Source organism: Streptomyces sp. NPDC006997, assembly GCF_040635175.1.
Lineage (GTDB): Bacteria > Actinomycetota > Actinomycetes > Streptomycetales > Streptomycetaceae > Streptomyces.
In genome coordinates this window covers 1-55,477 of sequence record NZ_JBEYHH010000028.1, presented here as the reverse complement: position 1 = coordinate 55,477, position 55,477 = coordinate 1, and the positions used below count along the sequence as shown (strand labels likewise).

Genomic DNA, 55,477 nt, shown 5'->3' with positions numbered 1-55,477 from the left:
AAGGAGTGAACCAAGAGATTTATGTGACTGATGGAATTACATGTCCGTTATGGGGCACTTGCGAGGTGAGAAACCGGACCGCACAAGGGAGATGAAGCGCATGACGCACATCGAGCACCTCACCGAAGAGGTCACCGGTATCGACACCGCCGAACTGGAGGCGGCCCTCGACCCGGCCGAGGCCGACGGGATCTTCCGCGACAGCCGCGAGTGCGCCGCGCTCGCCCTGCAGTCCGGAGCGACCCAACTGCTGCTCTCGCCGCCGACCCCGCGCCCGAAGAAGGGCTGACGGACCGACGGGAGCGATCAGATGGCAGAGTCGAGTACTTCGGCCCTCCTCCAGGGCACGGTGCTGGACCTCGCGAGCGACGTGGTCTCCGCTCTGAGGAGCGGAGACCACGCACGAGCGGGCGGCACCGCCCCGCCACCCCCCGGTGGCGCGAGCGAGGCCCTGGCCCGCGCCGCGGTCCGGGTGCTGGGGGCCGACACCCTGCTCCCCAGCGTGCTGCTGCGGCTGCCGCCCGACCCCGCACGGCTCGCCCTGTTCGAACAGGCCGTGACCGCCCACCCGCCGAGCGCCGACGCCGCCCCCGGCGTCGTGTGGGGCCACTGGGCGATGACCCGCACCCTGCGCCGCCTCGGCCGGTCCGCGGACGGTCACGACGGCGGTCCGGACCGGGAACCGGACGCGGGCTGGCTCGCCGACGCGACCTGGCAGTCCCTCACCCACCAACTCGCCGTACTCGCGCCCCTCGCGCTGCCCGGCGAGGACTGCGCCGTCGCCCGCGCGGCCCGGCGCCGACCGGTCGACGTCGCCCGCGGCTTCGTCCGCGCGGTACGCCGCCGCGACTGGCGGCAGGCGGCCGGCGCCGGACGCTGGCTCACCCTCCTGGACGGCGTGCCGGACACCCTCGGCCTCGCCGCCGGACTGGACTTCGTACGGCTGATGGGCGGTGACGACCCGCGCGTCGCCCTCCAACTGGAGGCGGCCCGGCTGCTGCACGTCCCCGCGGGGGTCCCGCGGTGACCGCCGCGCCGCCGGACCGGGCACGACAGCTGGCCGGGACCACGCTGGACTGGGTGCACGCCCACCGCGACCGCTTCACGCTCGACGACGGCGCGCTCGCCGCCGACGGCCAGGTCAACCGCAGCTGGAAGCCGCTCGGCGAACTGGCCCAGGTCTGCGCCACCGTCACCGCCCGCACCCCACCGGGCGACCCGCTGCACACCCGCGCGGCCGGACTGCTCGGCCACGCCTGGCACCAGACCGGCGAGGGCGAGCTGTTCCGCCGCGTACAGGCCCTGGAACCCTTCGCCAGCTACCCCCTGGAGGTGTACGCCGCCTTCGCCTCCGCGGGCTACCGGCACCCCGGCTACGAGAACGCCGCGGCCGTGGTGGCGCGCACCCGGGGCTGGCGGCTGACCGAGCAGTACCCGACCCGGCGCCTCGGCGTCCGCAACGCCGAGCGGCACAGCGGCATCCGCCCGCACGAGCGGACCGCGCGGGCCCTGGACCGCACCTGGCTGGGCGGACTGCCGGAGCCGTGGACCTTCGAACGCGCCTCCGGCTACGCCCTCACCCACGTCGTCTTCCACCTCACCGACTGGGGCCGCACACCCGACGGCGTGCCCGCCCGCCTCGCCGACTACCTGCTGCACTGGCTGCCGCCCTGGCTCGACACCTGCCTGGACGCCCGGATGTGGGACCTCGGCTGCGAACTGCTGGCCGTGGCGGCGAGCCTGCCCCGGCCGCCCGCCCCGCACCTGCTCACCGACGCCTGGGAACGGCTCGCGGCGGCCCGCCGCCCCTCGGGCGCCGTCCCGGAGGAGGGCGGCCCGGACGGCACCTGGCCCGGCGCCACCGGCGAGGAGTTCGCCGACTGCTACCACTCCACGCTGATGGCCCTGTTCGCGGCGGTGCTGACCCTCGCCCGCCCGGTCCACGGCGGCGTACCGCGGCACGCGGCGCCCTCCCTGACGGCCGTGCCCGGCGGGTACGACGGACAAGGAGCGCTGGGATGACCGACCCCCGTCTGATCCACCACGTCGGCGCCAGGGCCATCGAGTGGCTGTGGGCACACCGCGACGGCTTCCGGCTCCAGCCCGACGTCGACCCCGAAGTGGGCTTCCTGGAACGCTTCAAGCCCATCGGCGAACTGGCCCTGATCTGCACCGTCCTCTTCCGCGAGGGCGTCGCCGGGTCCCGGCAGGCGCACCTCGCCCGCCAACTCCTCGACCACACCTGGCGCGAGACCCTCGACGGCGGTCGGATGCTGGTGCGCGCACAGCGCACCGAGCCGTTCTCCACCGTCCCCTTCGAGGTGTACCTGCCGTTCCGGGAACTCGGCTACAGCCAGCCCGAGGTGGAGCGCGCCACCGTCCTCAACCACCGCCTGGACAGCTGGGCCAGGTTCCCGGTGACCCCCACCCGCCGCCTCGGCCTCTCCGCCTTCCAGCGCCGCTTCGGCCTCACCCCCCGGCCACCGGAGTCCGCGCTCACCGACGCCACCTGGCTCGCCGCGACCCCGGAGCCGTGGACCGTCGAGGGGCACACCGCCTACGACATCACCCACACCGTCTTCCACCTCACCGACTGGGGCGAGCGCCCCGACGGCCTGCCCCCGCGCGTCGCCGACTACCTCGCACTGTGGCTGCCGGTGTGGACCGACGACTGGCTGGACCTGCGGCGCTGGGACCTGCTCGGTGAACTCCTCGCCGTCGACGCCTGCCTGCCGCGCCCCGCGCTCGACGAACGCGCCTGGACCGGCTTCGCCGCCGCTCAGCAGCCGGACGGCGCCGTGCCCGCCGTCCGCGCCATGCCGGACGGCGACCCCGACGAGGTGTTCGACCTCGTGTACCACCCGACGCTGGTCGCCGCCTTCGCCTCGGTACTCGCCACCTCACGGGTCCTCAGCGCCCTGGTCCCCACGGCGTCATGACGGCCCGGCGACAGCCCTGGCCGAGTGCCGACGGCGCGCGGACCGGTGAGGCGGGTGCCGCTCCGCGGGCTCGCGAGCCCGACCTCGCCGGACTGCGCCGTCGGCTGGCGGCGGCCGTGGTCGCCTCCGACGCCCCCGACGCCGTCTTCGCCCTCTCCCGGCACGGCCACCGCCTCGTGCACACCGGCGGCACCGCCCCACCGCCCCCCAACGGCCGCGCCCTCCCGCGCTACGAGATCGGGTCGGCCACCAAGACGTTCACGGGACTGCTGCTGGCCCACCTCGTCCAGCGGGGCGACCTGACCGGCGGCGAGACGGCCGCCGCCTGCCTGGCCGGCGGCCGGCGGCCGGGACCGCACCCGGTGACGCTGGCCCACCTGGTCACCCACACCGCCGGACTGCCCGCCCTGCCCCGCGACTTCCTCCCGCGGGCGCTGCCCGCCTGGCGCACCAACCCCTACGGCCGCTATCCCGCCGCCCGCGTGGTCGACGCCTTCCTGCGCCACCGGCCACGGCACCGCCCCGGCACCCGCTGGCACTACTCCAACTTCGGGGTCGCCGTCCTCGGCCACGCCGTCGCCGCCGCCACCGGAACCCCCTGGGAGGACCTGGTCGCCGGGCACGTCCTCGGCCCGCTCGGCCTGACCGGCACCGCCCTGCGCGCGGGGCGGCCGGGAGCCGACGCCGTGGGCCACGGCAAGGACGGCCGCACCCCCGTGCCGCCGTTCGACGCGGGCGGCTTCCCGTCGGCCGGAGCCGTCCGGGCCACCCCCGACGACCTGCTGACGTTCCTCGAAGCCCACCTGGACCCCGGCGCCACCCCGCTCGCGGACGCGCTGACGGCGGTCCACGTCCCCGTCCTGCGGCGCGGCGCCGGGCACCGGCACGTCCACACGGTGGCCTGGTTCCGGCACCCCACGGACGGCGGCCCGATGTACTTCCACAGCGGCGCCACCCTCGGCCAGCAGGCGTTCCTCGGCTTCCGTCCCGACACCGGCACCGCCCTGGCCGCCCTGTGCACCCGGCGCTTCCGCGCCCGGGACCCGTTCATCGCTGCGGCGTACGCGCTGCTGTACGAGCAGTAGCGCGTACGCCGCTCGGGGCGCGGTTCCTACACCCGCTGCCACAGCGCCGGAGTACCCTCCGGCGACCAGCCGCCCTGTGCCTGGTGCGGCTGGAGGCACTGGTAGCGCACGCCCGCGTGGAGGACCGTGGCCCCCGCCGCGTACACCCGCCCCGCCGACCACACGCCCGCCGCGCTGTTGTCCTGCGCGGCGGGCACCCGGGCGGTGCCGGACACGGTCTTCAGGACCAGCCCGAAGTCGCTGAGGATCGGGTTGACCGGCTGGAAGAAGGTCGTCCCGCCGGTCGCGCAGTCACCGAGACCGCCCGAGGTGACGCCCTGGGCCTGGGCACCGGAGAGGTACGGGCCGCCGGAGTCGCCGCGCTCGGCGCACACCGTGGTCTGCGTCAGGCCGTTCACCGTGCCCTGCGCGTAGCTGACGCTGGCGTCGTGCTGCTCGACCGTGCCGCACCGCCACCCCGTGGTGGAGCCCGAGCGGCACACCGACGCCCCGACCAGCGCCTGCACCGACCCGCCGACCTGCACCTTCTTGCCGTCCTCGCCCTTGACGTCGGCGCTGGCGGTCCACTCGGCGTTCACCCCCACCCACGACATGTCCTTGCCCGGGAAGGTGGACGCCTGGAAGGTCCCCTGGGCGGCCTTGTCGTGGCCGGTGGTCCTGGCGCCCGCCTTGCCGCAGTGGCCCGCGCTGACGAAGCCCTGCCGCTCGCCCTTGGTGACGGAGAAGCCGATGGAGCAGCGGGCGGTGTCGTCGATGTAGTAGGCGTCACCGCCGACGATGTCCGCCATCAGCCGGGGCCGCTGCGCCGACACCCGTACGGCGACCCCGCTGCCCTGGACGCCCGCGGCCTTCACGAACGCGTTCGCCGCCGCCCGGTCGGCCGCCTGGACGACGACCCGGTTGCCGGGCACGTCGACGTACCAGACCGGGGTGCGGTCCGTCGCGGCGTCGTCGGCGACGGCGTCCAGCTTCTCCCGTACCGCGCGCAGCTCGCTGAGCGGCTTCTCCACGACCGTGGCCGTGGCGCCCTGCGCCTCGATGGCGGCGACGTCCGCGGCGTCCGTGGTCGCCACGTGCAGCTCGGCGGAGGTCGTGCCGCGCAGCCAGGCCCCGGCGAACCGCTCACCGAGGGCGTTGCGCAGCAGGCCCGCCCGGGTGCCCGCCTCCGCCTCGTTGACCAGCCGCTGGGCCGCCTGCGCCGGTGTCAGACCGAGGTCGCGCTGCAGGGCGCGCAGCAACTGCGCCGAGGGCCGGTCGGCGCCCAGCGTCCGGGCGGCGGAGGGCGGGGCGCCGGGCGAGGGCGGCGGTCCGGCCGCCGCCGCGGCCGGGCCGGACGCCGCGAGGGCGAGGGCGCCGAGGGTGCCGACTGCGGCCAGGGCGAGGCGATGCCCGCCCGGTGCGTGTCTGCCGACCATGCGTGGGACCTCCTTGTACGGGGTGGGGGTGCGGCCAAGCCCTGGGGGCGTGGTGCGCGAGTCCCGCCTGCCGCCCGACGCCTGGCACTCCCCCGAGCTCTTCGAGCAGGGGGGACCCCACTCGGCGCACCGGGCGGAGGCCCACGTACTGGTTACGCGTGGGCTTCCGCCCGGCACGCCGGGAGCACGCTCCCCCCGAGCTCTCGGCTCCGTTTGAGCAGGGGGGACCTCCAAGACGCCGCTCGGCCCGTCCTGCGGACGGACGACGGGACTGTCGCAACACGCCCCTAGCCGCGAACCCGGCCCGCGATGCCCGCGCCGACCGTCATTCGCGCGAAGGGGGGCGGCCGGGGTGTCATGTGGAGTAGGGGACGCCCTCGCCCGGTACGGCACCCCCACCGGCGCGGACCCCGCCGCCGTCATCCCTCCTCGCGCAGCCCCCAGGGCGACCCGTACGCGCCGAGCAGGTCCAGGAACGGACGCGGTGGGAGGGCCTCCGGGCCGAGGACGCCGCGGCCCGTCCACGCGCCGGTGGCCAGCAGCTCCAGGGCGATGACCGGGTTGACGGCCGTCTGCCACACCACCGCCTGTGAACCGTATTCACGCATCGACCACTGGTTGTCGACGACGTGGTACAGGTACACCTCGCGCGGCGCCCCGTCCTTCGTGCCCTTCACCCACGTACCGGCGCACGTCTTGCCCGTCATCCGGTCGCCGAGCGTGGCCGGGTCGGGCAGGCAGGCGGCGACCACGTCGCGCGGGGACACCCGCACCGGCCGCCCGTCCCCGCCGGGCACGGTCACCGGGGCGGTGGCGGCCAGGCCCAGTTCGTGCAGGGTCTTCAGCCGGGCGATGAAGTCGGCGCCCAGCCCGTACTTGAAGGTGACCCGGCGGGCGTCCACCCAGCGGGGGACCAGCAGCACCTCCTCGTGCTCGACGTTGACGCACTCCACCGGGCCGATGCCCTCGGGGAAGTCGAACACCTCGGGCTCACTGAACAGGGCCGTGGTGAACCAGCCGCGGTCCTCCTCGTAGACCACCGGCGGGTTGAGGCACTCCTCCAGCGTGGTCCAGATGCTGAAGGACGGGGCGAACTCGTAGCCCTCCACCGCCAGGTTCGCGCCGTCGCGGACGCCGACCTCCTCGATGTCGTCGAAGAGTTCGTCGGCCGCGTACCGCGCGAACACGTCCGACAGGCCCGGCTCCACGCCCATGCCGACCAGCGCCAGCCGACCCGCCTCCTCCCACCGTCCGGCCAGCGCGAACTGCTCGTCGCCGAGCTTCACCCCGCACTCCTCGTACGGCCGCGAGGCGTGCGGCACGGACAGCGACATCGCCATGTCCAGGTAGTGCGCACCGGCCGCCAGCGCCGCCCGGAACAGCGGCATCACGAACCTCGGGTCGGTGGCGTTGAGCAGCACGTCGCACCGCTCCTCGGTCAACGCCCGGCGCACCGCGTCCTCGTCCGAGGCGTCCAGCCGCCGCGCGCCGAACCGGTCACCCCGCTCCCCGAGTGCCGCGACCGCGGCCTCGGCGCGGCCGAGGTCGTAGTCGGCGACGACCATGTGGGTGAGGAAGTCACGACGGGCGGCGATCCGGGTGACGGCCGTGCCGACACCGCCCGCGCCCACGAGCAGGACTCGCATGTCACAGCACCTTTCCGCCGGAGGCGGGCGCCTCCGGACGAGGCCGATGCAACAAGACGCCGGAAGATAAGGTCAACCCTGTTGGCATAAGACGGACAAGGGAAGGCGAGGGGGCGACCGGTATGGCGAAGCAGGTGGTGGGGGAGGCCGCGCGCCGACGGCGGCGGCCGACCCGCGGCGGCACCGTGCTGTCCGAGGAGCTCATCGTGCGCACCGCCCTGCGCGTCCTGCGCGAACACGGTGGCGCCGGCCTGACGGCCCGCCGCCTCGGCGCGGCCCTCGGCGCCGATCCGAGCACCCTCTACCGCTACTTCGCCGGTATGGACGACCTGACCCGGGCCATCGGCGACGAGTTGATGGGCCGCGCCCTCGACGGCTGGACGGCCACCGGGGACTGGCGTACGGACCTGCGCGCCCTGGGGCTGGCGATCCACGCCGCCTACCTCGCCCACCCGCAGGCGGCCGTCCTCACCGCCAGCCGGGTCAGCGGGCGGCCCCGGGAGATCGCCGTGGACGAGACCATCCTCGGCATCCTGCGCGGCGCCGGACTGCCCGACCCGGTGGCGGTCGGCGTCTACCACACGTTCATCGACCAGAGCCTGGCCTTCGCCGCGCTCGACGCCGGGGCGCTCACCCTGGCGGGCGAGGCCCGCGCCCGGGACGAGGAGATGTGGCACTCCACGTACGCCCGGCTGCCCGCCGAAACCCACCCCAACATCGCGGCGACAGCACCCCTGTTGTCCCGTCGGATGCCGCTCAGCGCCTACCCGGCGGCGCTGGAGATGCTGCTTGGGCACACGGCGGCCGAGCTGTCCCGGGCCGGAAAGAGGCACGTGCGGGGATCTTGACCCGGTCCGGAACCCCGGCTTAGCGAAGCCGTCGCTTGACAGGAATTGAAACGATTCAATCTCCCGTGCCACGACACGTCACCTCCGGCAGGCCGTGGTCGGCTGACCTGACGGCACGTCACGGGGTGGGCGGTGCGGGTGCCGCCCGCCCCGGTGGCGGCGGCGCCTCGGTTTGCCGAACCGGCAAGATGATGCGCCACTTCCACGCTCCCCGGGGGACGCTGGGCGCAGACCACCCGCGAAAGCCGCGTCACGAGGAGCCGCCGTGTCCGACGCCCATCTCACCGAGCCCGCCGCCTTCTGGGAGGCCCGTTACCGCGACGCCGGGCGGGTCTGGAGCGGCCGGCCCAACGAACTGCTCGTCCGGGAGGCGGCCGGACTCCACCCCGGTACGGCCCTCGACCTGGGCTGCGGCGAGGGCGGCGACGCCGTCTGGCTGGCGTCGCGTGGCTGGCGCGTCACCGGCGTGGACATCTCCGCCACGGCACTGGAACGGGCCGCCGGGCACGCGGCGGAGGCGGGCGTCGCCGACCGCGTCCGCTGGGAGCGGCACACCCTGGGGGAGACCTTCCCCGAGGGCCGCTTCGACCTGGTCAGCGCCCACTACCTCCAGTCGCCGGTACCACTGGACCAGCGGACGATCCTCCACCGCGCGGCCTCCGCCGTCGCCGACGGCGGCACCCTGCTGATCGTGATGCACGCCGCCTGGCCCTCCTGGCAGACCGAGCCGCCGTTCCCGGCGGAGTTCCCCACCCTGGACGGCCTCCTCGCGGAACTGGCCCTGCCCGGGACCCACTGGACCGTCGTCACCCGGGAGACGGTCCGCAGGCCGAGCACCTCCCCGGACGGCGTCGGAGGCCACCGCGACGACCACGTGTGGCGCCTGCGCCGTACGGAGGCGTGAGCGCGTACACGCCTCGCGGCGCCCCGCACCTCGTGCGTGGGCGCCGCGCGGGGAGCGGACCGGCGGGTCTCAGACCGGGCCCGGCTTGATCCGGCCGCGCCAGGCGCCGGACTCGCCGCCGCGCTCCTCCATGAACTCCTTGAAGCGCCGCATGTCGCCCTTGACGCGCCGGTCGATGGTGCCCGTCATGGCCCCGACCTTGTCGACGGCGCCACCGGGCTCCACGTCCATCACCAGCTCGACGCGCGTGTGCGTGTCGTCCACACGCTCGAAGCGCACCGTGCCCTTCTGCCGGGTGTCACCGGAGGTGGTCCGCCAGGTGATCCGCTCGTCCGGCAGCTGGTCGACGATCTCGGTGTCGAACTCCCGCCGCACCCCACCGATCTTCGTGGTCCAGTGGTTGTGGCGCTCGTCGAGCTGCCGTACCTCCTCGACGCCCTCCATGAAGCGGGGGAACTCCTCGAACTGGGTCCACTGGTCGTAGGCGGTACGGACCGGGACTCCGACCTCGACCGTTTCCTTCACCGTGGTCATCACAGCCTCCTTGCTGATGGGCCTCGCACAGGGCGGCGGGTACCCGCGGAGCCGCGCGGCTCACCCCGCGGGACGCGGTGTGAGCGCGGACCGCGGCCGCGCGGGTCACGATGGGCTCACCCCTCACGAACCAGGAGCCCCCCGATGACGGACGTTTCCAGTCAGGGCCCCGCGCCGGGCGACGAGCGCGAGGTCCTCACCAACCGGCAGGGCCACCCCGTCTACGACAACCAGAACCAGCGGACCGTGGGCGCCCGCGGCCCCGCGACCCTGGAGAACTACCAGTTCCTGGAGAAGATCAGCCACTTCGACCGGGAGCGGATCCCCGAGCGGGTGGTGCACGCGCGAGGCGTGACGGCCTACGGCTACTTCGAGGCGTACGGCGCCTGGGGCGAGGAGCCGATCGGCCGGTACACCCGCGCCAGGCTGTTCCAGGAGCGCGGCAAGCGCACCGACGTCGCCGTGCGCTTCTCCACCGTCATCGGCGGCCGGGACTCCTCCGAGGCCGCCCGGGACCCGCGCGGCTTCGCGGTGAAGTTCTACACCGAGGACGGCAACTGGGACCTGGTCGGCAACAACCTGGGCGTCTTCTTCATCCGGGACGCCATCAAGTTCCCCGACGTCATCCACGCCCTCAAGCCCGACCCGGTCACCTTCGAGCAGCAGCCGCGCCGGATCTTCGACTTCATGTCGCAGACGCCGGAGTCCCTGCACATGCTCGTCAACCTGTTCAGCCCGCGCGGCATCCCCGCCGACTACCGCCACTACGAACCGTCCGTCCTCGGCGGGCTGCGTGAGGCGCGGTACCCCACCCATGACGAGCAGGGGCCGGAGATCCGCGGCCGGGTCACCCGCAAGCGCATCCCGCGCGCCAACGACTACCAGCAGGCCGGGCAGCGCTACCTGCTGATGGAGCAGTGGGAGCGCGACGACCTGGTGCACAACTTCGTCACCCTGCTCGCGCAGTGCGACCGGCCGGTGCGGGAGCGCATGGTCTGGCACTTCCTGCTGGTCGAGAACGACCTCGGACTGCGCGTCGGCGAAGGGCTCGGCATCGGCCCCGAGGACGTCGCCGGTCTGGAGCCGCTGCCGGGCCAGGACCTCACCGACGAGGACCGCGAGCGCCTCGCCCACCTCGGCAAGAACCCGCCCCGCGACGTGAGCGGGCTGACCATGACCCACTGCGTCCCCGACAAGCGGCACGTCGTCACCCGCTGACCTGCGGGAACCCCGGACCCGAGCCCCGTGCGAGAGCACCACACCGGAGGGTTAGCATATGAGCGCCACCTAGCTCGAAAGAGAAACACGTGACTGTCAACGAGGACTCGTTCACCAACTGGAAGAACCGCGAGGAGATCGCGGAGTCGATGATCCCGATCATCGGGAAGCTGCACCGGGAGCGGGACGTCACGGTCCTGCTGCACAGCCGCTCCCTGGTGAACAAGTCAGTGGTCAGCATCCTCAAGACCCACCGGTTCGCCCGGCAGATCGCCGGTGCGGAACTCACGGTCACCGACACCATGCCGTTCCTGAAGGCCCTCACCACGCTCGACCTCGGCCCGTCCCAGATCGACCTCGGGATGCTCGCCGCCACCTACCGCGGCGACGACCGCGGGCTCACCGTCGAGGAGTTCACCGCCGCCGCGGTCGCCGGAGCCACCGGTGCCAACAAGATCGAGCGCGGTGAGGGACGGGACGTGGTCCTCTACGGCTTCGGCCGCATCGGCCGCCTCGTCGCCCGGCTGCTGATCGAGAAGTCCGGCTCCGGCAACGGGCTCCGGCTGCGCGCGATCGTGGTGCGCGGCGGTGGGGAACAGGACATCGTCAAGCGGGCCTCGCTGCTGCGCCGCGACTCCATCCACGGCCAGTTCCAGGGCACCATCACCGTCGACGAGGACACCAGCACGATCGTCGCCAACGGCAACGAGATCAAGGTGATCTACGCCGACGACCCCGGCGAGGTCGACTACACGGCGTACGGCATCAGGAACGCCATCCTCATCGACAACACCGGCAAGTGGCGCGACCGCCAGGGACTCTCGCAGCACCTGCGCCCCGGCGTCGACAAGGTCGTCCTGACCGCCCCGGGCAAGGGCGACGTCCCCAACGTCGTGCACGGTGTCAACCACGACACCCTCAAGCCGGACGAGCGGATCCTGTCCTGCGCGTCCTGCACCACCAACGCCATCGTGCCGCCGCTGAAGGCGATGGACGACGAGTACGGCGTGGTCCGCGGCCACGTGGAGACCGTCCACTCGTTCACCAACGACCAGAACCTGCTGGACAACTACCACAAGGCCGACCGCCGCGGCCGTTCGGCGCCGCTCAACATGGTCATCACCGAGACCGGCGCCGCCTCCGCCGTCGCCAAGGCGCTGCCCGACCTCAAGGCGACGATCACCGGCAGCTCGATCCGCGTCCCCGTCCCGGACGTCTCGATCGCGATCCTCAACCTCCAGCTGGCCCGCGAGACCACCCGCGAGGAGGTCCTCGACCACCTCCGCGAGGTCTCGCTGACCTCCCCGCTGAAGCGCCAGATCGACTTCATCACCGCCCCCGACGCGGTCTCCAGCGACTTCATCGGCTCCCGGCACGCCTCGATCGTCGACGCGGGCGCCACCAAGGTCGAGGGCGACAACGCCATCCTCTACCTCTGGTACGACAACGAGTTCGGCTACTCCTGCCAGGTCATCCGCGTCGTCCAGCACGTCTCCGGGGTGGAGTACCCGACGTACCCGGCACCGCTCGTCTGACCCGGCACGGGCCCTCGCGGCGCGACCCGGCACCCGCCGGGTTGCGCGCCCGCCGCGGGGGCGGACGATGGAAAGCGGGGCCGCACCCTGTGCGCGCCCGCGCCACCCACGCCCCCACGGAGGTGCCATGGCCAGGGACGACAACCGCGACATGGAGCGTTCCATGGACCGTCCGGCGGAGGACCGTTCCGTGGACAAGTGGGCGGACCGGCTGATGAGCGGCGGGGGGTCCATGGACCGCGCGCAGGCCCGCCAGTTCGTCCGCAACGTCTACGAGGCCGCCCAGCGCGACCTCAGCGAACGGGACGCGCAGGCGGAGTACGAACGCGAGGAGTAGCGGGCTCCGGCCCGAGCGTGGCCCCGGCCGCGCCCGGCCGGCGCTCACGCCCCGCCGACCGCGACGGTCAGCCCCCTCAGCTCGTAGCCCCCGATGTCCGGTTTGAAGGAGACCCGCGGTTCACCGGTCATCCGGATGCCGTCCAGCGCGAACAGACGGCTCAGGAACACGTCCGCCTCCAGGATCGCGACCTCGGCCCCGGGGCAGCGGTGCGCCCCGTCTCCGAAGGACAGCCCCGCCGCCGACGGGCCGAGCTTCGGCGCGCGCCCCGGGCGGACGCGGTACGGCCGCTCGCCCACGGCCTCCGGGTCGGTGTTGGCGTCGTCGACGAACAACTCGATCAGCTCACCGGATTCCACCAGCCGCGGCCCCGACGGCGTGCGCAGCGTCAGCGGGGCCGTCGTACGGCGGCGCAGCCGGGCGACGACCGGCTCCAGCCGCAGGATCTCCCGGAGCAGCTCCAGCCGCTCCGGCTCCCCGGCCGCCCGGTACCGCCCCAGCAGTTCCGCGTCCGTGAACAGGTGCCACGCCGCCACGCAGATGAACTCACGGGTGGTGATCATGCCCGCCGCCGCGAAGGTGAGGCACTCGCCCAGGATCTCGGCGTGCGAGCAGCCCTCCGCCAGCAGGTGCCCGATCAGGTCGTCGTGCGCCCGGCGCCGGTGCGCGCGGATCGCGGGCCGGACGTCGGCGAGGTAGACGCGCAGCCAGTTGGTGTTCTGCCGCGCCAGCCAGTACAGACCCCGCACACTGGTCAGCCCCGGCGTCCCGAACTCCTCCGGGAAGAACGCCTCCAGCCGCGCCCGGATCCCCGGACGGCTGTAGCGCAGCCCGACGACATGGCACGCCACCTCGATCGCCACGTGGAAGCTCAGGTCGGGCAGATGGGCCGCACCGGACTCCCGTAGGGCCGCGAGCTGCTCCTCGACGACGCGCTCCATGACGTCGCGGTAGTGCTCGTCCACCCGGCGCGGGGTGAAGAAGCGCGCGGTCTGCCGCCGTTGCTCCCGGTGTCCGGGCCCGTCCTGGTAGAGCACCGGGCGCCGGACGCGCGGCGGGAGCTTCTCCACGGTCTCGATGCCGAGCCCCGCCTGCACGGTGCCGGTGCCGCGCAGCACGGCCCGGGCGGCCTCGTAGCCGTGCACCTCCCAGCCCCCGTCGGCCTTCTGACGCACCGGGCAGCCGGGACGGCCGCCCCCCGCCCGGTCGATCTTCCGTGCCGATTCCCTCGCGTCCGTCACCGGCCTCGCCCCCCCCACGTCCCGCCGAACGGGCAGTCGCCAACTGTCGTTCACCGCGCATCCAGCTCGGTTCACCTGTACTGCCCAGGATTCGCCATGGGCATGTCGCGCACCGTCCGGCATCGGCCGCTGCGGCTGCCGCGCCGCATCCCCGCCCGGCGCTGGGTACTGCCCGCCCCGACCGCGCCCGTGGTCCCTGTCAGCCTCTGCTGGCGCTGGGACCGGACTGCCGTAGCCCTGTAAAGTACAAAACGCCCTATTCATCCCATAAGGGGACCCTACGGGGGCTGTCTTCCGTCGGAGTGATGGATGTTCCGCAGGCGCCCGCCCCACGACGGCGACGAACTGCTCGCCCGGCTGGGCTCGCTCACGTCCCTGGCGCGCGAGCGCGCGGAACTCCAGCGCTCCCAGGTCGAACTGGCGATCGCCCTGCAGCGCGAGATGCTCCCGGCCGACCTGCCCTCCGCCCCGGGCCTGCGCCTGGCCGCCCGCTACCTGCCCGCCTGCTACGGCCTCAACGTCGGCGGCGACTGGTACGACGCCTTCCGGCTCCCCGACGGCCGTATCGGCCTGTCCATAGGCGACGTCCAGGGGCACAACATCGAGGCCGCCGCGTTCATGGGGCAGGTGCGGGTCGGGCTGCGGGCCCTGGCCTCCGTCACCAGCGACCCAGGCGACCTGCTCGCCGTCACCAACGACCTGCTGATGACCCTCGGCACCGACCTCTTCGCCACCTGCACCTTCATGCGCCTGGACCCGGCCACCGGCCTGCTGGAGAGCGCCCGCGCCGGTCACATCCCCTGCGTGTGGGCCACCGCGGACGGCAGGTCCGGGATCACCGACGACGAGGGCGGGCCCCCGCTCGGCCTGCAGGAGGGCATGAGGTACCCGGTCTTCCGGCACCGCCTCGCCCTCGGCGGGGTCTTCGTCCTGGTCACGGACGGCGTAGTGGAGGGCCCCGCCCTCGACGTCGAGGAGGGGCTCCACCAGACCGTCCGCCTCGCGGGCATCGCCGCGGTCGCCGGTCTGGACGCCGAGGCCCTCGCCGCCGCGGTGATCAAAGGCGCCGAACGCGTCGGCCACGAGGACGACGCCGCCGTACTCGTCGTCCGCCACGACCGACCGGCGAACGGCGCCTGAGCCCGTCGGCGTGCCCCGCCGGTCAGCCATTGGGCGTCACCGGCGGGCCGCTCGCCTCGCCGGACCGCCGGGACCGGTGTCTGATGGCTGCTGTGGTGGCAACCCGGGTTCCACGCCGGGCGCTCACGCCCGGCCTCCAGGCACTGGCCGTCGCCGCGTGCTACTACGCGGCGGGACGGCTCGGCCTGCTGCGGCAGCTCGCCGTGGAAAGCGCCGTGTTCACCCCCATCTGGCCCGCCACCGGCGTCGCCCTGGCCGCGCTGCTGGTCCTCGGTCCGCGCTGCTGGCCCGGCATCGCCCTCGGCGCGTTCCTCGTCATCCTGTCCCTCGCCGGCCTGGACATCCACCCCGCCGCCCTGATCACGGTGGCGGGCAGCACCGCCGCGCCCGTCTTCTCGTACCTGCTGCTGCGCCGGGTGGGGTTCCGCCCCGAACTGGAACGGTTACGCGACGGCATCGCGCTGGTGGTCCTGGGCGCCCTGGTCGGCACCCTGATCAGCGCCACCACCGGGGTCAGCGCCCTCGTCCTCACCGACCAGCTGGAGGCCACCGCGTTCGGCGCCGTCTGGTTCGCCTGGTGGGTCGGGGACGCCATGGGGGTGCTGGTCGTCACCCCGCTGCTCCTCGTCGCGGCCAAGGCCCTGACCCGCCCGCGTCCCCGGCTGCGCCGCTGGCCGGAGGCCGTCGCGCTGCTCGTCGCCACCCTCGTGATCGTCCCGCTGGCCACCCGCAGCTCGGTCAGCCTGCTGTTCCTGGTCTGCCCGCTGCTGATCTGGGCCGCTCTGAGCTTCCAGGTCGCGGGCAGCATGTTGTGCGCCCTGTTCACCTCCGTGATGGCCACCGTCGCGGCCACCGACGAGGTCGGCCCCTTCCAGGGGCTCACCCATGTGGAGGTCATGAGCAAGCTCCAGGCGTTCAACGGCAGCATGGCCCTCATCGCGCTGCTGCTGTCCGCCGTGATCGCCGAACAGCGCAACACCCGGCGCTCCGTGGAGCACGCCTGCCAGGAACTGGTCGAGGTCCTGGAACACCTCACGGCCAGCGAACCGCAGGCCCGCTGGCCGCCCCCCGGCACGGACCTCCCCGAGATCCCCCACCTGCCCGACCTGCCCACGAAACCCCCCGACGACGACTGAAGCCCACGGAGGCCGCCATGACCAAGCAGCGCAAGCAGAAGAAGGAACTCCGCAAGGGCGACAAGGTCGCCTGGAGCACCCACGGCACCGAGACCGGCGGCACGGTCGAGAAGAAGATCACCGGCCGCACGGAGGCCGCCGGCCGCACCGTCGACGCCTCGCCCGACGACCCGCAGTACGAGGTGCGCAGCGAGAAGTCCGGCAAGTCCGCGGTCCACAAGCCTTCCGCGCTGCGGAAGAAGTGACGCGCCATGACCGACGACGACCACCAGGGCACCTGGGACGACTTCCGCGAACTGGTCAACATGAGGCCGTCCGACCTGGAGAAGTGGCTCGACACCGACGAGTCCCAGGCCGCCGGACAGCACCAGGACGGCGGTGAGTCGACCGGCCACGCCTCCGGCCGCCGCATCCTCGCCATCCTCCGTGCCAGGAAGTCCGACCTGTCCGACGACGACTACGACCACATGCGCAAGGTCGTCGGCTACGTCCGCCGCCACCTCGCCCAACGGCCCTCCGGGGACGTCCGGGACTCCCGGTGGCGGCACTCGCTGATGAACTGGGGCCACGATCCACTCGTGGAAGAGTCGTAGGGGCTCGCCCGGAGGCCGCATCCGGTACCGCCCCCCGACCCGAAGTGGTTCCGGGGGGCGGTACCGCGACCTCGCCGGGCGAGCCCCGAGACGCGCGGCTGCGGTGCGGACCGCCGGATCCCCGCCGTGTCCCTCCGTCGTCCCCTCCGGCGGAGGGCCACTCACCCGGGCGGGGCCGGGCCGCTCAGCGCACGACGTCGGCGAGCGCGGCCAGCAGCCGGTCGCACTCCTCCTCGCTGGTGTACGGGGCGGGCCCGATCCGCAGCCCGCCCTCGGCGCCGAGGCCCAGGTGGCGGGAGGCCTCCAGCGCGTAGAAGGAGCCCGCCGGGGCGTGCACCCCGCGCTCGGCCAGCCGCCGCGCGACCTCGGCCGCGCTCTGCCCGGCCACGGTGACCAGCAGCGTCGAGGTGCGCCGGGCGGCCCGGGAGCGCACCGTCACCGCGGGCAGGGCCGCGAGCCCCGCCTCCAGCCGGTCCCGCAGCGCCCGCTCGTGCCCGGCCAGCGCCGCGAAGGACGCCTCCAGACGCGCCCGGCGGCTGCCCGTCGCCGCGTCGTCGAGCCCGGCGAGGAAGTCGACCGCGGCGTGCGCGCCCGCCAGCAGCTCGTAGGGGAGGGTGCCCAGTTCGAACCGCTCGGGGACCTGGTCGCTGGACGGCAGCAGCTTGTCCGGCCGCAGCGTCTCCAGGAACTCCGGGCGGGCGGCCAGCACACCGAGGTGCGGACCGAGGAACTTGTACGGCGAGCACACCAGCGTGTCCGCGCCCAGCGCCGCCAGGTCCACCGCCGTGTGCGCCGCGTGGTGCACCGCGTCGACGTGCAGCAGGGCGTCCACGCCGCGCACCAGCTCGGCGATCTTGGGCAGGTCGGGCCGGGTGCCGATCAGGTTGGACGCGGCGGTCACCGCGACCAGCCGGGTGCGAGGCGACAGCGCCGCGGCGACGTGGTCGGCGGTCAGCTCACCGCTGACCGGGTCGAAGTCCGCCCACCGGACGCTGGCGCCGACCGCCTCGGCCGCCTGGATCCAGGGCCGGATGTTCGCGTCGTGGTCGAGCCGGGTGACGACCACCTCGTCCCCCGGGCCCCAGGTCCTGGCCAGGGCGCGCGCCAGGTCGTAGGTGAGCTGGGTGGCGCTGCGGCCGAAGACGACGCCGCGCGGGTCGCCCGCCAGGAAGTCCGCCAGCGCGGCCCGCGCCCCGGCGACCACCGCCTCCGCGTTGCGCTCGCCCGGACTGTGCGGACCCCGGTTGGCCAGCGGGGCGCGCAGGGTGTCCGCGATGGCGTCGATGACCGGCAGCGGCATCTGGGTGCCGCCCGGGGCGTCGAAGCGGGCGGAGTCCGGGGTGAGGCCGGGTATCGCGGCGCGGACGGCGTGGACGTCGAAGGCCATGTACGTGCTCCAGGGGGTCGACCGGACCAGGGCGGGGGCGCACGGCACGGCCGCGCGGAGCACGACGGTATCCGGTGCCCGACGCGGCGCGGACGGCGGTACCACCCGGCCCGTCCGACCGGTCGGCCCCGGGCACGGCCAGCGCGGGGCGAGGGGCTGGCCTGGGGGTGGTCGGTGCCGGGCGTCGGGCTGGCCCGGGCACGGTCAGCGCCGGGCGAGGGGACGGCCCGGGGAACGGTCAGCGCCGGGTGGCGCGGTCCCCGGCGGTGAGGTCGAGCCGGGCGACCACCTGCTTGCCGCCCTCGAACGGCACGACCTCCAGCTCCCGGCTGCACATCTCCACCAGACGCAGGCCGTGACCGCCGACGCGCGCCGGGTCGGGCGGCTGGGTCCGGGGCGGCTCGCGCGAGGTGTCCCAGACGGCGATCGTCAGCTCGGTGCCGTCCTCCGACAGTCGCAGCCGCAGACCGCAGTCGCCGGACGTGTGCCGGAGGGCGTTGACGAGGAGTTCGTTGGCGACCAGCTGGGCGTCCAGCTCCGCGAGGGGGTTGACCGGGACTCCGGAGACGGCGGACGCCCGGCCGAGCAAGGCGCGAACGGCCCGCCGCGCGTCGGCGGCGCGTCCCGCACCCGGGCTCCAGGTGGCTCGGTAGCCCAGGGCGGCGGATCCGTCCGGCTCGTGTTCCTCGGCCGCCTGTGGTCCAAGCGGGATGACCATAAACCGCACCTTTTTGCATCGCAGGGGCAGTGCTCGTGAAGCGCGTATGCAAACTCCGTTACCCCGTTTCCGCTCGCGTACCGCTCCGGAGGACGAGCGCCGCCGGCTCACGCGGACGGGTCCCGGCCGGTCTCCGGCACCCCGGTCCAGTCCAGGCGCAGTACCGCGAGGTCGTCGGTGTGCCGCTCGGCGTTCTTCGCGCGGACGGTGTCGAGCACGGCGTTGAGGTGGCGGCCCGGATCGGGCACGCGGGTCTTCTCCAGGACCCGCAACAGCCCGTCGACCCCCAGGCGGGCGTCCTCGCCCCGGCCGCCCCCGTCCCGGCCGTCGGCGCCCGGCTCGGCGCCGTACCCCTCGATCAGTCCGTCCGTGTAGGCGATCAGCGCGCCGGTGGGGGGCAGGGACAGGGTGGTGGCGGGCCACTTGCCGAGCCCGGGGACTATCCCGAGCGCCACGCCGTGCGCGGCGGACACGGGGTGGGCGCCGTCCGAGGTCAGCAGCACCGGCTCGTGGTGTCCGACCAGGTACAGGGTCACGGTGGCGGACGCCGGGTCGAGCGCCATCACGGTGCAGGTCGTGAACAGGTCGCTGCCCGTGCGCTCGGCGATGTGTATCCGCTCCAGCAGGTGGAGCAGCTCGTGGCCACGGTGCCCGCCGAGGGTCAGCGTCCGCCAGGCGATCCGCAGACAGACGCCGAGCGCCGCCGCGTCCGGCCCGTGCCCGCTGACGTCGCCGATGACGGCGTGCACGATGCCGTCCGGGGTCTGCACCACGTCGAGGAAGTCCCCGCCGAGCAGCGCCTGCGCGCGCCCGGGGAAGTAGCGGCTGGTCGCGGTGACCGACCCGGACGACAGGATCGGCTCCGGCAGCAGCCCGCGTTCGAGGCGGGCGTTCTCCGCGGCGCGCACCCGGCCCACCTGGAGGGCGGCGCTGGCGCGTTCGGCCCGCTTGCGCTGCACGGCGTAGCGGACGGCGCGCTGCAGCAGCTCCGGCTCGACCTTGCCCTTGACGAGGTAGTCCTGAGCACCGGCGGCCAGCGCGTCCACCCCGGCCCGGGACTCCACGAGCCCGGTCAGCACGATGATCGCGGTGTCGGTTTCGGTGTCGGCGTCCTGGACGGCGGCGACCGTGCCCAGCCCGGAGGCGTCGGGCAGGTGCAGGTCGAGCAGGACGCAGTCGTAGGGCGCCACGGCCAGCGCCCGGCGCGCCTCGGCGGCGGTACGGCAGCGGACCAGGGAGTGACGCAGGTCCGTGTCGACGAGGAGTTCCTCGACCAGCAGGGCGTCGCCGTCGTCGTCCTCCACGAGCAGGATGCGGAACGGCGTCTCGTAGTCGATGGCCGGTTCTCTCATGACCGCTCCTCCTCGCGGGCGTCGGTGGCCGGGAGGGTGAACACGATCCGGGTGCCGGGGGAGTGCTCGGCGTCGACGGCGATGGTGCCGCCGTGGAACTCGACGACCTTCTTGCACATCGCCAGGCCGATTCCGGTGCCCGGGTAGGCCTCGCGGGTGTGCAGCCGCTGGAACAGGACGAACACCTTGTCCTGGAAGTCCGGCTCGATGCCGATGCCGTTGTCGGCGACGGCGAACTCCCAGTCGTCCCCGGCGCGGGTCACGCTCACCCTGATGCGGGGCGTGCGGTCCGGGGCGCGGAACTTCACCGAGTTCGACAGCAGGTTCTGCCAGAGGATGCCGAGCTGGGTCGGGTCGCCGAGGACGGTGGGCAGCGGGTCGTGGGTGATCTCGGCGCCGCTCTCCTCGATGGACACGCTCAGGGTGTCCAGCGTGCGCTCCAGCACCTCCGCCAGGTCGACCTCCGTGTGGTCGTTGTGGACCCGGCCGACGCGGGAGAAGGCCAGCAGGTCGTTGATGAGGACCTGCATCCGGTTGGCGCCGTCGACGGCGAAGCCGATGTACTGGTCCGCCCGGTCGTCGAGCTGTCCGCCGTAGCGCCGCTGGAGGAGCTGGGTGAAGCTGGACACCTTGCGCAGCGGCTCCTGGAGGTCGTGCGAGGCCACGTAGGCGAACTGCTCCAGCTCGGTGTTGCTGCGCTTCAGTTCCGCGGCCTGCTCGTCCAGCAGCCGCCGGGCCTCCTCGCTGTACTCCAGCTCCGCCAGCAGGCGGCGGCGCATCGCCTCGACGTCCGCGGCGAGCTGGCGCAGGTCGGCGGGGCCGGTGCCGTCGATGGGCTGGCCGAAGCGCCCGCTGGCGACCTCCCGTGCGGACCTGCCCAGCTCGGTGAGCGGGCTGGTCACCCCGCGCCGCAGCCCCTCTGAGACGAGCGCGGCGACCAGCAGGATGACGGACCCGATCACCGCGAAGCTCGCGTTGCGCAGCTCCCTGGTGCTGCGCAGGTCGGCGAGGGCCGCGTCGTTCTGCTTGCTGAGGTGCCGCTGCTGCTCGGCCGTCGCCCGGCGCACGGCGTCGAAGACGCGCTTGGCCTCGTCGGCGCGGTCCGGCGTGACCGTGACCGCCTCCTCCGGTCCGACGGCGGCGATCGGCCGGGCGAAACCTTCCTGCCAGCGCTGGGCGAGCCGCTCGACGGCGGCGAGGTCCGCGAGCCCGCGGCGGTCGCCGCCCAGCAGCTCCCGCAGCCGTCCGGTCGCGGCCCGCTCGTCGGCGACCCCCTCCGTATACGGCCGGAGGAAGGAGCGCTCACCGGTCAGGCCGTAACCCCGGATGCCGGTCTCCTGGTTGACCAGTGCCGACTCCAGCCGGACGGCCTGGTCGAGGGCGGGGGAATGGTGGCGGACCAGGTTGTCCGTCACCTGGGAGGTGCGGGCGATGGCCCACACGCCCAGTGATCCGAGCACGGCCAGTACGGTGAGGGTCACGGCGACCCCCGTCCGCAGCCAGCGTCGGGTCGTCCAGTGTGACCGCCCCGGGCGTGGGCCGGCCGGACGCTCCTTCGTCACGGTCTGTGTACTCCTTGGGCTTCGGCTGCCGTACCGGAGGGTGCGGCTGGCCTACCGTAATCGATGTCCTGACAACGGCTGTTGTCAGGGATGACCGTGCCCCCTAGGGTGGGGGACATGCACGTCCCCTACTCCTTCCTGCGACGCTCAGCGGATGACTGACGGGGAGATGACCGACCGCGTCGCCGCCGCGGTGGACGAACTGGCCCACCGGCTCGTCCACGACCTCGCCCGCCCCCCGGGCGTGGACGGCGCGTCGGACGCGCGTTGGCACGCACTGGCCCGCCTGCGGGTGCTCATGCAAGTGGAGCGGGCCGTACACGACCTGGAGCAGGGCGCCGCCCGCGCCGCCGCAGTGGCGGGCGCCGGGTACCCCGAGATCGGCCGGGCGGCCAGCATGACGCGCCAGGGCGCCCGCCGCCGCTGGCCCGGCCTGACCCGAGCCACGCCCGGCCCCGCTCCCCGACTCTCCCCCCGGAGTACACGACCATGACCGTTCCCCCCGCCACCGCCCGCCCCTACGACGTCCTGCTGGTGGAGGACGACGTCGCCGACGCCCTGCTGATCCAGGACGCCCTGCTGGGCCGGGGCGCGCGCAACCTCGCCCAGGTATCCGACGGGATGGAGGCCCTGGAGTACTTGCGGGACCCGGCCAAGCCGCGCCCCGATCTGATCGTGCTCGACCTCAACATGCCCCGGATGAACGGGCGCGAGTTCCTGGCCGTCGTCAAGGAGGACGCCGAGCTGCGCACCATCCCCGTGGTCGTGCTGACCACCTCCGCGGCCCCCGACGACGTCTCCGGCGCCTACCGGCACCACGCCAACGCGTATGTCACCAAGCCGGTCAACCTGGAGGAGTTCGAGGCGGCGGTGCGCAGCATCGACGCCTTCTACCTCGACATCGCGGTGCAGCCGCCCCGGCCCTGACCGCACGCGCGCGTATGCCGCGACGGGCCCGTCCCCGCAACGGGGGCTGGTCCGTCCGTGCGGTGATGTCCCCCGAACGGTCCGCCCGGCGCGAACCGCGGCCGGGTCTGGGGTCCCCTGGCAGAGACAGGACCGATCGGCGGACAGGGGAGTGCCGTGTACGAAATGCACATAGGTCCGGGAACCGCGGACGGCGAACTGGTGTGGCACCTGGTGCCGCCCCACGACGCCAAGACCCTGTGCGGAGCACGGGTCAGCGCATCACCGGGAGACGCAGCCAACTCGACCGACCGGCACTGCGCCCCGTGCATGGTCCGGTTCCAGCAGACGATGGAGGCCGCCAGCGCCAAGTGACCCGCCTGCGCGGGGCCAGGGGGCCGGACGACCCGGCCCCCTGCCGCGCGTGCCCGCCGTCGGGTCGACCGTTCCGGGTGCCCGCCTCACCTGGTCGCCGACTGTTCTCACCCCGGGAAGCGGCCCGTGGAGCGCAGCTGCCAGCGCCGCTCCGCGTACGCCAGGTCGTCCCGCCACAGGCGGCCCGCCGCCGCCCGCACCAGGGGCCGCAGCAGCGGTGCCGCCCGGCGGGCGACCGTGAACCCGGGCCGGTCGGAGGCGGCCACCACGGCCTCGATGACCGCCGTGCGCGGACGGCCCCGCTCGTCCTCGCCGAGCGGCGTCGCGTGGGTCTCGACGACGGAGCCCCGCCCCTCGCCCGCCACGATCCGCATCACGACCGTACGGGGCTCGGGAGCGGTGAACACGGCCCGCACCGGCACCACCAGCCGACCCGCGACCCGGAACGACACCTCCACGGTGAACCCGTCGCCACCCGCGTCCGCATCCTCGGCCACCGTGAGGTCGACGAAGGAGTAGGGGTGGAACCAGGCCCCGTGCCAGGGGTCGAGACGGTTGGCGACCACGTCCTCCGGCTCGCACCCGCCCGCACCGACGTACACCGCGGACAGCGACCCCGCGAGCGCCGGGCGCGGCGGCACCACCGGCGCGTCGAGCGGGGGTTCGCCGCCGACCTCGTCGAGCCGGACCCACACCAGGACACCGTCGTCGTACGCCGGATACGGCTCCCAGCCCGCGAACGGCTCCCCGTCCAGGGCGAGTCCGTGCCAGTGGCACACCAGCGTGCCGCAGCGCACGGGACTGTCCCGCAGCGGCGCCCCCAGATGCGGGCAACTGCCCGGCCCCGCCGCCAGCCGCCCGTCGGCGCGGCGCCAGACGACCACCTCACGGCCCGCGACGGTCCGCGCGAGCGGTCGCCCGGCGCCGAGGTCGCGTGCGGCGCCGACGACGTACCAGTTGCCCGAGGGCCGGGCCCGCGCCCGCTTCACCGCCTCGGCGATCACGGCGGGCCGCGCCTCCCGCCAGGTGGGGCGCTGCCGCTCCCAGGGGACGGGGCGGCGCCGCAGGGAGAGCGGGAAGCGGCGCCCGCCCGGCGGGCCGGGGTTCACGCGACCTCCTCGTGGCACTGGGGCAGCGGGGCCTCCGGTGGGGCGGGCGCCGGGCGGCGCCGGGCACGCAGCCGTTCGGCCGCCACCCGGACGGCGCCGTCCGCGGCGACCACCGCCCGGCGCCGCCGCGCCACCACGACCCGGCGGTGCAGCACCGGGTAACCGGCGCTCGCCACGGCGTCCAGGATGCCGCCGTACAGCACGTACGCGGCGCGGATACAGGGGCGTGCCACCGGGTCGAGCATCGCCAGACCCGGCGCCGCCTCCCGGTAGACGCGGCGGGTCAGCGCCTCGAACTCCCGCAGCGCGGCGGTGATACGGGCATCCGCGCGGCCGGTGTCGCGGCTCCAGCGCAGCAGCGGCCGGTCCACCCCGTGCGCGGCGAGCAGGTCGCCGGGCAGGTAGACGCGGCCCCGGTCGAGGTCCTCGCCCACGTCCCGCAGGAAGTTGCTCAGCTGGAAGGCGACGCCGAGGGCGGCGGCGTGCGGGGCGGCCTCCTCCCGCGGCACCACCGTGCCCAGCACCGGCAGCATCTGCAGACCGATCACCGCCGCGGAGCCGTGCACGTAGCCGCGCAGGTCCTCGTAGGACGGGTAGTCCGTCACCACCAGGTCCGCCCGCATCGACGCCATGAAGTCGGCGAAGTGCGCGTGCTCGATGCCGTACCGACGGGCGGTGTCGGAGAGCGCCCGCACGACCGGGCCCTCCCCGTGGCCCGCGCGCGGACCGTGCGGCGCCGGGCCTTCCCTGTGCCCTGCGCGCGGCTCCCGCGCCGTGCGGCCCTCCTCGCGGCCCGCGCGCGGTTCCCGCGCCACCGGGTTCTCCCCGTGGCCCTCGCGTCCGGGCGCCGTGGGGCCCTCCCCGCGCAGTCCTCGTTCCAGCCGCGCGTGCAGCGCGGACAGCGCGGCCACGCGCTCGCTGGCCGTGAAGCCGGGGTCGAGGGAGTCGACGATGTCGTCCGCCCAGCGGGCGAAGCCGTAGAGGGCGTGTACGGCGGGTCTGCGGGCGACCGGCAGGAGGCGGGTGGCGAGGAAGTACGTCCGGCCGTGCCGGGCGTTGAGGGCGCGGCAGTACCGGTAGTCCGCGCGCAGCGCCGGGTCCGTGATGCCCGCCGCGTCGAGTTCCCGTGCGGTCATGCGGCGGCTCCCCGGGCGAGGGCCCGCGCGGTCCGGCGCGCCCGGGGGACGCCGGTGACACGGGCGGCGGCCAGCTTCCCCGACACCAGCACCGTCGGCACCCCCACCCCGGGCGTCGTACCGCACCCGGCGAGGACGGCGTTCTCGGTGCCGCGCACCAGGTTGCGGGGCCGGAACGGTCCCGTCTGGGCGAAGGTGTGGGCCGCCGAGAAGGGCGTACCGGCGGCGTGTCCCTGGGCGTGCCAGTCGGCCGGGGTGACCAGGCACTCCGCCTCGATGGCCGCGCCGACGCCGTCGAGGCCGCGCCGCTCCAGGTGCCCGAGCAGCTCGTCCCGGTAGCGCGGGCCGAGCGCGGACCAGTCGGCGGCGCCGGGCCCGAGGTCGGTGTTGGGGCACGGCGCGAGGACGTAGTGCAGATGGCGGCCCGGGGGAGCGAGGCCCGGGTCGGTCGCGGTGGGCCGGGTGATCAGCAGCGACGGGTCGCTCATCAGCCGCCCGGCGTGGGTCAGTTCACGGAACGTGCCGCGCCAGGCCGCCCCGAACGACAGCGTGTGGTGCGCGAGGTGCGGCCAGGTGCGGTCCGTGCCGAGGTGCAGCACCACCGCGGACGGCGCGTGGCGCAGCGCCAGCGGACGGCGTGGCGCCCCGCCCAGCAACTGGTAGGCGACCGGCAGGTCCGGGGTGAGCACCACGGCGTCGCACGGCACCCGGTCCCGGTCGGTGACGACGGCCGTGATCCGCGCGCCGGACCGCTCCAGCCGCGTCACCCGCTCCCCGAACCGCAGCTCGGCCCCCGCGTCGGCGGCGGCGTCCGCCATCGCCCGCGGCAGCGCGTGCATCCCGCCGCGCGGGAAGTACACCCCGGCGACGGTGTCCATGTAGGCGATGACCGCGTACGCCGCCAGCGCCCGCTCGGGCGGCACCCCCGCGTACAGCGCCTGGAAGGAGAACACCCGCCGCAGCCGCTCGTCCCGCAGGAACCGCCCGATCCGCGCGTCCAGCCGCCCGAACCCGCCGAGCGCCGCCAGCCGGGCCAGGTCGGCGCCGACGATGTCGAACGGCGAGTCGAAGTTGGCGTCGATGAAACGGCGCATCTGCACCCGGTACAGCCGCTCCAGCCAGCTCCGCAGCCGCCGGTACCCGGCGGCCTCCCCGGCCCCGGCGAACCGCTCCACCTCCGCCGCCATCGCGTCGGCGCCGGTGTGCACGTCCAGCGCGCTGCCGTCGGCGAAGCGGGCCCGGTAGGCCGGGTGCAGCCCGATCAGCTCCACCCGCGCCCGCAGGCTGTCGCCGACCGCGGCGAACGCCTCCTCGGCGAGGTCCGGCATGGTCAGCACCGTCGGCCCGGTGTCGACGCGGTAGCCGCCGAGGTCGAGCCGCCCGGCGCGGCCCCCGGGCAACGCCTCCCGCTCGACGACGGTCACCCGGCGCCCCGCGCCCAGCAGGTGCAGCGCCGCCGACAGCCCGGCGAGCCCGGCACCCACCACCACGACGTGGTCCGTACGTCCCGGCACCGCCCGCGTCACCGCCGTACCTCCCCGGCACCGGGCCGGTGGGTTGGGGCATTCGGCCGCGCCCGTGCGGGGGAACCCGGCGGCGCCGCCGGGCACGGGACGGGCGGCACCTGTGCCGCGTGGTCGGCCTTCGGGCGGGTGGGGCGCATCCGGCATCCTCTCGTCAAGCTCGCGGACGGCTGGGTCCGTCACGCCTTTCGGCGGTTGGGCCGCGCGCGGATGCGACCCGCGGCGGACTTCCGCGCCGTCCCTTTCCTTCCATGGCCGGACCCCTGCGTCGCGGCGCCGGGCGCGCGTCGCCCGTACGGATGAGCCGCATCCGAAGGGGGACCCGGCCAGGAATGCTCACCAGAGAGGCCCGGGAGCCAGGAGGGAGACACCTGCCGTGATGGACGCGGACGTCGCCATCGTGGGCGCGGGAGCCGCCGGGCTGTCCCTCGCCCACCGGCTCGCCGAACCGGCCGCCGTCGCGACCCGGCGCCTGTCGGTGGTGCTGCTGGAGGCCCCGCCCGGCCCGCTGCGCCCACCGCCGCGGACCTGGTGCTTCTGGGAACGCGGCCGGGGCCGCTTCGACGCCGCGGTCACGGCCGACTGGGACCGCCTGCGGGTGCGCCCCGCCACGGGCCCGCCGGTCGTCGGTGGCACCGCGCCCCTGCGCTACAAGATGATCAGGTCCGACGACTTCGAGTACCTCGTCGCCCACGACCTGGCACGCGGCACCGGCGTCCGCCGCGTCCAGGGCACCGTCGACACCGTCGAGGACCTGCCGCGGGGCGCCCGCGTCCACTGGCGCGACCCCGCCGGACACCCGCACGCCCTGCGCGCCCGCTGGGTGTTCGACTCCCGCCCCCTGGGCAGCCTCCCGGCCGCCCGCACCACCCTGTTGCAGCACTTCCACGGCTGGTTCGTCCGCACCGCCCGCCCCGTCTTCAGCCCCGGCACCGCCGACCTGATGGACTTCCGCACCCCACAGCCCGTCCACGGCCTGTCCTTCGGGTACGTCCTGCCCCGGGGACGCCACGAGGCGCTGGTGGAGTACACCGAGTTCTCCGCGCGGCCCCTCACCCCCGACGCCTACGCCAAGGCCGTACGGCACTACGCCGAGGACGTGCTGCGCCTCGGCGAGTGGGAGGTGCTCGCCACCGAGACCGGTGTCATCCCGATGACGGACGCGCCGCTGCCGCGGCAGGTCGGCGCGTCCGTGTTCCGCATCGGCGCCGCGGGCGGCGCCACCCGCCCCTCGACCGGCTACACCTTCGCCGGACTGCAACGCCAGACCCGCGCCGTGGCGGACGCCCTGCGCCGGGGCCGCCACCCGCTGCCCCCACCGGCCCACTCCGCCCGCTCCCGCGCGATGGACGCGGTCCTGCTGCGCGCCCTGGACAGCGGACTGGTCGACGGCCCCGCCCTGTTCACCCGCCTGTTCACCCGGGTCCCGCTCCGACGGCTGCTGCTCTTCCTGGACGGCCGCACCTCCCTGCCGCAGGACCTCGCCATCGGCCTGCGCACCCCCGTCGGCCCGATGCTCCGCGCGGCGGCGCAGGTCCCCCGCCTGCCCCGCCGCCCCTTCGACGGCCCCTGACCCGCCCACTTTCCGGAGACTCCATGACGCTGCTGCGCGACGAGCACCTCGCCGCCGCCTTCGACCACGCCGCCCGCGGCTACGACCTGCTCACCGCCGCCAGCCCCGGCTACCACGCCCACCTGCGCCGCTCCGTGCGCCGACTCGGACTGCCCCGGTACGGCGAGGGACTGCGCGTCCTCGACCTCGGCTGCGGTACCGGCGCCTCGACCGCCGCGCTCGCCGAGGTGCTGCCCGGCGCCCGGATCACCGCCGTGGACGCCTCCGCGGGCATGTTGGAGCGGGCGGCGGCCAAACCCTGGCCGGACGGCGTCGACTTCGTGCACGCCCCGGCGGAGGGGCTCGCCGACGCCAGCGTGAACGGGCCGTTCGACGCGGTCTTCGCCGCCTACCTCTTCCGCAACGTCAGCGATCCCGACGCCGTCCTCGCCGCCGTGCGCGACCTGCTCGCCCCGGACGGCAGACTCGGCGTGCACGAGTACACCCTCAGCGGGCGTCGCGCCGACCGCGCCGTGTGGACGGCGGTCTGCCGGGGACTGGTCCAGCCCGTCGCCACCGTCCTCGGCGACGGACAGCTCTACCGCTACCTGTGGCGCAGCGTCGTCGACTTCGACACCGCCGACGCCTTCGCCGACCGGCTGCGCGCCGCGGGCTTCGAGCACGTCCGCACGCTTCCGCTCCCCGGCTGGGAGACCGGCATCACCCACACCTTCGTCGCCCGCCGCGCCCGGCCGGAGGCCGCCGAGTGAACCGGCTCCCGCACCCCGCCCGCCGGGGCCGAGACCGGCGGGCCCGCGTCCTGCTCCCCCCGCCCGGCGCCCCGCGCGTCGCCGCCGACCCGCCGCCCGCCGTCGCCGTCGTCGGCGGCGGCATCGCCGGGCTCGCCGCGGCGACCGCGCTCGCCGAACGCGGCGTCGCCGTGACGCTGTACGAGCGCGAACCGCAGCTCGGCGGGCGGGTCGCGGGCTGGCCGACCGTCCTCGCGGACGGCACCGAGGTGACGATGAGCCGCGGCTTCCACGCCTTCTTCCGCCAGTACTACAACCTGCGCGGACTGCTGCGCCGTACCGACCCCGGCCTGGACCGCCTCACCGGACTGCCCGACTACCCCCTGCGCCACGCCGACGGCCCGCGCGACAGCTTCCGCCGGGTGCCGCGCACCCCGCCGCTCAGCGCGCTCGGCTTCGCCGCCCTCAGCCCCTCCTTCGGCGCGCGCGACCTGCCCGGCCTCGACCCGCTCGCCGCCCTGCCGCTGCTCGACGTGCGGGTTCCCGAGGTGTACGACCACCTCGACGACACCAGCGCCCACGACTTCCTGGACGCCGTCGGCTTCCCGGAGCGGGCCCGCCACCTCGCGTTCGAGGTGTTCTCCCGCAGCTTCTTCGCCGACCCGCGGCAGCTGTCGGCGGCGGAGATGGCGCTGATGTTCCACATCTACTTCCTCGGCTCCTCCGAGGGCCTGCTCTTCGACGTCCCCCGCGCCCCCTTCCCCCGGGCCCTGTGGGAGCCGCTCGCCGCCTACCTCCGCGGACACCGCGCCGACCTGCGCACCGCCACCGCCGTCGAGGCCGTCACCCCCACCCCGGACGGCGGCCACACCGTCGCCACCGCCGACGACGAACGCCGCTACGACGCCGTCGTGCTCGCCCTGGACACCGCGGGCCTGCGCACCCTCGTCGCCCGCTCCGGCCACCTGGCCGACCGCGCCTGGCGGGAGGGCGTCGCCCGGCTGCGCACCGCGCCCGCGTTCCTCGTCACCCGGCTCTGGCTGGACCGGCCCGTCGCACCCGACCGGCCCGGCTTCCTCGGCACCAGCGGCTACGGCGGCCTGGACAACGTCAGCGTGCTGGAACGCTGGGAGGACGAGGCGGCCCGGTGGGCGCGGCGCACCGGCGGCTCCGTCGTCGAACTGCACGCCTACGCCGTACCGCCGGCCCGCCGCCGGGAGGAGGCGGAGCGGGACCTGCTGCGCCAGCTGCACCGGATCTGGCCGGAGACCCGGGCGGCCACGGTCGTCGACGCCCGCCACGAGTGGCGCGCGGACTGCCCGCTGTTCCCCGTCGGCGGCTACCTGTCCCGGCCGACCGTGCACACCCCGCACCCCGGCCTCGTCGTCGCGGGCGACCTGGTGCGCACCGGCCTGCCGGTGGCCCTGATGGAACGCGCGGCGACCTCCGGGTTCCTCGCCGCCAACCAGCTGCTGCGCCGCTGGGGCGTACGCGGCCAGACCCTGTGGACCGTGCCCGACCGCGGCCGCCACGCCCCGCTGCGCGCACTGGCGGGCTGGGCGACCCGCCGCCAACCGGCGTTCGGCTGACCGGGCGCCCGCCGCCCGCCACGTGGGGGAGGCGACCACGTGCGCGGCACGGCTACGTCGCCTGAAGGGGTCCCGCGAAGGACCTGCGCAGGGAGCCGGGGGCGGCGAGGGGGAGGAGCGCGGCGAGCGTCCTGCCCTTCAACGTGTCCGGCTCCCGCGTCGGTTCGACGTCGCGGCCCCGGCCCGGCACCGCCCCCGCGGTCAGCCGTTCGGGAGGATCACCGCGCGGCCCTCGACCTTCCCGGCGTGCAGGCGCTCGTAGGCGAGCGGGGCGTCGTCCAGGGGGTACGTCTCGGTGTGGACGGACACCACACCGGCGCGGGCCAGCGCCAGGACCTCGATCAGTTCGCCGCGGCTGCCCCAGTAGGGGGCGTTCACCGACACCTCGAACGGCAGGTGGCCGAACCCGACGGGCAGCGCCCCGCCGCCGATGCCGACGATGCTGATGTCACCCTCGACCGCGGCGACCGCGCCCGCCATGGCCACGGTGGGCTCCGCGCCGACGAAGTCGAAGACCGCCTCGGCGCCCGGACCGCCGGTCAGCTCCCGTACCGCGTCCGCCGCCCGGGCGTCCGACAGGACGGTCTCGTGGGCGCCCACCGTCCGCGCGAGCCGCAGCTTGTCCTCGGAGACGTCGAGGGCGATGACCCGGGCCGGGGTCAGCGCCCGCAGCAACTGGATGGCCACGTGCCCGAGCCCACCGGTGCCGATGACGACGGCCGTGGACCCCGGCACCAGCTTGACCAGGGACCGCTTGATCGCGTGGTACGGCGTCAGCCCCGCGTCGGTGAGCGGTACCGCGGCGACGGGGTCGAGGCCCGCGAGCGGCACCAGGTGCCGTACGTCGTCGACGAGCAGGTACTCGGCCATCGAGCCGGGCGCGCCCAGACCGGGCGGGCGGATGCCGAGTTCCTCGGCGCGCAGGCAGTAGTTCTCCTTGCCCTCGGCGCACTTGGCGCAGGTGCCGCACCCCCAGGGCCCGTACACCGCCACGGCGTCCCCCTCGGCGACGCCGTGCACCCCGGCGCCCAGCGCGGCGACGGTCCCGACGCCCTCGTGGCCGAGGGTGAGGGGGAGCGGGTAGGGGAAGTCCTCGGCGGGCCAGCTCATCACCGCGATGTCGGAGTGGCACACCCCGGCCGCGGTGACCTCCAGCAGGACCTGCCCAGGGCCCGGCTCCGGGTCGGGGACGGTCACGACCTCGGGGGCGGCGCCGATGGTGCGGTACTGCAGTGCCTTCATGTCCGGACTCCTTCGGCCGTGTGGGGGGATGAGGGTCCGCCGGACCTCCCCCCTCAGTGTGGCCGGAAACGACCGTCATGGCCTGCCGTGTCCCGGCGGCTGTCCGTGACGGCCGCGTGATCACGACTCGCTATGCTGCCTGGCATGTCTTCGCCAACGCCGCCCGTCGTCAACGCCCCGCCCGCCCCCGTCGCGCCGTCGCGCCGACCCGGGCCCGTCGTGGCCGTGGCCCTCGCCGTGGGCCTGTTGCTGGGCGGCGGCGGGGTGGGCGTGGCCTGGGCGCTCAGCGGCGAGGACGCCGCGACGGGTGGCGCGGCGGACGACGCGCGTGCGGCCTGTCAGGCGCTGGACGGCTTCGCGGAAGAGGACTACGTGGTCGAGGGCGCCAGAGGCGAGATCGCGGTGAACCGCTTCGCCGCCGCCACCGTCCTGTCGGCCTCGGCGGCGGCCGGGGACACCGAGTTCAAGCCACTCGCGAAAGCCCTGCGCGAGGCGCGGGCGCGGCACGCGCAGACCTTCGACATGGCCGACGCGACGGTGCGGGAGCCGCTCCGGACCGCCCGCGACTTCTGCGCCGCGCTGTGACTACCGGCCGAGGCTGATCCGGGCGGCCACCGGCAGGTGGTCGCTCCCGGTGGCGGGCAGGGCGCGGATGTGCCGGACCGTCGCCGCGCGGGCCATCACCTGGTCGATCCGGGCCACCGGGAAGGCCCTCGGGAAACTGAACGCGAAGCCCCGCTCCGCCGTGTTCAGCCGGGCGGTCAGCGGGCGCAGGCCCCGGTCGTCGACGGTGCCGTTGAGGTCCCCGAGCAGGACCACCGACCGCACCGGCTCGGCGCCGACCGCCCGCCCCAGCCGCCCGGCGCTCTCGTCGCGCCAGCCGGAGGCGAGGCCGCTCGCCCGGACCCGGACCGACGGCAGATGGGCGACGTACGCGGCGACGTCGCCGTACGGCGTGGCGACCACGGCCCGCAGGCCCCGCTGCCACGGCTCGGTGATCCCGTCGGGCTTGATGTCCAGTGGCCGGGCACCGGTGAGCGGGTGCTTCGACCAGAGCCCGACGGTGCCGCGCACCACGTGGTGCGGGAAGCGGGCGGCGAGTGTCTCCTGGTAGACCGGCAGCGCCGTGGGCAGCAGTTCCTGGAGCGCGATGAGGTCGGGGTCGGCGGCGGCGAGGGCGCGGGCCGTGCCCGCCGGGTCGGGGTTCACGTCACTGACGTTGTGCTGGACGACGACCAGCTCGCGCTGGCCCGGTCCCGGCGCGGGCAGCAGCAGGGCGCCGAAGTGGTGCGTCCACGCCGCGACCGGCAGCAGCAGCGCCACCAGCGCGGTGGCCGAGCGGTACCACAGGGCGAACCCGAACACCACGGCGGCCAGCAGACCGAGCCAGGGCAGGAAAACCTCCAGCAGACTGCCGAGGCGCCCGACCTGGTTGGGCACCAGCCGGTGCCCGGCCAGCAGCAGAGCCGTACCCGCCGCGGCCCCGGTGAGCAGCAGCGTCGGCCGTCTGTCCACGGCCGTCCACCGCAGGTCCGTACCGTGTTCCGTTGATCGAATTCGTCGCACGGGTGAGGGACGGCCGACGGCGGTGCGACGGTTCCACCCCCCTGCCCCCGATCGGCCGGGCCGGAGGCAGGTCACCTCGGCGTTCCTCCAGGACGCGCACCGTCTGCCCGCTCCGCCCCACGGCCGGCGGCGCCACCCCGCCGAGTCGCGCCTCGCGCCGCAACCTGCCAGGTCAGCACTCTTGCCCGGCCCCGGCACACCCCCTAGCCTGCTTTTGTGCCGCTAATAAACAAAACCCGTTCGCACAATGTCGTGCCGGGCAACGGCAGGGACCTCACCCGGCTCCGCACCGTCCTCACCGTCTTCTTCGCCCTCGACGGCTTCGTCTTCGCCGGATGGGTCGTCCGCATCCCCGCCATCAAGCAGCAGACCGGCGCCTCGGCCACCACCCTCGGCCTCGCCCTCCTCTGCGTCTCCGCGGGCGCCGTCATCACGATGACGCTGACCGGCCGCCTGTGCCGCCGCTACGGCAGCCACCAGGTCACGGTCGTGTGCGCCGTACTCCTCTCCCTCAGCGTCGCCCTGCCCCCGCTCACCCACTCGGTGACGGCCCTCGGCGCCGTACTGCTGGTCTTCGGCGCGGCGTACGGCGGGATCAACGTGGCCTTCAACAGCGCCGCCGTCGATCTGGTGACCGCCCTGCGGCGCCCGATCATGCCCGGTTTCCACGCCGCGTTCAGTCTGGGCGGAATGCTCGGCGCGGGGCTCGGCGGACTGGTCGCGGGCGTGCTGTCGCCCACCCGCCATCTGCTCGGCCTCACGGTCGTCGGCCTGCTGGTCACCGCCGTGGCCGGGCGAACGCTGCTGCGCCAGCAACCGCCGCTCCCCCCGGACCACGAACGGACGGCGCCGGGCGCCCCACGCCGCCTGGACCGCCGTACCCGCGCCCTGGTGACCGTCTTCGGCCTCATCGCGCTGTGCACGGCGTACGGCGAGGGCGCCCTCGCCGACTGGGGCGCGCTCCACCTGGAGGAGGACCTGCTCGCCTCCCCCGGGGTCGCGGCGATCGGCTACTCCTGCTTCGCGCTGGCCATGACCGTCGGCCGACTGACCGGGACGACCCTGCTGGAACGCCTGGGCCACACCCGCACCGTGGTGGCGGGCGGCACGACGGCCGCCGCCGGGATGCTGCTGGGCGCGCTCGCCCCCGCGCTGTGGGCGGCCCTGCTCGGTTTCGCCGTCGCCGGACTCGGCCTCGCCAACCTCTTCCCCGTGGCCGTGGAACGCGCGGGCGCCCTGGCCGGTCCCACCGGCGTCGCCACCGCCTCCACCCTCGGCTACGGCGGTATGCTCCTCGGCCCGCCCGCGATCGGTTTCATGGCCGACTGGTCCTCGCTGTCCACGGCCCTCACCAGCGTCGCCGTGCTCGCGGCGGTCGCCGCCGCCATCGGGCTCGCCACGGGGCGTGCGACGGCGGGGGCGACGGGCTCCCCGCCGTAGGCACGACGGCCACGGTCCCGGCGGTGTGCCGCGCTGGAACGACCGGACCAGGGTCTCCACCGCCTTGGCCACGACTCCGCGGAACCTCTGCGACACGCGCCCCCGTTCGGTCCCTGCGGCCCGTTGGAGAACAGGGCCAGGTCGCAGGCGTCGAGGCAGGCGATGTCGCGCCCCTGCACCAACCGGATCGAGCTGCTGCCCCCGACCATGACCAGGAAGTAGTCCTCGGGATCGTCCTGACGGATCTGCACCGGCGAAACGCCGGGCGCTCATCGGGGCGTAGAGGGAGGCCCCACCTGACTGTGCGGCGGTTGCACGCTCTGCGCCCGCCGCGGGAAGCGGGGCGCGTGCGGGCCGCGGATGGGGGCCCCGCGCGAGGCGGGTGCGGGCCAGGTCCTCGGTGGTGAAGTGGATACGTCACGGCATGGCCGCGATTGTTCTGGCACACCGTTCTTTGGGCCGGGCCGCATCACGTCGACTACACGGTTGTGGCGAGCCGACGCCCTGTTCCTCGTACGGCGCCTCGCGAGACGCCTCGGGACGTTTCGTCCAGTACCGAATGCTTCGCCCGGGAGCCGTTCTCCGTGCGATGTTGGCGGGGAACGGGACCCGGCTCGGAGGTCTCGGCCTCCGAACCGCACCGTGAATCCTGATGCGTCACGTTGAGGAGCGAACATGAACACGGGAATCGCAGAACTCGGGATCGACTCCATTCCGGCCAACCGAGGTGTCGTGGACGGCGTTCACGGTGCCGCTGAGGCGACGACCACCACCGTCGTGAGCGCGGCGCAGGTGACCACCACCACCGTCGTCAGCGCCGCGCAGGCGACCACCACCACCGTCGTCAGCGCCGCCGTCTAAGGGCGCGACCGCCGCCGGCCGGAGTGCCGGATCCGTCCGGGCACTCCGGCCGACCGTGAGAGGACTGACCAAGTGAGCGGCGACCTCGGCGTTCTGTACGCGGACAGCCTGCACCGGGCGACCACCCGGCTCGACGGCTCGCTCGGGGCCCTGTCCCCGCAGGTGGCCCCGCAGGACGCCGACGCGTGCTTACGCCCGGTGCGGAACGCGCTGGAGCGTCAGCTCCGGCAGGCCGTCCTGCCCGTGGTGTGCGGGGAGTTGGCACGCGCCCGCCAGGCGCGGGTGCTGCGCGGCGCGACCCCGGAGGAGCGGTACAGGGACTTCTGGGACCGGGAGACGCTCACACCGGAACTGCTCGCGAAGCGGTACCCCGTAGTCGCCTCGGAGATCGAGGTGATCGCCACGACGACGGTCGACGCCGTCGTCCACGCCGCCCGGTCGCTGGCCCGCGACATCGAGGCGCTGTCCGGTGAGCTGCCGGACGCCCGTGGGCGGCTGCTGGACGTCAACCCGGTCGGCAGCGATCGCCACGCCGGGGGCAGACAGGTCATCTCCCTCGGCTTCGACGGCGGGCGCGTCTACTACAAGCCTGTTTCGCTTGCGTCGGCCGACCTTCTCCACCGTTTCGTCGAACTGGCCGGGGTACCGTCCGAGCTGTGGCCCGGTCGGCTCAGAACGGTGGACCGCGGCGGTTACGGCTGGCTCGAAGAGGCCAAGTTCAGGCCCTGTACCGAGGTGTCGCAGGTCCGGCGGTTCTGGCGGCGCTGCGGTGTCCTGCTCGCGGTGTGCTGCCTGCTGAACTTCACGGACGGGCACTTCGAGAACCTGGTCGCGGCGGGGGAGCACCCGGTGCTCGTCGACACCGAGACGCTCTTCCAGAACTACGCCTGGCGCAGCCGCGGCGGACGCCTCGCCTCCGTCGTCGACACCGGCCTCGTGCAGCACGCCGGTCCCGCGGCACCCCCGAGCGGCATGACCTCGGCCTTCCAGGTCATGGGCGGTGGACGGCTCTCGTCGCTCAGCCCGGCGGCCGACGGCGAGGGCACCGACACGATGGCCGTCAGGTTCCAGCGGACCCTCCACGAGCCGCCGGTGAACCTCCCCGTCCTGGCCAGCCGGTTCCAGACCGTCGACGGCTACGTGGAGGAGCTCGTCGACGGCTTCCGCACGGTCTTCTCACTGTGCCGGCAGCGCAGGAACGAGATCCTGGGCGACAGCGAGTTCTGGGACAGGGCCGCCGCTCACGAGTCGCGCCAGATCATCCGCGAGACCCGCTACTACGTACGGCTGCTGCGCCTGACGGAGCAGCCCGACTACGCCGTCTCCCCGGCGCGCGCGGAGCACATGATCACCGACTGGCTGCGCTTCGAGGAGCCGGACAACCGGTACAACACGCTCGTGGCCGACGAGGTCGCGGCGCTGAAGGGCTTCGACATCCCGTACTTCGGGCACCGGGTCAGCGGGGTCGCCCTGGCCTCCGCCTCCGCCGAGCACGCCGGGTTCTTCCCCACGTCGGCGCTCACCCAGATCCGGGGCAACATCAGCGACTGGGACGAGCCGTTCGTCGACGCGCAGTGCGCGCTGCTGCGGGAGAACCTCTCGGTACCGCCCGGTGACACGGCGCTCAGCCCGATGGACGAGCGACTGCTTGACCAGCTCACCCACCGGCGGCACCCGGCAGCGGCAGGACCGGAGTGATCACGGCCCCGGCCCCCGGCTCCCTGCCGACGGGGCCATGACCGGACCGAAGCCGAGGCGGCGCCGACGGACGACCGCGGCTTCCCACCGGCTGCTGGTCACGGCGCGGACCCTCTCCGCGCTCGGCGACTTCATGGTCCCGGCGGCCATGGCCGTCGCGATCACCGGCAAGTCCGGCTCGGCGGCCGACATCGGCGGGGTGCTGGCCTGCGCGCTGGTGCCCAGGCTGGTGCTGCTGCCGATCAGCGGGGTGCTGGCCGACCGCCTGGACCCCCGCCGGGTGGCCATCGGGGCCGATCTGGTGCGGATCGTCACCCAGTCCGTCATCGGGCTCGACTTCCTCGGCAGCGGCTTCGACCTCAAGGTCATCGCGGTGGCGCAGTTCGTGGCCGGTGCGGCCGCGGCCTGCTCGCTGCCGACCACCTGGCCGCTGGTCGTGGCCGCGGTCGCGCAGGACGACCGCCGGAAGGTGAACGCCCGACTGTCAGCGGCCCGCAGCGCCGCCATGCTGCTCGGTCCGGGGCTCGCGGGCACCGTCATGCTGACCGTCGGCCCGGCCCTGGTGTTCCTCCTCGACGCGGCGGCGTTCGCCTGTAGCGCCGCACTGCTCGCCCTGGTCCGGGTGCACCGGGTACCGGCAGCCGCGTCGACCTTCTGGTTCGACCTGCTGGAAGGCTGGACGGAGATACGGTCCCGGGTCTGGTACTGGGCCAGCCTCGTCGTCCACGCGAGCTGGAACCTGGCCTCCGGCGTGCTGCTCACGCTCGGCCCTCCGATAGCCATGCGCGAACTCGGCGGGAACGCCGTCTGGATCGCGACGCTGCAAACCGGCGGTGTCGGCATGTTGGTGGGCTCGGTCCTGTCCTCACGGGCCCGGCTGCGGCGGCCGGTGCTCGCGGGGAACCTCGGGCTGGCCGGTTACTGCGTCCCGCTGCTGTTGTTCGCGGCCAGGGCGCCCGCCCCCCTGGTCATCGGCGCGTATGGACTGGCCCTTGGACTGCTCGGCTTCTTCAACCCCCTGTGGGACAGCACCGTGCAGGCCCTGCTGCCCCGGCACGTCCTCGCCCGGGTCACCGCCTACGACCTGCTGCTGTCACTTGCCGCCCAGCCCCTGGGGCTGGTCCTCGGACCGGCGCTCGCCGCCAGGACGGGGACCGCCGTACCCCTCCTGGGCAGTGCGGCGGTGCTCGCGGGGGCGGTCGTCGTCACCGCCGCCCTGCCGCAGGTACGCCTGCTGACCCTCGCCCACCGCACGACCGAACGTCTGTGACGAGGGGGCAGCGGACGTCGTGAGCGCCGCCGCGGGCACGCGTCCGGCCCGGCGGAAGAAGCGGATCAGGTACCGCACACGAGCTGCCGGCCGAGGTCGGTGAGCAGGTGCTGAACCGAGCGACCGCGCCGTGTGGTGACGATGAGGCCGGCGGCGCGCAGAACGGCCGTGTGCTCCGAGGTGGTCGCCAGGCTCATCTCCACCCGGGACGCCAGTTCCGTCGTCCCGCAGGGCGTGGACAGGCTGCACAGCACGGCGGCCCGGGTGTGGCCCAGCAGTTGCCGGAGGGCCTCCGGCCGGTCCGGGATCTCCTTGTGGAACAAGGTGCCGGAGTCCGCCGGAGAGTAGACGAGGACCGCCGTGCCGTCCGAGAGCGTGCCCATCCAGGGATCGCCGGTCCAGAAGCAGGACGGCGCCAGCATGACGGCCCCCTCCCGCGGGTCGGTCCCGGGCTGTCGCGTCGCCGGGTCTCCGTGATGGAACACGGCGTCGGGAAGCTGACGGCTCAGGGCGGCCCGTATGCCGGCACGGAGCACGTCCCTGCCGAACCTGGCGGACTCCCGGGCGTGGCTCGCCTCGACCTGCCGCCAGTACGGCAGGAGGCACGAGGTGAAGTAGCTGCGCAGCGCGTGGCACAGTTGGTGCCTTCCCCTGCCGTCGACGCCGACGAACACCGAGACCCACTGGGGGAGGGCGCGCTCGCCCGACGCGTCGTGGAGGCGCTCTCTGACCACCGTGTCGGGGGTCGCGCGCAGGACCGCCAGTGCCCGGTCGAGACCGGTCTCGGGCACGGCGGCGAACATCGTCGCGTCGCCGTACACCGAGACGAGTTCCAGTAACGGCCGTGCCGCGCTGGGCAGGTGGGTGGCGACCCACGCCTGCCACCGGGTACGGCGCCGTGCGTCACGGCCCGGACGCAGGGAGCGGAGGCTGACCAGAGCCTCCAGGAGGGGAAACGGCTCGGCCGCGAAACGGATCCTGCCGACGTCCAGACATCCGAGATCGACATCCAACAATGCTTCCTCCGACGCCTCGGCCTCTCCTCGCCCGCTCTCCCTCCCCCTCCGGGCCCATCCTGTGGCTTGCGTGGACCTGCTGACGACGTGATTCGGCTCGGACCGAATGACGACATTCCGCGCCTCCGAGCCGCCCGACCGCACGGCCCGCACCGGTCTGAGCGGGAACCACGCGCCCGGTGGCGGCGCCGGACGCCTGGCCAGCACGGCGAGGGGCGGGCGTGCGGTGCTCGCACGCCCGCCCCGGTCCCGTGGTACGGGATCAGACGGCTGGTACCTCGTCCACGAACGACGTGCCCGCGCTCCGGTACCCGGCGACCTTCGCGGCCACCTGCGCCGGGGTGAGGACCTGGTCCTTGACGTGCAGGACGTAGTCCACGCCCTGGTCGTAGGCGCGCGCGGTCGCTGACGTCTGGCCGTTCAGGTCGATCAGCCACTGGTTGAAGTTGATCGACATCGGCCGCTCCGGCAGGTACGCCGCGTCATGGGTGCCGAAGTGCTGCCCGTCGACGTAGTAGGTGATGGCGTTGTTGTCGATGGTCACCACCAGGTCGTGCCAGCCGGTGAAGCTCCGCCTGCTCTCGGTGTGCTGGTTGACGGCCTGCCACGGGTCGGGGTCGTAGGTCTCCCAGGAGGTCGTGTAGAGGATGTTGGACGGCTCACCCCAGCCGCCGTTGGGCAGGTACTCGAAGTCGTACTCGGCGTAGTCGTCGGCCATCGGCGCCTTGAGGTCGTTGATGGTGAAGAAGGTCTGGACGATGTGGTCGCCGTCGGGCCCGTACGTGGGCGCGTCGGAGAACCGGACGCGGGCGGCGTAGGTGCCGTTCCGGAACTTCGTGGCCTTGGTGAGGACCTCGGTGTGCCGGGTGGAGGCGCCGGTGCCCGCGGTCGAGGTCTCCAGGTTCATCACCGAGTTGCCGCTCTCGGTGGCGAAGGTGACCTTGGACGGGTCCCAGGTCGCGCCGGGCACGCCGGGGCCGCCGGAGTCGGCGCGGATGTTCCAGCCGTGCGCGGAGACGGCCGGGTCGGTGTGGGAGCTGTAGTCGAAGTCGTCGAACAGGGTCTGGCCGCCGCCCGGCGGGTCGGTGGGGTCGGTGGGGTCGGTCGGGTCGTTGCCCTCGGGCGCCGTGCCCCACACGGTGGACCCGGCGAGCTGGGCGGTGACCTTGTTCCAGTCGGCGTACGACGTCTGGCCGCCGTTGAAGGAGTAGTCGTCGCTCTGCCTCAGGGTCTGCCAGCTGGACTGGTGGAAGCGCAGCTGCATGTCCCCGGTGTCCGCGCCCGGCGCCAGCGATCCGGCGGCCGGGGTGAAGCCGATCTCCAGATAGCGGTCGGCGGTCGCGGTCGGGTTGCTCAGCGTGCCGAACGTGCCCGTGACGGCGGCGCAGCCGCGGACCGCCCAGGAGCAGGCGAAGCGGTAGCTGGCGCCGGGCGCGTCGGCCTTGAAGTAGTAGCGGACCTTCACCTGGCTCAACCGCACCGGGGCCGTACCGGTGTTGCGGACCTTGAACCAGGGTTCGCTCTGGTCGGCGGTGGCGCCGCTGGCGCTGGTGCGGTACTGCACGGCCAGTCCGCCGTCGGCGGCGGCAGCGGTACCGGACGGCAGCGCGGCGAGGGTGGCGCTGCCGAGCAGGGCCGTGAGGGCCAGGGCCGACCTGCTCGACGTGCCGGAGCTGTCCCCGGCGCTGCTCTTCGAGCGCCTCACCTCCGACATCCATGACCGTCCGGTGGAGTACGTCCACTCCCGCTACCGGGGCGACCGCTACCGCATCGTCTCCCGGCTGGCCCTCGGCCCCCGCGCCCGCCCGGCCACCCCGGGCGAGGGCACCACCCCGGCATCCCGCCCGGTGACCTGGCCCACGGGGACCCGGTGACGTTCTCCGCGCGGGGGGTGGTGCAGGACGGAGGGTGAGGTGACGCCGGGCGCCCGCTGTCGGTCGGGTGACGCCGGGCACTTACCGCCGGTCAGGGCGGCGGGACCGTGCTGCGCCGCGCGCTGGCGGAACCCGGCCTCTGGCAGCGCGCCACCCACCCGGAAACGGCAGGGGCCTGGGTCGAGGAGGTGCTGCGCCGCGAACCACCGGTCACGACCTGGCGCAGGACCACGGCACGATCGGTGCGCCTCGGCGGCGTCGACCTGCCCCCGGGCGCACCACTGCTCCTCATGCTCCTGGGCAGCGGCTCCGAACCGGAGGTCTTCCCGGACCCGGGGCGGATGTGCCCGCACCGGCCCAACATCCGCCAACACCTGGCCTTCGGCGCGGGCCGCCACCGCTGCCCCGGAGCGGCCCTGGCCCGCACGGAGGCGACGGTGGCCCTCCGCAGGGCCGCCCACCATCTCCCCCACCTCACCCCCGACGCCCCGACCGCCCCTCTGCTCGGCCTGCTGTCCTTCCGGGCGCCGCTGAGCGTGACCGTGTGGCGGACCGTCGTGCCTGTGTGATGTCAGTCACATCCACGGTCCCGGCGTCCCTCGCCCACATGGCGGCAGGACGCCGACTGCCAGGCCGCCCGGCGCCCAATCGGACGGTGCGGCGGGCGGCAACCGCCCGTTCACCTTCGATTCGTACGGGCGACGCCCTTCCCATGCCGCCGGGGCGGGGGCCCGCCGCCGTCCCGGCGCACCCCGGCCATGGACTCCCGGTGATCACGCCGGACGATGAGCGGCACCTCCGGAGAGCGTTTTCAACATTGAGTTCTCCGCACCATCGCGCCCGAGTTCCCGCGCACCTCTTTGAATTGAAAAATGCGCTCCGCAGGTCGGGGTCCCAATGCGTCACGCGACCGGAACTCCAGCGCCGCCATAGGCTGTTGATTTATGCGCGGGCGCGGAGAACACTGGAATTCGCGCCCGCAGTGGGAGGGAGGTGAAAAGACATGGGTATGGAAATGACGATGACCACCCGCTGTGTCATCTCCGTGGGATGGCGCCATGTGCGAGTGGTCATCGTCGTCATCCTCGTGGTCCTGGGCTTGCTGACGCGGGACCAGACCGGGATGACACTGATCGACCCGCTTCTCCAGGTCATGTGAGGAATTCGTGATCCCTCACGGGGCGGCCACCGGAAACCGGGGGGCCGCCCTTCTCCCTTTCAGGCTAGCGCACCCGGGAACCGACGAGTAGTGAATTGCTCGTTCCGTGCTGGAGCTGCGAATTGAAGACCTGACGGGATCACACGGAGAGAATTCTTCGAAATGCGGCACCGCCGTACTCATCCGGAGCCCCGACCGGCACGCCCTCCGCCTCCGTCCAGGCATGGAACCGGTAAGGATCGACCGCCGCCCCGAGACACCACACCACGCGGCGTCTGGTGAAGGCCAGGACCACGAGCGTGGCGAGCGACAACTCCAGACAGGCGGCGCGCCCCGGATAGAGCACCGCGGCCCGCCGGACCGCTTCCAGGGAGGCTGCCGCCTGCGACGGGGTCGCTTCCGCGCGGCACCACCTGCTCTCGGTCCACCCCACCACGCGCACCAGGGTCCGAAACGGCACGCGGATCAGCAGGAGTGCGACCAGCAGGCCGAGCCCGCCGAGCAGCGTGCCGCACATGCCGCGCACCGTGCGGGCCCTGTCCGACCAGGCCCCGTCCGACGGTGCGCTGCCCGGCCAGGCCCGGTCGGCCGCCATGGGCACCTCGGCGCCGACAGACGCCGTGTCCGGCCCCGGAACACCGGCCGCGACGCTCTCCAGGCTGCCCACGGCAAGCAGCCCCCGGCTGGTGAGCTCGTCGAAGAGGCGCCGGGCGTCGTCGCGGAGGGCCTCGTGGCAGGGCGCCGGGTAGCGGTCCGCCATCACTCGCACCCCGGAGTCGAAGTCCTGACCGCGCCGCCACTCCTGCCACAGTGTCCGCGCCGCGGAGTTCATCGCGAAGCAGCGACCGGATCGGACGTCGAGCAGCACACTGCCGCCGTGCGGGACATGGCTCTCCCGCACATGGTCGGGCACGCTCATCATGGTCATGAGGTCTCCTCGTCCCCGTCTCGGGTGCGCAGCCACACGTCCACGCCCAGCAGGCGGTTGAGCGCGGGAAACGGCGCGGCGAGCCCGGCCGCCGCCTGGTCGAGCGAGGCGATCACCCGGGACGGCTCCACGATGCCGAGGTCGGCGAGCGGAGTCCTGGCGAGCCGTGCCCTGAGGTCCGCGGCCGACCGGCGGACACCGAGGTAGTCCTCGGCGGCGTAGTCGCCCTTGGTCCGCCGCCGCAGCACGGGGTCGGCGACCAGACCGGCGAGCGCGGCGCCGAGCAGCGGCTTGACGGTGAACGGGTCGGACTTGTCCAGCACCGGAAGACTCAGACAGGCGCGGACCACCCGCCCGTCGAGGAAGGGTGCCTGGGGCCACACTCTGAACTCCCGCCCCAGCTCCACCAACTGACCGTGCACCACCGCGGAGTTGTGGAGTTCCGCGAGGACCGCCCGGGTGCCCGGCGTCAGCCCCGTCGGGTGACGGCGCTCGGCCTCCGCCCGCTCCCGCGCCAGTCCGGCGAGTTCCCGGCGCGCCCGGGTGGTCAGCCAGGCGGCCTCGGGCCCGGGGGGCGGCCACCAGCCGATGGCGTCCGGCCACCGTACCGGACGTGCCAGCGGGTTCTCCATCCGGGCCGCCAGCTCCCGCAGCGCCCTGTCCATCGGGGTGTGCGCCAGGCGCAGCGCCCGTAGCGCGACACCTCCTGGGGAGACGCGGCGTAGTCGGCCCAGGGCGTGCGCGTCGCGCAGGAGCCGACGCGGCCCGGCCGAGGCGGCCAGGTCACCGAGGGCGGCGGGTGGTGTGGCCAGCAGCGCGTCACCGCCTTCGCCCGTGAGGTGCGACCTGCCGCCCGCGCGTGCGATGTGCGCGAGACGCAGCCGCTGCCTCATCACGGTGGCGGTGGCCGGGTCGGGCTGGTCGGGCGCCCCGCGCGTCTCCATCCGGCGATAGGGCAGCGACGTGCCGTCGCCCCGGGTGACGTGGAGCCGGACGCCGGGCGACGCCCCGGCGTACCGCAGCGCGTGGTCCAGGTCGCCCGCCGAGGCGTCGGGGTGGTGGTAGACGAACGCGTCGAGCCCGGCGGGGGTCTGGGCGGCGGCGAGCAGGGCCAGCGAGGTGGAGTCCATTCCTCCGCTGAGGTCGGAGGTGACCCGGCCCCGGCCACGGGCGCGCAGTGCGACGGCTTCCGTCAGGGCGGTCCGGAGCCGGAGCGCCGCCTCGTCGAACCGGGCTCCGTCGACCGGACCCGGCCTCGTGTACGTCCAGCGGGTGACGGTGCCGTCCGGAGCGACACGCAGCGCCTGTCCCGGCCCCAGCCGCCGTACTCCGGCGAACGCGGTCCGGCCCTCCACGAGTTCCGGCACCGAGGGACAGACGATGTGCGCGGCGAGCGCCACCGTGTCCGCGGCGACTCCCGTCCGCGCGAGGTCGGCCACCGCCGCGGCCCGCGTGGAGACGACGGTACGCCCGCCGCGGTGGGCGTAGTGGAGCGGGAACTGGCCCGCGGGGTCGGTGTACGCGGTGATGTGGCCGCTGTCCTCCGCCACCAGGAGCAGATAGGCGCCGGGCCACCGCGTCAGTCTCTCCCACCGGCCGTCCCGGACCGACCGTTCCAGGTCTTCCCGCATCCGCCGGGGGGTCGCCAGGCACTGTCCCGCGGCGAGGAGTCGGGCGCGCGCGCACTCGGCGACGGTCAGCTCACCGTCGTACCAGGCGCCCCAGGACCACAGCCGGTCGTCCGCGGACCACACCCGGTCGGCGGGCTCGGGCGGCAAGGGGCCGGTGGGTGGCAGGAAGGCGGCGAGCGCGGGTCCCCGGGGAAGACGGCCGGACCGGGCTGCCGGGGTGGCGGCGCGGGAGGGGGCGGGCATGAGGGCCACGACGGGCTCTACCAGTAGTACTGGGCATTGGCGTCCGCGCTGCCGCTGGGCGAACTCCCCAGGGTGACCTCTCGGACATGGCCGAGGTCGATCAGCGACGGCGCCTCATAGGGAACCGGGTCACCGGGGGAGGGGGAGTCCGACCCTGGGCAGGGCTGGTCCGCACTCTTCCGCCCGCGCCTGAACCTGTCGTACAGGAATGTGGTCAATGTGGCATCCATCATCGGGCCGCCTCAACGTCATGGGCACGACTGCCTTGGGAAATTCGATAGCCGAGAGACCGTCAGGATAGCGACTGCTCTCTGCTGTCAGGTCGTGAATCGGAAAGGCGTCGGCGACGTGGTAAGGGCAATCGGTACGCGTCTCACCATGAGCCGGTGATCGCTCTTGATGAAGGATGATCACTCATTTGAAGAGAAACGGGGATTCCCTGTCGGTCCCTCCATCTCTTTGAAGAGCGGAAGGGCGAAAACGGGGACTCAGTCGTCGACCGTCCCCGTGGCGGGCGCGTTCTCCCTGCCTCGTAAGCCGAGGACGAACGCGCCCTGCGCCTCCGCCCTGGTGCCCAGTTCGCTCCGGGTGAGGGCGAAGCCGTTGCCTTCGGCGACCGCGCCGGGGAGGGCGAAGCGGTGCAGAGTCTCCCGGCAGCCTTCCAGCAGGAGGTCGCACTCGGCCAACTGGCCGCCGATCACTATGAGGTCGGGGTTGAGGAGGTTGCACAACTGGGCGAGGGAACGGCCCAGCGTGCGCCCGGCGTCATGGACGACCCGCATACAGACGGCGTCTCCCTCCCTGGCCGCCCGGATCACGTCCTCCAACTGCTCGAAGGCCGTGGCGCTGGTCCGGTGGCGGGCGGCACGGGCCTGGGCGATGAGCGGCTCGGCGCCGATCACCGTCTCCAGGCAGCCGCGCCCGCCGCACTGGCACACGGCGCCGTTCGGATCGACGGTGAGGTGCCCGAGCTCCCCGGCCATGCCACCGCCCCCGCGCAGCACGCTGTTGTGGACGATGATCCCGGCCCCGACACCCGTGGACGCCTTCACGTAGACGACGGTTTCCGCGTGCTCCCTGGTCCCGTAGGTCTGCTCCGCCAGCGCGCCGAGGTTGGCGTCGTTGTCGATCATGGCGGGCACTCCGAGGAACGTCTGGAGGTCCTTCGCCGGATCGTCACCGGGCCGCCAGGGGTGGAGGAAGGGGGGAGTGAACGCTCCGGTGCGCGGGTTGATCATCCGGGGTACGGCGATACCGAGCGAGAACACGTCGTCGCGCCGACGGCCCGTCTCCTCGACGGCGTCGACGATCAGCTCCTTGACGACGGGCAGTGCCCGTTGCCAGCCCCGGCCGACGCCTTCCGCGTTGACACGGACGGTCACCTCGTCGAAGTCCTTGTCGAGCCTGCGGGCGACGACGGTGACGTGGTTGAAACCCAGATGGACGCCCACGCCCACCTCGTCGACGGGGGCCAGGCCGACCTTCCCGCCGCGGCCCAGCCCTTCGGCCCTGGTGCCCTGGGTGAGTCCGGCCCGGTCGAGTTCCTTCATCGCGGTGGAGACGGTGGCCTGCGACAGGAGGGTGCGCCGTGCGATGCCGACCTGGGTGTCCGCCTTGATCGCGACGGCCAGGAAGACCTTCCTGCGATTGACCCCCCGAGTGGCCGTCGCCGGGAACTGGTCGAAGAAATCACGGACGCCGGTCATCGAGCCCCCCGATCACTGCTCGCCCCCGCAAAGCCTTGTCAGCTGATACGCACGGTAGCAGCTGGATCTTCGATTTGAAGGTCGCGTGACTTCAATTAGGTACCCGCTTTGCGGGGCCGTCGGGACTCCGGCATGGGAATCCGGCGATCACAAGGAATCGAGATTGACCGAAAACGAAAGTCGCGCCCTGGCCGCCGTCACCCCTCTGTCCGCCCCAGCCCCGCGATGAGGAGGCCGACGAGGCGGCGCGCGTCGTAGTCGGGGTCGCTCTCCGCGCCGACGCAGAGGTTGCCGACGCCGCGCATGAGTTCGTAGGCGCGCAGGCCGGGGGTGATCTCGCCGGAGTCCGCCGCCGCGTCCAGCAGTCGGGTGCAGACGGGGACGAGCCGGTCGAGGAAGTAGGCGTGCAGCGCGTCGAAGCCCGCGCTGTCGGACTGGAGCACCCCGGCCAGCCCGTGCTTGGTGACCAGGAAGTCGACGAACAGGTCGATCCACCGCCCCAGCGCGGCGTACGGCGTCGCACTGGACGCCAGCAGTTGCGGACCGGCCTCGGCGCAGGCGTCCACCTGGTGCCGGTAGACGGCGATGATGAGGTCCGCCCGGGTCGGGAAGTGGCGGTAGATCGTACCGAGCCCGACACCGGCCTCGGCCGCGATGGCGCGCACCGGCGCGTCCACGCCCGCGGTGACGAAGACCGCCGCCGCCGCGTCGAGCAGCGCCTTCTTGTTGCGCTGGGCGTCCTTCCGGGTGGACCGGGCCGCGCGCCCCGCGCCCTCGTCGCGCTCACTCACCGCGCTCGTGCCTCCATTCCCGCTCCTCACCGCTTGCTAAAACGGAACAGTGTTCCGTATCGTTCCGGAACGTGGTTCCGGTTGCCCATGATGCCAGAGCACCGGGCCCGGCGACCACTCGTACCCACCCCATGCCTTCCTGAGGAGTCCCGTCATGCAGTACCGCACCCTGGGCCGCACCGGCGTACAGGTCAGCACCCTCGCGCTCGGCGCGATGAACTTCGGCCAGATCGGCCGCACCACCCAGGAGGAGGCCACCACCCTCGTCGACACCGCCCTGGAGAGCGGCGTCAACCTCATCGACACCGCCGACTGGTACGGCCGCGGCGAGTCGGAGGAGATGGTCGGCAAGGCCATCGCGGGCCGCCGCGACGACATCGTGCTGGCCACCAAGGCCACCATGCCGATGAGCGACGAGCCCAACCACCAGGGCGGCTCGCGCCGCTGGGTGGTCACCGCGCTGGAGAACAGCCTGCGCCGCCTCGGCGTCGACCACGTCGACCTCTACCAGATGCACCGCTGGGACCCGACCACCAGCGACGAGGAGACCCTGGCCGTCCTCACCGACCTCCAGCGCGCGGGCAAGATCCGCTACTTCGGCTCCTCGACCTTCCCCGCCTACCGCATCGTGCAGGCCCAGTGGGCCGCCCGCGAGCACCGCCTGAGCCGGTACGTCACCGAACAGCCCAGCTACTCCATCCTCCAGCGCGGCATCGAGGCGCACGTCCTGCCCGTCACCCAGGAGTACGGGCTCGGGGTGCTGGCCTGGAGCCCGCTGGCGTCGGGCTGGCTGTCCGGCGCGGTGCGCAGGGGCCGGGACATCACCACCCACCGCTCCGGCATCCTGCCCGAACGCTTCGACACCACCCTCCCCGCCAACCAGGCCCGGCTCGACGCCGTCGAGCGGCTCGCCGGGGTCGCCGACGCGGCGGGGCTGACGATGATCCAGCTCGCGCTCGGCTTCGTCACCGCGCACCCCGGCGTCACCAGCGCGCTCATCGGCCCCCGCACACCGGACCACCTGCGCGCCCAGCTCGCCGCCGCGGACACCGTGCTCCCCGCCGACGTGCTCGACGCGGTCGACGAGATCGTGGCCCCCGGCACCGACCTCGCCGCGCACGAGAAGTTCGACACCCCGCCGGCCCTGCTCGACCCGGCGCTGCGCCGCCGCTGACACCGGGTCAGGGACGGGTGAGGACGACGAGCCGCTGGGTCGCCCGGGTCATCGCCACATAGCGGTCCACCGCGCCCTCGACGCCCGTACCGAACTCCTCCGGGTCGACGAGGACCACCAGGTCGAACTCCAGCCCCTTCGACAGCTCCGGCGTCAGCGACCTGACCCGGGGCGTCGACCGGAACGTGGGATCCCCGATGACGCAGGCGACGCCCTCGGCGTGCGCGGCGAGCCAGTCGTCCAGGACCGGCTTCAGGTCGGAGACCGCGCCGTACGCGACGGGGACGCCGCTGGCGCGCACGGAGGTCGGCACGTTGGCGTCCGGGAGCGCGGCCCGGATGACCGGCTCGGCCTCGGTCATGATCTCCTTCGGGGTGCGGTAGTTGAGGGTGAGGGAGGCCACGCTGATCCGGTCCAGCCCGATCCGCTCCAGCCGCTCCCGCCAGGACTCGGTGAACCCGTGCCGGGCCTGGGCGCGGTCCCCGACGATGGTGAAGCTCCGGGACGGGCAGCGCAGCAGCAGCATCTGCCACTCCGCGTCGGTCAGCTCCTGGGCCTCGTCCACCACGATGTGCGCGAACGGTCCCGCGAGCTGGTCCCGGTCGGTGCCCGGCAGCGCCGTCTCGTCGATCAGGGTGTCCTGGAGGTCGCGTCCGCGCAGCATCGTCACCGCGCCCTCCCCGTCGTCGTCGGCGGCGAGCACGGTGTCGATGACGTCGGCCATCCTGGCCCGTTCGGCCGCCACGGCGGCGGCGTGCCCTTGCCTGCGGACCGCCGCCCGCGGGTCGCCGAGCCGCTGCCGGGCCGCGTCGAGGAGCGGCAGGTCGGACACCGTCCAGGCCTGCGGCGCGTCCTCGCGCTGGAGCCCGCGCACCTCGTCTCGGGTGAGCCAGGGTGCGCACAGCCTCAGGTAGGCGGGCACCGACCACAGGTCCCCGACGACCTCGGCCGGGTCCAGCATCGGCCAGGCGCGGTGCAGGGCGTCGACCAGTTCCCGGTCGTTCCGCAGCGACCCGGCGAACAGCTCGGGCGGGACGTCCTCGCCGCGGTGCTTGTCCCGCAGGATCGACACGAGTTCCTCCCACACCAGCTCGCGCGCCTCGTTGTGCGGGGTGCTCGGGCCCGGCGCCCGGAACGCCTCCGCCCAGTCGTCGGCGCTCAGCCAGACGTCGCCCCAGTCCGTCGTCACCGTCATGCCCTCGGCGGGCGGATCCTCGTAGAACCTGACGGCCGTCTCGACGGCCCGCACCATGTCCGCGGAGGACTTCAGGCGCGCCACCTCGGGATCGGCCTCGGGCACCGCGTCCTCGCCCTCGGCGACGAGGTCCCGCAGGACGCAGGTGCGCACGCCCTCCTCGCCGAGGCTGGGCAGCACGTCGGCGACGTAGTCCAGGTACGGCCGGTGCGGGCCGACGAACAGCACACCGCCCCGGCGCTGCCCGAGCCGGGGGTCGGAGTACAGCAGGTACGCCGAGCGGTGCAGGGCGACGACGGTCTTGCCGGTGCCGGGGCCGCCGTCCACGACGAGGGCGCCGCGCGACCCGGCGCGGATGACGGCGTCCTGGTCGGTCTGGATGGTCGCCAGCACGTCCCGCATCCGCGCCGAGCGGCTGCCGCCGAGGCTGGCGACGAAGGCGGACTGGTCGTCGAGGGCGGCATGCCCGCGCAGGCCGTCGGCGGTGAACACCTCGTCCCAGTAGTCGCTGACCAGACCGCCGCTCCAGCGGTACCGGCGGCGGCTGGCCAGGCCCATCGGGTTGGCGTGGGTCGCGGCGAAGAACGGCTCGGCCGCGGGGGAGCGCCAGTCGACGAGGAGCCGTCGGCCCTCGCTGTCGGTGAGTCCGAGCCGTCCGATGTAGACGGGCTCGGGGCCGTCCGTGGTGACGACGCGTCCGAGGCACAGGTCGAGGCCGAAGCGTCGCAGCGTGCGCAGCCGCGCGGTCAGCCGGTGGATCTCCACGTCCCGCTCCAGCGCCTCCCGGCCGACGCCGCCGGGCGCCCGGCGCTGCTCGGCGAGCCGGTCGGACAACTCGGCGACGGACTGCTCGAGGCTCCGCGCCACGGCCGCGAAGTGCCGTTCGTCCTGGGCGATCAGCGCGGGGTCGGCCTTGGCGGAGAGACGGTCGGGCAGGTCGAAGGCGCTGACGGTCAGGGGGTTCACGATGAAGAGGACTCCGATCTGAGACCACGTACGGGGTGTGCTCTCGCTCAGGTCGGTGATTGTGCGGCACCGAGGGGGCCTTGCCGCAAGGCCCCCCGTGCGCTATAAGTTGAGAGTGGCAAGGAGTCCGGGTACTCCTTGCCTTCGTTCGTTCCCGGCTGTTTCAGCCTCCCGCCGCCACCGCGTCGAACCGCACGCGGAACATCTTCGGCCAGTCCTTCCCGGTCAGCAGGAACTCCTCCCCGCCGGGCAGGGCGGCGATCCCGTTGAGGACCCCGCCGTGTTCGCCGGGCTCCAGCAGCCCCGAGGCGTCGATGTCCGCGGTCACCCGTCCGCTGTCCCCGTCGACCCGGACGATCCGGTGCCGCCCGAAGACGTTGGCGTACACGCCGTCACCCACACACTCCAGCTCGTTGAGCGACCGCACCGGACCCCCGCCCGGCTCGACGACGCGCACCCGGCCCGTGGCCGCCAGGGTCCGCGGGTCCCGGTGGGTCAGCCACGCGGAACCGTCACTGGTCACCAGCCTGTCGTACTCCGGCTGGTAGCAGATCCCCCAGCCCTCGCCCGGATAGCGGACCCGCCGGATCTCCCGCAGGGTCCGCGCGTCGCGTTCGACGGCGACCCCGTTGCGCCAGGTGAGCTGCCACACCCTCCGGCCCACGACGGTCAGACCCTCGCCGAAGAACTCCGCGGGCAGCCGCACCCGGACCGCCGGGGGCTCGCCCGGCGCGCCGACCGCGACCGTGGACTTCCCGAACCTGCCGGTGCTCTCGTACAGTCGTCCGCCGCGCGCCTCCAGCCCTTGCGTGTACGCCTTCGGATCGTGCCGCAGCACCTCCAGCACCCGCGCCCGCAGCCGTACGACGCCCCCGGAGCCGTCCGCGTCCCGGCTGGCCGTCCGGGTGCCGACGGCGAGGACGGCGGCCACCAGGGCGGCGGCCACCAGGGCGGCGGCCACCAGGGCGGCGGTCGCCAGGGCGGCTGCCAGCACGGCGACGAGCGGTGCGCGGCGGCGCCGGGCACCGCTGCCGGAGCCACCCGGGACAGGGGCGCGCATGGCGCCCACCGTGCCAGCGCCCGCCCCCGCTGTCACGTGTGACGCGCGGACCGTGCCGTGTGGCCCGTCCGCTCCGCGACCTTGCTGGGCGGGGCACCGTACGGGCGGCGGTACTCGCGGCTGAACCGGGACGGCGTCCGACCTCGGTCTCCTCCCGGCCGACCGCTACGCCTACGCGCCGCAGGACTACCAGCGATCGCGGCGGGCGACGGCGCTGCTGGTCCGGTCATCATGGCCGGAAGGGGCCTGGGGTGAGGCAGGACAGGAGTGGAAGCCGGAGGGTCTGGTCGGCTCCGGACGCTGCTGGTGGAGGATCAGGAGCGGCTACGGAACAAGTCGGGGGCGAACCGTGCCGAGTGCGGGACCCGGCGCGCCTCATCAGCTGCCACCTCTCCCGTTCCCCTTGACTCGGGCAACGGGCGGTTCGGTGGCCATTCCGTCTCCCCTTGCCGGGGAAGACCCGTGACGGCCGCGGTTCCGTCGGCGTTGGCGCCGTCGGTGCAGGCCCCGGCCCCCCTCCTTGACCGCGGTGCCCCAGGTGTTCGGCCACGCACGCGCGCCCCGAGACGTTCAAGCCGCGCGCCCAGCGCGATCAGGAACGGGGTGGGAAGGAACACGGCGTCGCAGGTGATCATGGCCAGCGACAGGAAGGGGATGCCCAGCAGGACCGCGATACCGAGGTGCTCCATGATCATCAGGGCCAGGAGCACGTTCTTGGTCTTGCGGTGGGTGAGGGTGAAGGGGAAGGCGACCTGCACCATCACGGTGCCATACGTGAGGGCCAGAACTACCAGGGTCTGGTTCGCCACGAATCCCGAGAGCGCGGGCCACGGGCTGAAGTAGTCCAGGTGCAGGGCGTAGTAGAGGGCGCTGCCGTCCTGCCACCGGGTCCCCTGGATCTTGTACCAGCCGGCGGTTGCGTAGATGAGGCACACCTGCGCGGCGATCACCAGCATCGCGCAGTTGTGCAGCATCGAGGCCGCGGCGTCGAGGACGGCCCTCATCTCGTGGTGGCGCAACCAGCGTTCGACCCCGAACCAGATGCCGTGCACGGCCCACAGAATCCAGAAGACGGGGAGCCAGCCGGCGGTGGGGAGGGCCGACAGCGCGGCCAGAGGCCCCAGGGCAAGGGCCCACAGGGCCAGGCTGGGCAGAGCCGCGGATGCCTCTGCCGCCGCGGCATCCGGGCGCTGTGCCCGGCGAGCCCTGCGCCGGGCGTCGAGGGACCATACCTGCGCGCAGCGGGTGAAGACGAGGTAGACGACCATGATCCGGACGACGTTGTCGCCGCCGTCGCCCACCAGGCTGTTGCGGTTGATGATCGACAGGACGCCTGTCATGAGGACGACCGACGTACCCCTGGTGTGCCAGCCGAGGAGGACGGCGAGGGCGGCGCAGAGGGTGAGGAGGTAGACGGTCTCGAACCACAGGGATCCGTCGCTCCAGATCAGGACGGTGAACGTGCGCTCCTCGTGGACGAGGACCTGGGCGAGGTCGAAGGGGAGCGCGCTGCTGTTGCCGTACAACTGGTGGCGGTGCGGCCACTCTCGAAGGAGGAAGGCGAGTACGACGGCGGAGAGGCCGATCCTGAAGACGGCGGACTGGTAGGGGGCCCTGACGGTGGCGATTCCGGGCAGGGCCCGGGTGAACGCCTCGGTCGCCCTCGCCGTGATAGTGGTGGTCATGTCACAGCCCCCTGTAATCCTGCTCGGTCACTGGCCACCAGGGCAGCAGCCGGTAGTCGGTGGTGTCGGAGGGCGCTTCAGGACTCCAGCCAGGGGGGTCCACCAAGGTGAAGCGGCCCGCGACCTGGACGGAGATGATCCGCCCGCCGTTCCAGGTGCGGCCGGTGCGCTGAAGCACCACTCGCTTGAGGTAGTCGCCGGTGAGCTTGCCGCGGGCGCCCTTGGGGATGTCGTTCTTGAGGCTGTGGTTGGCCACGTAGGCGTCCCAGGCGCGGCGCAGCATGTTCTGGTGCAGGTGGCTGGGTGCCGGGTTGCCCCGCACCGTCTTGATGTCCTGTGCGGTGAGGTTCGTCCAGTCGCTGACGTGGTAGCGGCCGTCCGGGCTGCGTGTTCGCATCCGGACTCCGACGGCGTCGTTGCGCTGCATCGGGTTTGGCGCGAACAGCTTCCAGTCCTGCCCGAACTCCGGTTGCACGTAGGCGTCGATGGTCTCGCGGTGTGCGGCGCTCGCGGCGTTGTCCGGGGCGATGCTCAGGAAGACGAGTGCAAGGTGGACGAGCAGGGCCCCGGCCAGCGTCAGGGCGGTCGCCGCGAGCAAGGTCACCGCTTTGCGGGACCACCTGCCGGGCAGCGTGGTTGCTCCCATCGTGCTCCTTGTGTGGATGGGCCGTGCGGTCGACTGTCCCGCACGGCCCGTCAGATCAGCAGTTGTCCGGGGCAGCCAGCGAGCCTGCGTGGCCGCATGGGGGCTAGAGCGGGCAGTTGTCCACCCGGGCGCCCGTGAAGTTCAGGCCGGCCTGGATGCTCAGGTAGTCGGCGATCTGGTTGGTGTCGTCGCCGCCGTAGTACTGCGGGTGCTCAAGGACGTAGAGCAGCGTGGGGTCCGTCGGGGCGTTGTTGGCGATCCCGGAAGGAGTGCGCGTGGGTGCTCCTCCGAGGGCCGCGCTCCACAGGGTGTCCGTGGGGACGGGCCAGTCCTCCGGGTGGTTGCGCCAGAAGCCGGGCGAGCACCACTCGGCATCACCGGGCGGGGTGGTCGTCCCCGTGGTTCCCGTGGTTCCCGTGGTTCCTGTGGTTCCCGTGGTTCCCGTGGTTCCTGTGGTTCCTGTGGTTCCTGTGGTTCCCGTGGTTCCGATGAGGCCGGTGGCGCCAATGAGTGAGATCGGGCCGAGCAATGTCGGCGCGAAGTTCACCTTCTGGGTGCAGTAACCGAACGTTTCGCCCTTGCAGCTGTGCACCATCTGGTGTTTCGAGTGGTCGACGACGACGTTGTCGCCCTTGTCGTGGCCGTCGCCGCCGTGCGTCCGAGCTGTGACGGCTGCGGCCGTACCAGTGGCCTCAGAGGCAGTGAGCCTTTTCCAACCTCACTCTGAGCTGGTCAGATGAAGGGTGAGGACGGCTTGGATGAGGCTGGTGATCCGGGTGGTCGAGCACCGCAGTTTG

The 55,477-nt window shown here is 73.7% G+C and carries 53 protein-coding genes and 1 pseudogene; 29 read left to right on the top strand and 25 right to left on the bottom strand.

The features are described 5' to 3' along the window. Nucleotides 1–100: 100 nt before the first annotated feature. Genes ABZ659_RS25740 through ABZ659_RS25720 form a run of 5 tightly spaced genes read left to right on the top strand, consistent with a single transcriptional unit; the run spans nucleotide 101 to nucleotide 4,024 of the window. Entirely contained in the window at nucleotides 101–289 is a 189-nt protein-coding gene (locus tag ABZ659_RS25740; protein ID WP_360224326.1) for a hypothetical protein, read from the top strand. A 21-nt stretch (nucleotides 290–310) separates the two neighbouring features. Beyond that, nucleotides 311–1,027 carry a hypothetical protein gene (locus tag ABZ659_RS25735; protein WP_360224324.1) on the top strand — a complete coding sequence of 239 codons (717 nt, stop codon included), beginning with the start codon at nucleotides 311–313 and terminating at the stop codon, nucleotides 1,025–1,027. Next, complete coding sequence (locus ABZ659_RS25730; protein WP_360224322.1) at nucleotides 1,024–2,022, top strand: hypothetical protein; 999 nt, start codon at nucleotides 1,024–1,026, stop codon at nucleotides 2,020–2,022. The genes ABZ659_RS25735 and ABZ659_RS25730 overlap by 4 nt, the downstream gene beginning before the upstream one ends. Then, on the top strand, nucleotides 2,019–2,939 hold the full coding sequence (locus ABZ659_RS25725) for a hypothetical protein (protein ID WP_360224320.1): 921 nt from the start codon (nucleotides 2,019–2,021) through the stop codon (nucleotides 2,937–2,939). The genes ABZ659_RS25730 and ABZ659_RS25725 overlap by 4 nt, the downstream gene beginning before the upstream one ends. Then, nucleotides 2,936–4,024 (top strand): serine hydrolase domain-containing protein, encoded by a 1,089-nt coding sequence (locus ABZ659_RS25720; protein WP_360224318.1) that lies wholly within the window; start codon nucleotides 2,936–2,938, stop codon nucleotides 4,022–4,024. The genes ABZ659_RS25725 and ABZ659_RS25720 overlap by 4 nt, the downstream gene beginning before the upstream one ends. Before the next feature lie 26 nt (nucleotides 4,025–4,050). On the opposite strand, the gene ABZ659_RS25715 is transcribed toward ABZ659_RS25720, so the two are convergent. Together ABZ659_RS25715 and ABZ659_RS25710 are read right to left on the bottom strand one after the other, a co-directional pair. Continuing rightward, on the bottom strand, nucleotides 4,051–5,439 hold the full coding sequence (locus tag ABZ659_RS25715) for a carbohydrate-binding protein (protein WP_360224316.1): 1,389 nt from the start codon (nucleotides 5,437–5,439) through the stop codon (nucleotides 4,051–4,053). 419 nt (nucleotides 5,440–5,858) lie between these two features. Then, entirely contained in the window at nucleotides 5,859–7,085 is a 1,227-nt protein-coding gene (locus tag ABZ659_RS25710) for a saccharopine dehydrogenase C-terminal domain-containing protein (RefSeq protein ID WP_360224314.1), read from the bottom strand. A 122-nt stretch (nucleotides 7,086–7,207) separates the two neighbouring features. Here ABZ659_RS25710 and ABZ659_RS25705 point away from each other — a divergent pair, with 122 nt between their 5' ends. Next, entirely contained in the window at nucleotides 7,208–7,933 is a 726-nt protein-coding gene (locus ABZ659_RS25705) for a TetR/AcrR family transcriptional regulator (protein ID WP_360224312.1), read from the top strand. 265 nt (nucleotides 7,934–8,198) lie between these two features. After that, entirely contained in the window at nucleotides 8,199–8,837 is a 639-nt protein-coding gene (locus ABZ659_RS25700) for a class I SAM-dependent methyltransferase (RefSeq protein ID WP_360224310.1), read from the top strand. A gap of 69 nt (nucleotides 8,838–8,906) precedes the next feature. On the opposite strand, the gene ABZ659_RS25695 is transcribed toward ABZ659_RS25700, so the two are convergent. Continuing rightward, entirely contained in the window at nucleotides 8,907–9,371 is a 465-nt protein-coding gene (locus ABZ659_RS25695) for an SRPBCC family protein (protein WP_360224308.1), read from the bottom strand. A 144-nt stretch (nucleotides 9,372–9,515) separates the two neighbouring features. On the opposite strand from ABZ659_RS25695, the gene ABZ659_RS25690 reads away from it, so the two are divergent. The 3 genes from ABZ659_RS25690 (at nucleotide 9,516) to ABZ659_RS25680 (ending at nucleotide 12,461) form a co-directional block, all read left to right on the top strand. After that, a complete protein-coding gene (locus ABZ659_RS25690; RefSeq protein ID WP_360224306.1) occupies nucleotides 9,516–10,589 on the top strand; it encodes a catalase in 1,074 nt (357 codons plus the stop codon). A gap of 89 nt (nucleotides 10,590–10,678) precedes the next feature. Beyond that, on the top strand, nucleotides 10,679–12,124 hold the full coding sequence (locus ABZ659_RS25685; RefSeq protein WP_360224304.1) for a glyceraldehyde-3-phosphate dehydrogenase: 1,446 nt from the start codon (nucleotides 10,679–10,681) through the stop codon (nucleotides 12,122–12,124). Nucleotides 12,125–12,251: 127 nt separating this feature from the next. Beyond that, the gene (locus tag ABZ659_RS25680) at nucleotides 12,252–12,461 is read left to right on the top strand and encodes a hypothetical protein (protein ID WP_360224302.1); all 210 of its coding nucleotides are present in this window, start codon (nucleotides 12,252–12,254) and stop codon (nucleotides 12,459–12,461) included. Between the two features lie 44 nt (nucleotides 12,462–12,505). Here the strand turns inward: ABZ659_RS25680 and ABZ659_RS25675 are convergent, their stop codons facing one another. Continuing rightward, entirely contained in the window at nucleotides 12,506–13,702 is a 1,197-nt protein-coding gene (locus ABZ659_RS25675) for a cytochrome P450 (RefSeq protein WP_360224300.1), read from the bottom strand. A 309-nt stretch (nucleotides 13,703–14,011) separates the two neighbouring features. Between ABZ659_RS25675 and ABZ659_RS25670 the strand changes: the two genes are divergently transcribed. The 4 genes from ABZ659_RS25670 to ABZ659_RS25655 all read left to right on the top strand — a co-directional run bounded on the left by ABZ659_RS25670 (nucleotide 14,012) and on the right by ABZ659_RS25655 (nucleotide 16,571). Next, a complete protein-coding gene (locus tag ABZ659_RS25670) occupies nucleotides 14,012–14,842 on the top strand; it encodes a PP2C family protein-serine/threonine phosphatase (RefSeq protein WP_360224298.1) in 831 nt (276 codons plus the stop codon). An 83-nt stretch (nucleotides 14,843–14,925) separates the two neighbouring features. Continuing rightward, nucleotides 14,926–15,978 (top strand): MASE1 domain-containing protein, encoded by a 1,053-nt coding sequence (locus ABZ659_RS25665; protein WP_360224296.1) that lies wholly within the window; start codon nucleotides 14,926–14,928, stop codon nucleotides 15,976–15,978. A gap of 17 nt (nucleotides 15,979–15,995) precedes the next feature. Then, entirely contained in the window at nucleotides 15,996–16,223 is a 228-nt protein-coding gene (locus ABZ659_RS25660; protein WP_360224294.1) for a DUF2945 domain-containing protein, read from the top strand. 6 nt (nucleotides 16,224–16,229) lie between these two features. Further along, on the top strand, nucleotides 16,230–16,571 hold the full coding sequence (locus ABZ659_RS25655; RefSeq protein WP_360224292.1) for a DUF3140 domain-containing protein: 342 nt from the start codon (nucleotides 16,230–16,232) through the stop codon (nucleotides 16,569–16,571). A 184-nt stretch (nucleotides 16,572–16,755) separates the two neighbouring features. On the opposite strand, the gene ABZ659_RS25650 is transcribed toward ABZ659_RS25655, so the two are convergent. The 4 genes from ABZ659_RS25650 to ABZ659_RS25635 all read right to left on the bottom strand — a co-directional run bounded on the left by ABZ659_RS25650 (nucleotide 16,756) and on the right by ABZ659_RS25635 (nucleotide 21,509). Then, on the bottom strand, nucleotides 16,756–17,958 hold the full coding sequence (locus tag ABZ659_RS25650) for a cysteine desulfurase-like protein (protein WP_360224290.1): 1,203 nt from the start codon (nucleotides 17,956–17,958) through the stop codon (nucleotides 16,756–16,758). Nucleotides 17,959–18,196: 238 nt separating this feature from the next. After that, nucleotides 18,197–18,676: an ATP-binding protein gene (locus tag ABZ659_RS25645; RefSeq protein ID WP_360224288.1), complete on the bottom strand. Its 480-nt coding sequence runs from the start codon at nucleotides 18,674–18,676 to the stop codon at nucleotides 18,197–18,199. A gap of 107 nt (nucleotides 18,677–18,783) precedes the next feature. Beyond that, a complete protein-coding gene (locus tag ABZ659_RS25640; protein WP_360224286.1) occupies nucleotides 18,784–20,028 on the bottom strand; it encodes a SpoIIE family protein phosphatase in 1,245 nt (414 codons plus the stop codon). Next, the gene (locus tag ABZ659_RS25635) at nucleotides 20,025–21,509 is read right to left on the bottom strand and encodes an ATP-binding protein (protein WP_360224284.1); all 1,485 of its coding nucleotides are present in this window, start codon (nucleotides 21,507–21,509) and stop codon (nucleotides 20,025–20,027) included. The genes ABZ659_RS25640 and ABZ659_RS25635 overlap by 4 nt, the downstream gene beginning before the upstream one ends. Before the next feature lie 235 nt (nucleotides 21,510–21,744). Here ABZ659_RS25635 and ABZ659_RS25630 point away from each other — a divergent pair, with 235 nt between their 5' ends. From ABZ659_RS25630 to ABZ659_RS25620, 3 genes are all read left to right on the top strand, one after another. After that, nucleotides 21,745–22,083 (top strand): hypothetical protein, encoded by a 339-nt coding sequence (locus ABZ659_RS25630; protein ID WP_360224282.1) that lies wholly within the window; start codon nucleotides 21,745–21,747, stop codon nucleotides 22,081–22,083. Next, complete coding sequence (locus ABZ659_RS25625) at nucleotides 22,080–22,517, top strand: response regulator (protein ID WP_360224280.1); 438 nt, start codon at nucleotides 22,080–22,082, stop codon at nucleotides 22,515–22,517. Before ABZ659_RS25630 ends, ABZ659_RS25625 begins: the two co-directional genes overlap by 4 nt. Before the next feature lie 165 nt (nucleotides 22,518–22,682). Beyond that, nucleotides 22,683–22,871, top strand: a complete 189-nt coding sequence (locus ABZ659_RS25620) for a hypothetical protein (RefSeq protein ID WP_360224413.1) — start codon at nucleotides 22,683–22,685, stop codon at nucleotides 22,869–22,871. Nucleotides 22,872–22,978: 107 nt separating this feature from the next. Here ABZ659_RS25620 and ABZ659_RS25615 read toward each other — a convergent pair whose 3' ends face one another. From ABZ659_RS25615 to ABZ659_RS25605, 3 genes are read right to left on the bottom strand one after another with little or no spacing between them, the layout of a single operon-like run. Then, complete coding sequence (locus tag ABZ659_RS25615) at nucleotides 22,979–23,980, bottom strand: DUF5914 domain-containing protein (protein ID WP_360224278.1); 1,002 nt, start codon at nucleotides 23,978–23,980, stop codon at nucleotides 22,979–22,981. After that, a complete protein-coding gene (locus ABZ659_RS25610) occupies nucleotides 23,977–25,116 on the bottom strand; it encodes a phytoene/squalene synthase family protein (RefSeq protein ID WP_360224276.1) in 1,140 nt (379 codons plus the stop codon). The genes ABZ659_RS25615 and ABZ659_RS25610 overlap by 4 nt, the downstream gene beginning before the upstream one ends. Next, nucleotides 25,113–26,642: a phytoene desaturase gene (locus tag ABZ659_RS25605; protein WP_360224274.1), complete on the bottom strand. Its 1,530-nt coding sequence runs from the start codon at nucleotides 26,640–26,642 to the stop codon at nucleotides 25,113–25,115. The genes ABZ659_RS25610 and ABZ659_RS25605 overlap by 4 nt, the downstream gene beginning before the upstream one ends. 373 nt (nucleotides 26,643–27,015) lie before the next feature. Here ABZ659_RS25605 and ABZ659_RS25600 point away from each other — a divergent pair, with 373 nt between their 5' ends. From ABZ659_RS25600 to ABZ659_RS25590, 3 genes are read left to right on the top strand one after another with little or no spacing between them, the layout of a single operon-like run. Then, nucleotides 27,016–28,212, top strand: coding sequence for a lycopene cyclase family protein (locus ABZ659_RS25600; RefSeq protein ID WP_360224272.1), 1,197 nt, complete (start codon nucleotides 27,016–27,018; stop codon nucleotides 28,210–28,212). Nucleotides 28,213–28,235: 23 nt separating this feature from the next. Beyond that, complete coding sequence (locus tag ABZ659_RS25595) at nucleotides 28,236–28,961, top strand: class I SAM-dependent methyltransferase (RefSeq protein ID WP_360224270.1); 726 nt, start codon at nucleotides 28,236–28,238, stop codon at nucleotides 28,959–28,961. Next, complete coding sequence (locus ABZ659_RS25590; RefSeq protein ID WP_360224268.1) at nucleotides 28,958–30,529, top strand: FAD-dependent oxidoreductase; 1,572 nt, start codon at nucleotides 28,958–28,960, stop codon at nucleotides 30,527–30,529. Before ABZ659_RS25595 ends, ABZ659_RS25590 begins: the two co-directional genes overlap by 4 nt. Before the next feature lie 201 nt (nucleotides 30,530–30,730). Here ABZ659_RS25590 and ABZ659_RS25585 read toward each other — a convergent pair whose 3' ends face one another. After that, entirely contained in the window at nucleotides 30,731–31,771 is a 1,041-nt protein-coding gene (locus tag ABZ659_RS25585) for an NAD(P)-dependent alcohol dehydrogenase (RefSeq protein WP_360224266.1), read from the bottom strand. 144 nt (nucleotides 31,772–31,915) lie between these two features. Between ABZ659_RS25585 and ABZ659_RS25580 the strand changes: the two genes are divergently transcribed. Then, nucleotides 31,916–32,356, top strand: a complete 441-nt coding sequence (locus ABZ659_RS25580) for a hypothetical protein (RefSeq protein ID WP_360224264.1) — start codon at nucleotides 31,916–31,918, stop codon at nucleotides 32,354–32,356. On the opposite strand, the gene ABZ659_RS25575 is transcribed toward ABZ659_RS25580, so the two are convergent. Then, a complete protein-coding gene (locus tag ABZ659_RS25575; RefSeq protein ID WP_360224411.1) occupies nucleotides 32,357–33,265 on the bottom strand; it encodes an endonuclease/exonuclease/phosphatase family protein in 909 nt (302 codons plus the stop codon). A 324-nt stretch (nucleotides 33,266–33,589) separates the two neighbouring features. Between ABZ659_RS25575 and ABZ659_RS25570 the strand changes: the two genes are divergently transcribed. The 4 genes from ABZ659_RS25570 to ABZ659_RS25555 all read left to right on the top strand — a co-directional run bounded on the left by ABZ659_RS25570 (nucleotide 33,590) and on the right by ABZ659_RS25555 (nucleotide 38,606). Then, nucleotides 33,590–34,777 (top strand): MFS transporter, encoded by a 1,188-nt coding sequence (locus ABZ659_RS25570; protein WP_360224262.1) that lies wholly within the window; start codon nucleotides 33,590–33,592, stop codon nucleotides 34,775–34,777. A gap of 675 nt (nucleotides 34,778–35,452) precedes the next feature. Next, complete coding sequence (locus ABZ659_RS25565; RefSeq protein ID WP_360224260.1) at nucleotides 35,453–35,638, top strand: hypothetical protein; 186 nt, start codon at nucleotides 35,453–35,455, stop codon at nucleotides 35,636–35,638. A 72-nt stretch (nucleotides 35,639–35,710) separates the two neighbouring features. Further along, entirely contained in the window at nucleotides 35,711–37,336 is a 1,626-nt protein-coding gene (locus ABZ659_RS25560) for a DUF4135 domain-containing protein (RefSeq protein WP_360224258.1), read from the top strand. Next, nucleotides 37,287–38,606, top strand: coding sequence for an MFS transporter (locus tag ABZ659_RS25555; RefSeq protein ID WP_360224256.1), 1,320 nt, complete (start codon nucleotides 37,287–37,289; stop codon nucleotides 38,604–38,606). Before ABZ659_RS25560 ends, ABZ659_RS25555 begins: the two co-directional genes overlap by 50 nt. A gap of 65 nt (nucleotides 38,607–38,671) precedes the next feature. On the opposite strand, the gene ABZ659_RS25550 is transcribed toward ABZ659_RS25555, so the two are convergent. Beyond that, entirely contained in the window at nucleotides 38,672–39,619 is a 948-nt protein-coding gene (locus ABZ659_RS25550) for a hypothetical protein (RefSeq protein ID WP_360224254.1), read from the bottom strand. Nucleotides 39,620–39,884: 265 nt separating this feature from the next. Continuing rightward, entirely contained in the window at nucleotides 39,885–41,336 is a 1,452-nt protein-coding gene (locus tag ABZ659_RS25545) for a cellulose binding domain-containing protein (protein ID WP_360224252.1), read from the bottom strand. On the opposite strand from ABZ659_RS25545, the pseudogene ABZ659_RS25540 reads away from it, so the two are divergent. The 3 genes and pseudogenes from ABZ659_RS25540 to ABZ659_RS25530 all read left to right on the top strand — a co-directional run. Then, nucleotides 41,263–41,534, top strand: a pseudogene (locus tag ABZ659_RS25540) (UTRA domain-containing protein); the annotation flags it as partial. The gene ABZ659_RS25545 and the pseudogene ABZ659_RS25540 sit on opposite strands and share 74 nt — an antisense overlap. A gap of 69 nt (nucleotides 41,535–41,603) precedes the next feature. Beyond that, entirely contained in the window at nucleotides 41,604–42,065 is a 462-nt protein-coding gene (locus tag ABZ659_RS25535; protein ID WP_360224251.1) for a cytochrome P450, read from the top strand. A 434-nt stretch (nucleotides 42,066–42,499) separates the two neighbouring features. Further along, nucleotides 42,500–42,655, top strand: a complete 156-nt coding sequence (locus ABZ659_RS25530) for a hypothetical protein (RefSeq protein WP_360224250.1) — start codon at nucleotides 42,500–42,502, stop codon at nucleotides 42,653–42,655. Between the two features lie 139 nt (nucleotides 42,656–42,794). Here ABZ659_RS25530 and ABZ659_RS25525 read toward each other — a convergent pair whose 3' ends face one another. From ABZ659_RS25525 to ABZ659_RS25505, 5 genes are all read right to left on the bottom strand, one after another. Beyond that, on the bottom strand, nucleotides 42,795–43,583 hold the full coding sequence (locus tag ABZ659_RS25525) for a lasso peptide biosynthesis B2 protein (protein ID WP_360224249.1): 789 nt from the start codon (nucleotides 43,581–43,583) through the stop codon (nucleotides 42,795–42,797). Further along, nucleotides 43,580–45,457: an albusnodin/ikarugamycin family macrolactam cyclase gene (locus tag ABZ659_RS25520; RefSeq protein ID WP_360224409.1), complete on the bottom strand. Its 1,878-nt coding sequence runs from the start codon at nucleotides 45,455–45,457 to the stop codon at nucleotides 43,580–43,582. The genes ABZ659_RS25525 and ABZ659_RS25520 overlap by 4 nt, the downstream gene beginning before the upstream one ends. 17 nt (nucleotides 45,458–45,474) lie before the next feature. After that, the gene (locus tag ABZ659_RS25515; protein WP_360224407.1) at nucleotides 45,475–45,687 is read right to left on the bottom strand and encodes a lasso RiPP family leader peptide-containing protein; all 213 of its coding nucleotides are present in this window, start codon (nucleotides 45,685–45,687) and stop codon (nucleotides 45,475–45,477) included. Between the two features lie 258 nt (nucleotides 45,688–45,945). After that, nucleotides 45,946–47,163: an ROK family transcriptional regulator gene (locus ABZ659_RS25510; RefSeq protein WP_360224248.1), complete on the bottom strand. Its 1,218-nt coding sequence runs from the start codon at nucleotides 47,161–47,163 to the stop codon at nucleotides 45,946–45,948. Nucleotides 47,164–47,360: 197 nt separating this feature from the next. Next, the gene (locus ABZ659_RS25505; protein WP_360224246.1) at nucleotides 47,361–47,954 is read right to left on the bottom strand and encodes a TetR/AcrR family transcriptional regulator; all 594 of its coding nucleotides are present in this window, start codon (nucleotides 47,952–47,954) and stop codon (nucleotides 47,361–47,363) included. A 154-nt stretch (nucleotides 47,955–48,108) separates the two neighbouring features. Here ABZ659_RS25505 and ABZ659_RS25500 point away from each other — a divergent pair, with 154 nt between their 5' ends. Next, nucleotides 48,109–49,128: an aldo/keto reductase gene (locus ABZ659_RS25500; protein ID WP_360224244.1), complete on the top strand. Its 1,020-nt coding sequence runs from the start codon at nucleotides 48,109–48,111 to the stop codon at nucleotides 49,126–49,128. Between the two features lie 7 nt (nucleotides 49,129–49,135). Here the strand turns inward: ABZ659_RS25500 and helR are convergent, their stop codons facing one another. The 5 genes from helR to ABZ659_RS25475 form a co-directional block, all read right to left on the bottom strand. Further along, the gene (helR, locus tag ABZ659_RS25495; protein WP_360224242.1) at nucleotides 49,136–51,289 is read right to left on the bottom strand and encodes an RNA polymerase recycling motor ATPase HelR; all 2,154 of its coding nucleotides are present in this window, start codon (nucleotides 51,287–51,289) and stop codon (nucleotides 49,136–49,138) included. 163 nt (nucleotides 51,290–51,452) lie between these two features. Further along, nucleotides 51,453–52,349 (bottom strand): glutaminyl-peptide cyclotransferase, encoded by an 897-nt coding sequence (locus tag ABZ659_RS25490; protein ID WP_360224240.1) that lies wholly within the window; start codon nucleotides 52,347–52,349, stop codon nucleotides 51,453–51,455. A 314-nt stretch (nucleotides 52,350–52,663) separates the two neighbouring features. Further along, entirely contained in the window at nucleotides 52,664–54,034 is a 1,371-nt protein-coding gene (locus ABZ659_RS25485; RefSeq protein ID WP_360224238.1) for an HTTM domain-containing protein, read from the bottom strand. Between the two features lies 1 nt (nucleotide 54,035). Then, nucleotides 54,036–54,680, bottom strand: coding sequence for a DUF5819 family protein (locus ABZ659_RS25480; protein ID WP_360224236.1), 645 nt, complete (start codon nucleotides 54,678–54,680; stop codon nucleotides 54,036–54,038). 103 nt (nucleotides 54,681–54,783) lie between these two features. Further along, the gene (locus ABZ659_RS25475; RefSeq protein ID WP_360224234.1) at nucleotides 54,784–55,275 is read right to left on the bottom strand and encodes a hypothetical protein; all 492 of its coding nucleotides are present in this window, start codon (nucleotides 55,273–55,275) and stop codon (nucleotides 54,784–54,786) included. Nucleotides 55,276–55,477: the final 202 nt, after the last annotated feature.

Excerpts from the sequence above, each read along its gene's own strand:
- ABZ659_RS25525 (WP_360224249.1), bottom strand. The coding sequence starts at position 43,583 with ATGACCATGATGAGCGTGCCCGACCATGTGCGGGAGAGCCATGTCCCG.
- ABZ659_RS25565 (WP_360224260.1), top strand. The coding sequence starts at position 35,453 with ATGAACACGGGAATCGCAGAACTCGGGATCGACTCCATTCCGGCCAAC.
- ABZ659_RS25610 (WP_360224276.1), bottom strand. The coding sequence starts at position 25,116 with ATGACCGCACGGGAACTCGACGCGGCGGGCATCACGGACCCGGCGCTG.
- ABZ659_RS25580 (WP_360224264.1), top strand. The coding sequence starts at position 31,916 with ATGTCTTCGCCAACGCCGCCCGTCGTCAACGCCCCGCCCGCCCCCGTC.
- ABZ659_RS25655 (WP_360224292.1), top strand. The coding sequence starts at position 16,230 with ATGACCGACGACGACCACCAGGGCACCTGGGACGACTTCCGCGAACTG.
- ABZ659_RS25595 (WP_360224270.1), top strand. The coding sequence starts at position 28,236 with ATGACGCTGCTGCGCGACGAGCACCTCGCCGCCGCCTTCGACCACGCC.
- ABZ659_RS25725 (WP_360224320.1), top strand. The coding sequence starts at position 2,019 with ATGACCGACCCCCGTCTGATCCACCACGTCGGCGCCAGGGCCATCGAG.
- ABZ659_RS25585 (WP_360224266.1), bottom strand. The coding sequence starts at position 31,771 with ATGAAGGCACTGCAGTACCGCACCATCGGCGCCGCCCCCGAGGTCGTG.
- ABZ659_RS25665 (WP_360224296.1), top strand. The coding sequence starts at position 14,926 with ATGGCTGCTGTGGTGGCAACCCGGGTTCCACGCCGGGCGCTCACGCCC.
- ABZ659_RS25630 (WP_360224282.1), top strand. The coding sequence starts at position 21,745 with ATGACTGACGGGGAGATGACCGACCGCGTCGCCGCCGCGGTGGACGAA.
- ABZ659_RS25660 (WP_360224294.1), top strand. The coding sequence starts at position 15,996 with ATGACCAAGCAGCGCAAGCAGAAGAAGGAACTCCGCAAGGGCGACAAG.
- ABZ659_RS25705 (WP_360224312.1), top strand. The coding sequence starts at position 7,208 with ATGGCGAAGCAGGTGGTGGGGGAGGCCGCGCGCCGACGGCGGCGGCCG.
- ABZ659_RS25680 (WP_360224302.1), top strand. The coding sequence starts at position 12,252 with ATGGCCAGGGACGACAACCGCGACATGGAGCGTTCCATGGACCGTCCG.
- ABZ659_RS25695 (WP_360224308.1), bottom strand. The coding sequence starts at position 9,371 with ATGACCACGGTGAAGGAAACGGTCGAGGTCGGAGTCCCGGTCCGTACC.
- ABZ659_RS25690 (WP_360224306.1), top strand. The coding sequence starts at position 9,516 with ATGACGGACGTTTCCAGTCAGGGCCCCGCGCCGGGCGACGAGCGCGAG.
- ABZ659_RS25625 (WP_360224280.1), top strand. The coding sequence starts at position 22,080 with ATGACCGTTCCCCCCGCCACCGCCCGCCCCTACGACGTCCTGCTGGTG.
- ABZ659_RS25645 (WP_360224288.1), bottom strand. The coding sequence starts at position 18,676 with ATGGTCATCCCGCTTGGACCACAGGCGGCCGAGGAACACGAGCCGGAC.
- ABZ659_RS25670 (WP_360224298.1), top strand. The coding sequence starts at position 14,012 with ATGTTCCGCAGGCGCCCGCCCCACGACGGCGACGAACTGCTCGCCCGG.
- ABZ659_RS25520 (WP_360224409.1), bottom strand. The coding sequence starts at position 45,457 with ATGCCCGCCCCCTCCCGCGCCGCCACCCCGGCAGCCCGGTCCGGCCGT.
- ABZ659_RS25710 (WP_360224314.1), bottom strand. The coding sequence starts at position 7,085 with ATGCGAGTCCTGCTCGTGGGCGCGGGCGGTGTCGGCACGGCCGTCACC.
- ABZ659_RS25650 (WP_360224290.1), bottom strand. The coding sequence starts at position 17,958 with ATGGCCTTCGACGTCCACGCCGTCCGCGCCGCGATACCCGGCCTCACC.
- ABZ659_RS25545 (WP_360224252.1), bottom strand. The coding sequence starts at position 41,336 with ATGTCGGAGGTGAGGCGCTCGAAGAGCAGCGCCGGGGACAGCTCCGGC.
- ABZ659_RS25475 (WP_360224234.1), bottom strand. The coding sequence starts at position 55,275 with ATGGTGCACAGCTGCAAGGGCGAAACGTTCGGTTACTGCACCCAGAAG.
- ABZ659_RS25530 (WP_360224250.1), top strand. The coding sequence starts at position 42,500 with ATGGGTATGGAAATGACGATGACCACCCGCTGTGTCATCTCCGTGGGA.
- ABZ659_RS25640 (WP_360224286.1), bottom strand. The coding sequence starts at position 20,028 with ATGAGAGAACCGGCCATCGACTACGAGACGCCGTTCCGCATCCTGCTC.
- ABZ659_RS25485 (WP_360224238.1), bottom strand. The coding sequence starts at position 54,034 with ATGACCACCACTATCACGGCGAGGGCGACCGAGGCGTTCACCCGGGCC.
- ABZ659_RS25480 (WP_360224236.1), bottom strand. The coding sequence starts at position 54,680 with ATGGGAGCAACCACGCTGCCCGGCAGGTGGTCCCGCAAAGCGGTGACC.
- ABZ659_RS25515 (WP_360224407.1), bottom strand. The coding sequence starts at position 45,687 with ATGGATGCCACATTGACCACATTCCTGTACGACAGGTTCAGGCGCGGG.
- ABZ659_RS25735 (WP_360224324.1), top strand. The coding sequence starts at position 311 with ATGGCAGAGTCGAGTACTTCGGCCCTCCTCCAGGGCACGGTGCTGGAC.
- ABZ659_RS25715 (WP_360224316.1), bottom strand. The coding sequence starts at position 5,439 with ATGGTCGGCAGACACGCACCGGGCGGGCATCGCCTCGCCCTGGCCGCA.
- ABZ659_RS25720 (WP_360224318.1), top strand. The coding sequence starts at position 2,936 with ATGACGGCCCGGCGACAGCCCTGGCCGAGTGCCGACGGCGCGCGGACC.
- ABZ659_RS25500 (WP_360224244.1), top strand. The coding sequence starts at position 48,109 with ATGCAGTACCGCACCCTGGGCCGCACCGGCGTACAGGTCAGCACCCTC.
- ABZ659_RS25740 (WP_360224326.1), top strand. The coding sequence starts at position 101 with ATGACGCACATCGAGCACCTCACCGAAGAGGTCACCGGTATCGACACC.
- ABZ659_RS25490 (WP_360224240.1), bottom strand. The coding sequence starts at position 52,349 with ATGCGCGCCCCTGTCCCGGGTGGCTCCGGCAGCGGTGCCCGGCGCCGC.
- ABZ659_RS25620 (WP_360224413.1), top strand. The coding sequence starts at position 22,683 with ATGCACATAGGTCCGGGAACCGCGGACGGCGAACTGGTGTGGCACCTG.
- ABZ659_RS25510 (WP_360224248.1), bottom strand. The coding sequence starts at position 47,163 with ATGACCGGCGTCCGTGATTTCTTCGACCAGTTCCCGGCGACGGCCACT.